The organism is Pseudomonas sp. GNP013 (genome assembly GCF_054343995.1).
The window spans coordinates 57,672-115,072 of sequence record NZ_JBTGUT010000001.1 but is presented as its reverse complement, the minus strand read 5'-3'; the positions used below and the strand labels follow the sequence as shown (position 1 = coordinate 115,072).

General features: G+C 62.4%; 52 protein-coding genes and 1 tRNA gene (2 of these 53 cut by a window edge). 31 read left to right on the top strand and 22 right to left on the bottom strand.

The genetic code is table 11. The annotated features are described in order from the left end of the window. The 12 genes from rpoD to pqqE form a co-directional block, all read left to right on the top strand. On the top strand, nucleotides 1–13 hold the end of the coding sequence (gene rpoD / locus ACXX81_RS00500; RefSeq protein WP_209985529.1) for an RNA polymerase sigma factor RpoD. The gene continues 1,838 nt to the left of window position 1, outside the view; the window shows 13 of its 1,851 coding nt (coding positions 1,839–1,851); the start codon falls outside the window, past its left edge; its stop codon occupies nucleotides 11–13. Between the two features lie 135 nt (nucleotides 14–148). Next, complete coding sequence (locus tag ACXX81_RS00495) at nucleotides 149–3,892, top strand: EAL domain-containing protein (protein WP_458571057.1); 3,744 nt, start codon at nucleotides 149–151, stop codon at nucleotides 3,890–3,892. A 15-nt stretch (nucleotides 3,893–3,907) separates the two neighbouring features. Continuing rightward, a tRNA-Ile gene (locus ACXX81_RS00490) sits at nucleotides 3,908–3,984 on the top strand. A 104-nt stretch (nucleotides 3,985–4,088) separates the two neighbouring features. Then, the gene (locus ACXX81_RS00485) at nucleotides 4,089–4,535 is read left to right on the top strand and encodes an Lrp/AsnC family transcriptional regulator (RefSeq protein WP_354376869.1); all 447 of its coding nucleotides are present in this window, start codon (nucleotides 4,089–4,091) and stop codon (nucleotides 4,533–4,535) included. Nucleotides 4,536–4,681: 146 nt separating this feature from the next. Continuing rightward, a complete protein-coding gene (locus ACXX81_RS00480) occupies nucleotides 4,682–6,385 on the top strand; it encodes a flavin monoamine oxidase family protein (protein WP_322212065.1) in 1,704 nt (567 codons plus the stop codon). A gap of 24 nt (nucleotides 6,386–6,409) precedes the next feature. Further along, nucleotides 6,410–7,204, top strand: coding sequence for a carbon-nitrogen hydrolase family protein (locus ACXX81_RS00475; RefSeq protein ID WP_458571056.1), 795 nt, complete (start codon nucleotides 6,410–6,412; stop codon nucleotides 7,202–7,204). Nucleotides 7,205–7,252: 48 nt separating this feature from the next. Beyond that, nucleotides 7,253–9,592: a pyrroloquinoline quinone biosynthesis protein PqqF gene (gene pqqF / locus ACXX81_RS00470; protein ID WP_458571055.1), complete on the top strand. Its 2,340-nt coding sequence runs from the start codon at nucleotides 7,253–7,255 to the stop codon at nucleotides 9,590–9,592. 156 nt (nucleotides 9,593–9,748) lie between these two features. After that, on the top strand, nucleotides 9,749–9,823 hold the full coding sequence (gene pqqA, locus ACXX81_RS00465) for a pyrroloquinoline quinone precursor peptide PqqA (RefSeq protein ID WP_003194766.1): 75 nt from the start codon (nucleotides 9,749–9,751) through the stop codon (nucleotides 9,821–9,823). Between the two features lie 71 nt (nucleotides 9,824–9,894). Then, nucleotides 9,895–10,806, top strand: coding sequence for a pyrroloquinoline quinone biosynthesis protein PqqB (gene pqqB, locus ACXX81_RS00460; RefSeq protein ID WP_099585688.1), 912 nt, complete (start codon nucleotides 9,895–9,897; stop codon nucleotides 10,804–10,806). 11 nt (nucleotides 10,807–10,817) lie between these two features. Next, complete coding sequence (gene pqqC, locus ACXX81_RS00455; protein WP_209985565.1) at nucleotides 10,818–11,570, top strand: pyrroloquinoline-quinone synthase PqqC; 753 nt, start codon at nucleotides 10,818–10,820, stop codon at nucleotides 11,568–11,570. Beyond that, nucleotides 11,567–11,842: a pyrroloquinoline quinone biosynthesis peptide chaperone PqqD gene (pqqD, locus tag ACXX81_RS00450; protein WP_458571054.1), complete on the top strand. Its 276-nt coding sequence runs from the start codon at nucleotides 11,567–11,569 to the stop codon at nucleotides 11,840–11,842. Before pqqC ends, pqqD begins: the two co-directional genes overlap by 4 nt. Continuing rightward, complete coding sequence (gene pqqE / locus ACXX81_RS00445) at nucleotides 11,835–12,965, top strand: pyrroloquinoline quinone biosynthesis protein PqqE (protein WP_458571053.1); 1,131 nt, start codon at nucleotides 11,835–11,837, stop codon at nucleotides 12,963–12,965. The genes pqqD and pqqE overlap by 8 nt, the downstream gene beginning before the upstream one ends. Nucleotides 12,966–13,103: 138 nt before the next feature. Here pqqE and ACXX81_RS00440 read toward each other — a convergent pair whose 3' ends face one another. The 12 genes from ACXX81_RS00440 to bioB form a co-directional block, all read right to left on the bottom strand. Continuing rightward, entirely contained in the window at nucleotides 13,104–13,262 is a 159-nt protein-coding gene (locus ACXX81_RS00440; RefSeq protein WP_003194776.1) for a YqaE/Pmp3 family membrane protein, read from the bottom strand. Nucleotides 13,263–13,454: 192 nt separating this feature from the next. Continuing rightward, nucleotides 13,455–14,876, bottom strand: coding sequence for a group II intron reverse transcriptase/maturase (ltrA, locus tag ACXX81_RS00435; RefSeq protein WP_458571052.1), 1,422 nt, complete (start codon nucleotides 14,874–14,876; stop codon nucleotides 13,455–13,457). 639 nt (nucleotides 14,877–15,515) lie between these two features. Then, nucleotides 15,516–17,294: an acyl-CoA dehydrogenase C-terminal domain-containing protein gene (locus ACXX81_RS00430; protein ID WP_458571051.1), complete on the bottom strand. Its 1,779-nt coding sequence runs from the start codon at nucleotides 17,292–17,294 to the stop codon at nucleotides 15,516–15,518. A 143-nt stretch (nucleotides 17,295–17,437) separates the two neighbouring features. Beyond that, the gene (locus ACXX81_RS00425) at nucleotides 17,438–19,207 is read right to left on the bottom strand and encodes an acyl-CoA dehydrogenase C-terminal domain-containing protein (protein ID WP_458571050.1); all 1,770 of its coding nucleotides are present in this window, start codon (nucleotides 19,205–19,207) and stop codon (nucleotides 17,438–17,440) included. A 90-nt stretch (nucleotides 19,208–19,297) separates the two neighbouring features. Continuing rightward, nucleotides 19,298–20,587 (bottom strand): GGDEF domain-containing protein, encoded by a 1,290-nt coding sequence (locus ACXX81_RS00420; RefSeq protein ID WP_209985581.1) that lies wholly within the window; start codon nucleotides 20,585–20,587, stop codon nucleotides 19,298–19,300. Between the two features lie 234 nt (nucleotides 20,588–20,821). Further along, on the bottom strand, nucleotides 20,822–22,627 hold the full coding sequence (locus tag ACXX81_RS00415) for a phenylacyl-CoA dehydrogenase (protein ID WP_209985584.1): 1,806 nt from the start codon (nucleotides 22,625–22,627) through the stop codon (nucleotides 20,822–20,824). Nucleotides 22,628–22,947: 320 nt separating this feature from the next. After that, the gene (locus ACXX81_RS00410; protein WP_458571049.1) at nucleotides 22,948–23,229 is read right to left on the bottom strand and encodes a pyrroloquinoline quinone biosynthesis protein PqqE; all 282 of its coding nucleotides are present in this window, start codon (nucleotides 23,227–23,229) and stop codon (nucleotides 22,948–22,950) included. A 105-nt stretch (nucleotides 23,230–23,334) separates the two neighbouring features. Further along, nucleotides 23,335–24,015 carry a dethiobiotin synthase gene (gene bioD, locus ACXX81_RS00405; RefSeq protein ID WP_231423817.1) on the bottom strand — a complete coding sequence of 227 codons (681 nt, stop codon included), beginning with the start codon at nucleotides 24,013–24,015 and terminating at the stop codon, nucleotides 23,335–23,337. After that, on the bottom strand, nucleotides 24,015–24,824 hold the full coding sequence (gene bioC, locus ACXX81_RS00400; protein ID WP_458571048.1) for a malonyl-ACP O-methyltransferase BioC: 810 nt from the start codon (nucleotides 24,822–24,824) through the stop codon (nucleotides 24,015–24,017). Before bioC ends, bioD begins: the two co-directional genes overlap by 1 nt. Next, nucleotides 24,817–25,548, bottom strand: a complete 732-nt coding sequence (locus ACXX81_RS00395) for an alpha/beta fold hydrolase (RefSeq protein ID WP_322212070.1) — start codon at nucleotides 25,546–25,548, stop codon at nucleotides 24,817–24,819. Before ACXX81_RS00395 ends, bioC begins: the two co-directional genes overlap by 8 nt. After that, the gene (bioF, locus tag ACXX81_RS00390) at nucleotides 25,541–26,710 is read right to left on the bottom strand and encodes an 8-amino-7-oxononanoate synthase (RefSeq protein ID WP_458571047.1); all 1,170 of its coding nucleotides are present in this window, start codon (nucleotides 26,708–26,710) and stop codon (nucleotides 25,541–25,543) included. The genes ACXX81_RS00395 and bioF overlap by 8 nt, the downstream gene beginning before the upstream one ends. A gap of 148 nt (nucleotides 26,711–26,858) precedes the next feature. Then, complete coding sequence (gene bioB, locus ACXX81_RS00385) at nucleotides 26,859–27,914, bottom strand: biotin synthase BioB (RefSeq protein ID WP_209985601.1); 1,056 nt, start codon at nucleotides 27,912–27,914, stop codon at nucleotides 26,859–26,861. 92 nt (nucleotides 27,915–28,006) lie between these two features. On the opposite strand from bioB, the gene ACXX81_RS00380 reads away from it, so the two are divergent. The 5 genes from ACXX81_RS00380 to rarD all read left to right on the top strand — a co-directional run bounded on the left by ACXX81_RS00380 (nucleotide 28,007) and on the right by rarD (nucleotide 33,841). Then, nucleotides 28,007–28,744, top strand: a complete 738-nt coding sequence (locus ACXX81_RS00380) for a ComFC family protein (protein ID WP_209985604.1) — start codon at nucleotides 28,007–28,009, stop codon at nucleotides 28,742–28,744. 52 nt (nucleotides 28,745–28,796) lie between these two features. After that, entirely contained in the window at nucleotides 28,797–29,561 is a 765-nt protein-coding gene (locus ACXX81_RS00375; RefSeq protein ID WP_458571046.1) for a TOBE domain-containing protein, read from the top strand. Nucleotides 29,562–29,640: 79 nt separating this feature from the next. Then, nucleotides 29,641–31,539 carry a PhoX family protein gene (locus tag ACXX81_RS00370; RefSeq protein ID WP_458571045.1) on the top strand — a complete coding sequence of 633 codons (1,899 nt, stop codon included), beginning with the start codon at nucleotides 29,641–29,643 and terminating at the stop codon, nucleotides 31,537–31,539. Nucleotides 31,540–31,812: 273 nt separating this feature from the next. After that, complete coding sequence (locus ACXX81_RS00365) at nucleotides 31,813–32,787, top strand: serine/threonine protein kinase (protein WP_209985616.1); 975 nt, start codon at nucleotides 31,813–31,815, stop codon at nucleotides 32,785–32,787. Nucleotides 32,788–32,956: 169 nt separating this feature from the next. Next, nucleotides 32,957–33,841 (top strand): EamA family transporter RarD, encoded by an 885-nt coding sequence (gene rarD / locus ACXX81_RS00360; protein WP_231423812.1) that lies wholly within the window; start codon nucleotides 32,957–32,959, stop codon nucleotides 33,839–33,841. Here the strand turns inward: rarD and ACXX81_RS00355 are convergent, their stop codons facing one another. Then, entirely contained in the window at nucleotides 33,842–34,354 is a 513-nt protein-coding gene (locus ACXX81_RS00355; protein ID WP_209985622.1) for a glycine cleavage system transcriptional repressor, read from the bottom strand. It lies immediately after the preceding gene. A 267-nt stretch (nucleotides 34,355–34,621) separates the two neighbouring features. On the opposite strand from ACXX81_RS00355, the gene ACXX81_RS00350 reads away from it, so the two are divergent. After that, complete coding sequence (locus ACXX81_RS00350; protein WP_209985624.1) at nucleotides 34,622–36,799, top strand: malate synthase G; 2,178 nt, start codon at nucleotides 34,622–34,624, stop codon at nucleotides 36,797–36,799. A 162-nt stretch (nucleotides 36,800–36,961) separates the two neighbouring features. Here the strand turns inward: ACXX81_RS00350 and ACXX81_RS00345 are convergent, their stop codons facing one another. Continuing rightward, a complete protein-coding gene (locus ACXX81_RS00345) occupies nucleotides 36,962–37,408 on the bottom strand; it encodes a response regulator (RefSeq protein ID WP_209985627.1) in 447 nt (148 codons plus the stop codon). 246 nt (nucleotides 37,409–37,654) lie between these two features. Between ACXX81_RS00345 and ACXX81_RS00340 the strand changes: the two genes are divergently transcribed. From ACXX81_RS00340 to ACXX81_RS00305, 8 genes are all read left to right on the top strand, one after another. Then, nucleotides 37,655–39,577, top strand: coding sequence for a putative nucleotidyltransferase substrate binding domain-containing protein (locus ACXX81_RS00340; RefSeq protein ID WP_209985628.1), 1,923 nt, complete (start codon nucleotides 37,655–37,657; stop codon nucleotides 39,575–39,577). Then, nucleotides 39,574–40,281, top strand: coding sequence for a 3'-5' exonuclease (locus tag ACXX81_RS00335; protein ID WP_209985630.1), 708 nt, complete (start codon nucleotides 39,574–39,576; stop codon nucleotides 40,279–40,281). The genes ACXX81_RS00340 and ACXX81_RS00335 overlap by 4 nt, the downstream gene beginning before the upstream one ends. A 100-nt stretch (nucleotides 40,282–40,381) precedes the next feature. After that, entirely contained in the window at nucleotides 40,382–40,900 is a 519-nt protein-coding gene (locus ACXX81_RS00330; protein ID WP_209985632.1) for an RNA polymerase sigma factor, read from the top strand. Further along, on the top strand, nucleotides 40,897–41,859 hold the full coding sequence (locus ACXX81_RS00325; RefSeq protein ID WP_231423807.1) for a FecR domain-containing protein: 963 nt from the start codon (nucleotides 40,897–40,899) through the stop codon (nucleotides 41,857–41,859). The genes ACXX81_RS00330 and ACXX81_RS00325 overlap by 4 nt, the downstream gene beginning before the upstream one ends. A gap of 135 nt (nucleotides 41,860–41,994) precedes the next feature. Continuing rightward, entirely contained in the window at nucleotides 41,995–44,433 is a 2,439-nt protein-coding gene (locus tag ACXX81_RS00320) for a TonB-dependent siderophore receptor (RefSeq protein WP_458571044.1), read from the top strand. Between the two features lie 63 nt (nucleotides 44,434–44,496). After that, nucleotides 44,497–45,600: a PepSY-associated TM helix domain-containing protein gene (locus tag ACXX81_RS00315; protein WP_209985638.1), complete on the top strand. Its 1,104-nt coding sequence runs from the start codon at nucleotides 44,497–44,499 to the stop codon at nucleotides 45,598–45,600. Next, nucleotides 45,597–45,779 (top strand): hypothetical protein, encoded by a 183-nt coding sequence (locus tag ACXX81_RS00310; RefSeq protein ID WP_209985641.1) that lies wholly within the window; start codon nucleotides 45,597–45,599, stop codon nucleotides 45,777–45,779. The genes ACXX81_RS00315 and ACXX81_RS00310 overlap by 4 nt, the downstream gene beginning before the upstream one ends. A gap of 163 nt (nucleotides 45,780–45,942) precedes the next feature. Continuing rightward, the gene (locus tag ACXX81_RS00305) at nucleotides 45,943–46,572 is read left to right on the top strand and encodes a glutathione S-transferase (RefSeq protein ID WP_209985643.1); all 630 of its coding nucleotides are present in this window, start codon (nucleotides 45,943–45,945) and stop codon (nucleotides 46,570–46,572) included. 200 nt (nucleotides 46,573–46,772) lie between these two features. Here ACXX81_RS00305 and creD read toward each other — a convergent pair whose 3' ends face one another. From creD to rloA2, 4 genes are read right to left on the bottom strand one after another with little or no spacing between them, the layout of a single operon-like run. After that, nucleotides 46,773–48,119 (bottom strand): cell envelope integrity protein CreD, encoded by a 1,347-nt coding sequence (creD, locus tag ACXX81_RS00300; RefSeq protein ID WP_322212078.1) that lies wholly within the window; start codon nucleotides 48,117–48,119, stop codon nucleotides 46,773–46,775. Nucleotides 48,120–48,171: 52 nt separating this feature from the next. After that, nucleotides 48,172–49,611, bottom strand: a complete 1,440-nt coding sequence (gene creC / locus ACXX81_RS00295; protein ID WP_209985649.1) for a two-component system sensor histidine kinase CreC — start codon at nucleotides 49,609–49,611, stop codon at nucleotides 48,172–48,174. Continuing rightward, entirely contained in the window at nucleotides 49,611–50,279 is a 669-nt protein-coding gene (gene creB / locus ACXX81_RS00290) for a two-component system response regulator CreB (protein ID WP_209985652.1), read from the bottom strand. The genes creC and creB overlap by 1 nt, the downstream gene beginning before the upstream one ends. 9 nt (nucleotides 50,280–50,288) lie before the next feature. Continuing rightward, complete coding sequence (gene rloA2, locus ACXX81_RS00285; protein WP_209985655.1) at nucleotides 50,289–50,789, bottom strand: retropepsin-like aspartic peptidase RloA2; 501 nt, start codon at nucleotides 50,787–50,789, stop codon at nucleotides 50,289–50,291. Nucleotides 50,790–50,962: 173 nt separating this feature from the next. Here rloA2 and yihG point away from each other — a divergent pair, with 173 nt between their 5' ends. Beyond that, nucleotides 50,963–51,850: a 1-acylglycerol-3-phosphate O-acyltransferase, YihG family gene (gene yihG / locus ACXX81_RS00280; RefSeq protein ID WP_209985658.1), complete on the top strand. Its 888-nt coding sequence runs from the start codon at nucleotides 50,963–50,965 to the stop codon at nucleotides 51,848–51,850. Here the strand turns inward: yihG and ACXX81_RS00275 are convergent. Continuing rightward, nucleotides 51,847–52,419: a DUF2780 domain-containing protein gene (locus ACXX81_RS00275; protein WP_322212080.1), complete on the bottom strand. Its 573-nt coding sequence runs from the start codon at nucleotides 52,417–52,419 to the stop codon at nucleotides 51,847–51,849. The genes yihG and ACXX81_RS00275 overlap by 4 nt on opposite strands. A 127-nt stretch (nucleotides 52,420–52,546) precedes the next feature. Between ACXX81_RS00275 and ACXX81_RS00270 the strand changes: the two genes are divergently transcribed. The 4 genes from ACXX81_RS00270 to ACXX81_RS00255 all read left to right on the top strand — a co-directional run bounded on the left by ACXX81_RS00270 (nucleotide 52,547) and on the right by ACXX81_RS00255 (nucleotide 54,932). Continuing rightward, on the top strand, nucleotides 52,547–53,173 hold the full coding sequence (locus ACXX81_RS00270) for an RNA polymerase sigma factor (protein ID WP_231423804.1): 627 nt from the start codon (nucleotides 52,547–52,549) through the stop codon (nucleotides 53,171–53,173). Further along, nucleotides 53,170–53,847 (top strand): anti-sigma factor, encoded by a 678-nt coding sequence (locus ACXX81_RS00265; protein WP_458571043.1) that lies wholly within the window; start codon nucleotides 53,170–53,172, stop codon nucleotides 53,845–53,847. Before ACXX81_RS00270 ends, ACXX81_RS00265 begins: the two co-directional genes overlap by 4 nt. Before the next feature lie 85 nt (nucleotides 53,848–53,932). Next, complete coding sequence (locus ACXX81_RS00260; protein WP_458571042.1) at nucleotides 53,933–54,391, top strand: anti-sigma factor domain-containing protein; 459 nt, start codon at nucleotides 53,933–53,935, stop codon at nucleotides 54,389–54,391. Nucleotides 54,392–54,542: 151 nt separating this feature from the next. Beyond that, nucleotides 54,543–54,932 (top strand): hypothetical protein, encoded by a 390-nt coding sequence (locus ACXX81_RS00255; RefSeq protein WP_458571041.1) that lies wholly within the window; start codon nucleotides 54,543–54,545, stop codon nucleotides 54,930–54,932. A gap of 164 nt (nucleotides 54,933–55,096) precedes the next feature. Here ACXX81_RS00255 and fdhA read toward each other — a convergent pair whose 3' ends face one another. From fdhA to ACXX81_RS00240, 3 genes are all read right to left on the bottom strand, one after another. Beyond that, nucleotides 55,097–56,296: a formaldehyde dehydrogenase, glutathione-independent gene (fdhA, locus tag ACXX81_RS00250; protein WP_090401752.1), complete on the bottom strand. Its 1,200-nt coding sequence runs from the start codon at nucleotides 56,294–56,296 to the stop codon at nucleotides 55,097–55,099. Nucleotides 56,297–56,478: 182 nt separating this feature from the next. Beyond that, nucleotides 56,479–57,336, bottom strand: a complete 858-nt coding sequence (gene purU, locus ACXX81_RS00245) for a formyltetrahydrofolate deformylase (RefSeq protein WP_003234431.1) — start codon at nucleotides 57,334–57,336, stop codon at nucleotides 56,479–56,481. Nucleotides 57,337–57,346: 10 nt separating this feature from the next. Then, on the bottom strand, nucleotides 57,347–57,401 hold the 3' portion of the coding sequence (locus tag ACXX81_RS00240; protein ID WP_458571040.1) for a sarcosine oxidase subunit gamma. Its footprint extends 578 nt past the window's final position; the window shows 55 of its 633 coding nt (coding positions 579–633); its start codon lies off the right edge, out of view; it ends in the stop codon at nucleotides 57,347–57,349.

Here is a 57,401-nt window from a genome sequence, read left to right as displayed (position 1 = left end):
CCTCGACGAGTGATACCAGAACCCCCGGCCCAGGCCGGGGGTTTTGCTTTCTGTACATGTCTTTCTACAGATTAACTGCCTCGCCTCTCCCTCCCCCCGCATTGCCCGTCTACACTCGAAATATTCCCCGTGCCATAACGAGACCGTTATGCCCAGACTGCCGACCGTGATACTGCTGTCGCTGCTGACCTGGACCGCAACGGCTGGCGCGTTGACGCTTACTGATGAAGAGCGTGGCTGGCTGTCGGACCATCAGGAGCTGAAACTCGGTGTGGACCCTTTATGGCCACCGTTTGAATACCGTGATGAAAATGACCGTTACCAGGGCCTTGCGGCCGATTATATTCGCCTGATACAGGATCGCCTGGGCGTCAGGGTCAAACTGATCGAGCCTGGAAGTTGGAGGGCGGTTCTCGATCTGACGAAAGACAATCAGCTCGACCTGCTGCCTGCCGTCATGTCCACCCCTGAGCGTCAAAGCTTCATTGCGTTCACGCGGCCTTACCTGGACTTCCCCATCGTCATCCTGGCCCATGAGGGTGGCGCCAAACCGCGCAACCTTCAGGACCTGTACGGGCTGAAGATTGCCGTGGTGGAAAACTATGCGCCCCATGAGCTGCTGCGCAGCCACCATCCCGACCTCAATCTGGTCGCCATGCCCAATGTCAGCTCGACCTTGCAGGCGCTGGCCACCGACGAGGTGGATGCGGTAGTCGGAGACCTGGCTTCCAGCGTCTGGAGCCTGCGCCAACTCAAGCTGGAAGGCCTGTACGTCAGTGGCGAAACGCCCTATCGCTATCAACTGGCAATGGGTGTGCCGCGCGACAACAAGGTCCTGGTGGGCATCCTCGACAAGGTGCTCGCCGACCTCACCCCCGGCGAAACCGAAGCCATCCAGCAACGCTGGGTAGGCGGCATCAACGATCACCGCACTTTCTGGAAAGACCTGTTGACCTACGGCCTACCCGCCGTATTGCTGCTGATCACCGTATTGGCCATCGTGATTCAGATCAATCGCCGGCTCAGTTCGGAAATTTCCCGCCGCGTCGCCCTCGAACAGGAACTGCGCAGCAGCGAATACCACTACCGTGGCCTGGTGGAGAGCCTTTCCGCCATTGCCTGGGAAGCCAGCGTTACCGATTTCACCTACAGCTACGTGTCGCCCCACGCTGAGGATTTACTCGGCTACCCCCGTGCCCATTGGCTGATCCCGGGCTTCTGGCGCAATATCATTCACCCCGCCGACCTGACCCGCGCCGAAGCCTATTGCAACCGTGAAACGCGCGCCAACCGTGACCACAGCATTGATTATCGAGTTATCACCGCCGACGGCCGCTGCCTGTGGGTGCGTGACATCGTGAGCCTGATCGAACACGGGCACGAACCCGTGCTGCGCGGGTTGATGATCGATATCAGCGAAGCCAAGCGCACGGAAGAAGCCCTGCAGCGTTCCGAACAGAAATTCGCCTCGGTGTTCCAGCAATGCCCGGACATCCTGGTGATCGCGCGCCTTTCCGACGGCTGCCTGCTCGAGGTGAACAAAGCCTTCGAAGACCAGATTGGCCTGAGTGCCGAGCAGGTAATCGGCAAGGCCGGTACCGAGCTGGATATCTGGGGCATTCCCGGCATCGGCTCGGAGTTGCTGAAGCGCGTCCAGACCACCAGTATCCGCAACCTGGAACTGCCCTTCCGGCGCAGCAATGGCCAGGCGTTCATCGGGCTGATTTCCGCCGAACCGTTCCTGCTCGATACCACGGAAGCCATCGTCGTCGTGGTGCGCGATATCACCCAGCTCAAGGAAACCCAGCAACAGCTGCAAACCTCCGAAGAGAAGTTCGCCAAAGCCTTCCATGCCTCGCCCGACGGCTTGTTGCTGAGTCGCCAGCGGGACGGCCTGTTGATTGAGGTTAACGAAGGCTTCAGCCGTCTCACCGGCTACACCTCCGCCACGTCTCTGGAACACTCAGCCATGGAGCTGGGCATCTGGGTCGACCTCAACGAACGCAAACACATGCTGGATCTGATACGACGCAACGGCTTCGTGCGTGACTTCATTTGCCACATACGGCGCAGCGACGGGGAGATCCGGCTTTGCGAAGTGTCCAGCCGGCCCCTGCCCATCGGTGATGAAGCCTGCATATTGACCATCGCCCGCGACATCACCGAACGTCAGTTGATGCAGGAGAAACTGCAACAGGCCGCGACCGTGTTCGAAAGCACCGCCGAAGGCGTGTTGATCACCGACACCTCGCAGAACATCAGCGCAGTCAACCGCGCGTTCAGCGAAATCACCGGCTACAGCGAGGCTGAAGCCTTGGGCCAAACCCCGCGTCTGCTCGCCTCCGGCCAGCACGACAGCGCGTTCTTCGCTGCGATGTGGCACCAGTTGGCCGCCCATGGGCATTGGCAAGGCGAGATCGCCAACCGTCGCAAGGATGGCGAGGTGTACCCCAGCTGGCTGACCATCAACGCCGTGCGTAATCGCGACGACGTGATCACCCACTTCGTTGCCGTGTTCGCCGATATCTCCAGCCTCAAACTTGCCCAGGCCCGCCTCGATTACCAGGCGCACCACGACCCGCTCACCGGCCTGCCCAACCGCACCCTGTTTGAAAGCCGGCTGCAGGCCGCTCTCGATGGTCACCAGGAAACCGGCCAACAAGGCGCCGTTCTATTCCTCGACCTGGACCGTTTCAAGCACATCAATGACAGCCTCGGCCACCCCATCGGCGACCTGCTGCTCAAAGGCATCGCCGTGCGCCTCAAAGAACAACTGCGCGACATCGACACCGTTGCGCGCCTGGGCGGCGATGAATTCATCATCCTGCTGCCCGGCCTGCAAAACGCCAGCGACGCCGACTACCTGGCCAACAAGCTGCTCGCCTGCTTCACGCAGCCGTTCCAGGCGGGCGAACACGAGTTCTTCATCAGCGCCAGCATCGGCACCAGCCTGTACCCCGAGGACGGCACCGACGTCGCCACCCTGGTCAAGAATGCCGATGCCGCCATGTACCGCTCCAAAGCCAAGGGCCGCAACCGGGTCGAAAGCTACACCAGTGACCTGACGACCCAGGCCAGCGAACGCGTGGCACTGGAGCACGAACTGCGCCGCGCCATCGAACGTGACGAACTGAGCCTGTATTACCAACCCAAGCTAAGCCTGACGAGCCAGGAACTGATCGGCGCCGAAGCCCTGATCCGCTGGCACCACCCCACTTTTGGCGACGTGCCGCCCGAACACTTCATCGCCCTGGCCGAAGAAAACGGCACCATCCTGCAGATCGGCGACTGGGTGCTGGAACAAGCCTGCCAGCAACTGCACGCCTGGCAGGGCACCTTCGACACATTCGGCCCGCTCTCGGTCAACCTCGCCGGCGCGCAACTGCGCAGCCCCAACCTGCTGGCGCGCATCGAACAACTGCTGCACGACTACCACCTCGACCCCGGCTGCCTGCAACTGGAGATCACCGAAAACTTCATCATGAGCCAGGCCGAAGAAGCCCTGAAAGTGCTGCACCAGCTCAAACACCTCGGCGTGCAACTGGCAATTGACGACTTCGGCACCGGCTACTCCTCCCTCAGCTACCTCAAACGCCTGCCCCTGGACTTCCTGAAAATCGACCAGTCCTTCGTCCGCGGCCTCCCCGACGACCCCCACGACGCCGCCATCGTCCGCGCCATCATCGCCCTGGGCCACAGCATGCAATTCACCATCATCGCCGAGGGAGTGGAGAATGCGGCGCAGCAGGATTTCCTGGCGGCGGAAGGGTGTGAACAGATGCAGGGTTACATCGTGAGCCTGCCATTACCGCCGGGGCTTTTTGCCGAGGCGTTTCTTCGTACGAAGATTGAGAATTTTACGGATGGCACAGTGAAGAAACCGTCGTTATAATCCGCGACCTACTGAGGGCCTATAGCTCAGTTGGTTAGAGCAGGGGACTCATAATCCCTTGGTCCACGGTTCGAGTCCGTGTGGGCCCACCATACTCAAAGCCGCGCATTGCGCGGCTTTCGTCGTTTCTGGTCTCAGGCTTTTCCCCGCACAAGCCTGTAACATGCCACCAACCGCCCCCCATCCCGGAGCCCCCTTGGCCACCCTAGACGAAATCGACCGCCAACTCATCGCTGCGCTGCAACTGAACGCCCGCGAAAGCGTGGCCATGCTCGCTCGGCAGCTCGGCATCGCGCGCACTACGGTCACCTCTCGCCTGGCGCGGCTGGAGAAAGCCCAGGTGATCACCGGTTACGGTGTTCGCCTCAGTCAACGTGTCGCCGATGGGGGTCTGCAGGCGTATGTAGGCATCACTGTACAACCACGCTCCGGCAAGGAAGTGCTGCGCAAACTCAGCGCCATGGCTCAGGTGCAGCAACTCTGCGCGGTGAGCGGCGAATTCGATTATGTGGCCTGGCTGCGCACCGATTCGCCCGAGCAACTCGACCAATTGCTCGATCAGATCGGCAGTGTCGACGGCGTTGAAAAAACCACCACGTCGATCATCCTCAGCAACAAACTGGATCGCGCACAACCAATCTGATCGATCGGGTCGTCATACTGACTAAAACAAGCTCAATATGACGACACATTGCGTCTTATTAATGACCTCTGCACTCCCTAAACTGGCTGCCATCTTTTCCTATACTCAGCGGGTCGCTTCCCGTCGAGTCGTCAACAAGGTCAGCCATGAGCATTCCGTCCAGCACCCTCAGCAAGACCATTCGCCACCCTGCCGACGGTAAAAAACCGATCACTATCTTCGGCCCGGATTTTCCGTTTGCCTTTGATGACTGGATCGAGCACCCGGCGGGCCTGGGCAGCATTCCTGCTGCCAATCACGGCGCCGAGGTGGCGATTGTCGGCGCGGGGATTGCCGGGCTGGTCGCGGCCTATGAGCTGATGAAGCTGGGTCTGAAGCCGGTGGTGTACGAAGCCTCGAAAATGGGCGGCCGTTTGCGCTCCCAGGCGTTCGAAGGCGCCGAGGGCATCATTGCAGAGCTGGGCGGCATGCGGTTTCCGGTGTCGTCCACGGCGTTCTATCACTATGTGGACAAGCTGGGGCTGGAAACCAAACCGTTTCCCAACCCGCTGACGCCGGCCTCCGGCAGCACGGTGATTGATCTGGAAGGCGAGACTCACTACGCGCAGAAACTCTCGGACTTGCCGGCGCTGTTCCAGGAAGTGGCCGACGCCTGGGCCGATGCGCTGGAGGCCGGTTCGCAGTTCGGCGATATCCAGCAGGCTATCCGCGACCGCGATGTGCCGCGTCTGAAAGCGCTGTGGAACAAGCTGGTGCCTCTGTGGGACGACCGCACTTTCTACGACTTCGTGGCCACCTCGAAGGCGTTCGCCAAGTTGTCGTTCCACCATCGCGAAGTGTTTGGCCAGGTGGGTTTCGGCACCGGCGGCTGGGACTCGGACTTCCCCAACTCGATGCTGGAGATCTTTCGCGTGGTGATGACCAACTGCGACGATCACCAGCACCTGGTGGTCGGCGGCGTGGCGCAGGTGCCCATGGGCATCTGGCGCCATGTGCCCGAGCGTTGCGCCCACTGGCCGGCCGGCACCAGCCTCAGCTCATTGCACTGCGGCGCGCCACGGGCCGGGGTCAAGCGCATTGCCCATGCGGCGGGTGGCCGTTTCGCGGTCACCGACAATTACGGCGACACCCGCGAATACGCTGCGGTGCTCACCACCTGCCAGAGCTGGCTGCTGACCACACAGATCGAATGCGACGAAACCCTGTTCTCGCAAAAGATGTGGATGGCTTTGGACCGCACGCGCTATATGCAGTCGTCGAAAACCTTCGTGATGGTCGACCGCCCGTTCTGGAAGGACAAGGACCCGGAAACCGGCCGCGACCTGATGAGCATGACCCTCACCGACCGCCTGACCCGTGGCACTTACCTGTTCGACAATGGCGACGACAAGCCGGGCGTCATCTGCCTGTCGTACTCGTGGATGAGCGACGCGCTGAAAATGCTGCCGCAGCCCATCGATAAACGGGTGAAACTGGCGCTGGACGCCCTGAACAAGATTTACCCGAAAGTCGACATCAAGGCGCGCATCATCGGCGATCCGATCACCGTGTCCTGGGAAGCCGACCCGCATTTCCTCGGCGCCTTCAAGGGCGCATTGCCCGGCCACTATCGCTACAACCAGCGGATGTACGCGCACTTCATGCAGAAGGACATGCCCGCCGAGCAGCGTGGGATTTTCATTGCCGGCGACGATGTGTCCTGGACGCCTGCGTGGGTCGAAGGCGCGGTGCAAACTTCCCTCAACGCGGTGTGGGGCATCATGAATCACTTTGGTGGCAGCACTCACCCCGAGAACCCGGGGCCGGGTGACGTGTTCGATGAAATCGGGCCGATTGCCCTGCCTGAATAACTGCCCGACTCAAGGAGCTGCGTCATGCGTGTCGCCCTGTATCAATGCCCGCCGCTGCCGCTGGACGTGGCCGGCAACCTCAAGCGCCTGCACCAGGTGGCGCAAGAGGCGGCCGGCGCCGATGTGCTGGTGCTGCCGGAGATGTTTCTCAGCGGCTACAACATTGGCCTCGAAGCAGCAGGTGCCTTGGCCGAGGCGCAGGACGGGGATTCTGCCCTGGCCATCGCCGAGATTGCGCGAAACGCCGGCTTGGCGATTGTGTACGGCTATCCGGAGCGCGCCGAAGATGGCCAGGTCTATAACGCCGTGCAGTTGATCGACGCGCAAGGTCAACGCCTGTGCAATTACCGCAAGACACACCTGTTCGGCGACCTCGACCGTTCGATGTTCAGCGCCGGCGGCGATGATTTTCCGCTGGTGGAACTCAACGGCTGGAAGCTGGGGCTGCTGATTTGCTATGACCTGGAGTTCCCGGAGAACACCCGACGCCTGGCCCTGGCCGGTGCCGAGCTGATCCTGGTGCCCACGGCCAACATGGTGCCGTTCGACTTTGTGGCTGACGTCACCGTGCGGGCGCGCGCCTTCGAGAACCAGTGCTACGTGGCCTACGCCAATTATTGCGGGCATGAAGGCGAGATCCAGTATTGCGGGCAAAGCAGCATCGCCGCGCCGGACGGTCAGCGCGTCGCCCAGGCGGGATTGGACGAAGCCTTGATCGTCGCGGCGCTGGATCGCCAATCGATCCTCGCTGCCCGCACCGCCAACCACTATCTGCAAGACCGCCGCCCGGAACTGTACGGCGCGCTGCACAAGCCCTGATCCAGCGGGTTTGTTAGCATAGGCACTTCCCTCGCTTCGGAAGTGCCCATGCCTGCGCCGGCCCAATCTCATCCCATCCACCTGACCTTGGCCAACGGCCTGCGCGTCTCGTTGCGCCATGCGCCGCGCTTGAAGCGTTGCGCTGCAGCCTTGCGCGTGGCTGCCGGTAGCCATGATGTGCCGTTGGCCTGGCCTGGGCTGGCGCATTTTCTTGAGCATTTGTTGTTCCTGGGGACAGAGCGTTTTCCTGCAAGCGATGGGCTGATGGCCTACGTGCAGCGTCATGGTGGTCAGGTCAATGCCAGCACCCGCGAGCGCGCCACCGACTTCTTCTTTGAGCTACCGGTCTCGACCTTTGCCGATGGGTTGGAACGGCTGGCAGACATGCTGACCCACCCTCGGCTGACAAGCGAAGACCAACTGCGCGAACGGGAAGTGCTGCACGCAGAGTTTATCGCCTGGTCCCAGGATGCAGCGGCGCAACAGCAAGTGGCGCTTTTGCAGGGCCTGGCGGCCGATCATCCGTTGCGGGGTTTTCACGCAGGCAATCGCGACAGCCTGCCGGTGGAAAGCGAGGCGTTTCAACAGGCCTTGCGGGCCTTCCATGAGCACTTTTATCAAAGCGGGCAGATGACCTTGAGCCTTGCAGGCCCACAGCCGTTGGCAGAACTGGAAGCGTTGGCGCAACGCTTCAGTGACGCCCTGGCTTCAGGCCCCCTGCACCCGCAAACCTTGCCGCCGCCTTTGATGCCCGGCCAGGCGCAGAGCTATCAACACCTGGACGGCAATCACTTGCATCAGGTCATTTGCTGCGAAGCCCCTCGCGAAGCCCTGGAATTTCTGTGTACCTGGCTCAACGCTTCGGCACCGGGCGGGCTGCTGGCTGAACTGAAAACGCAGCAACTGGCCACCGCGCTGCACGCCTCAGTGCCGTACGACTTTGCGGGGCAGGCGCTGCTGGTTATCGACTTCACCGTCGAGACTCAAGAAACAGCGCAGATCGAGACACTGCTGTACGACTGGCTGAGCTTTTTTGCGCACAGTGACTGGACCTCCCTGCGCGAAGAGTTCGCCCTGCTGGCCGCTCGTCAGCAGCAGACCCAGGGCGCACTGGCGCTGGCCCGCAATCACAGCGAAGCACTGTCGGAACCTGCGGTCGCAGCACTCAAGGCCATGCTCGACTCATTGCACCTGCCCGTGTCCCAACACGGGTGGCAGCCTGCTCCCAACAATCCCTTCCTGCGCCCCCCTGTCAAGGAAGAGCGCGCAGGCCTGATTCGCGGCCAGACCAGCGCCCATCGCGGGTTACGCACCTTTGCCCAGGATCGTTCACGGGGCCGCAAGGACGCATCGGCGCTGACGTTCAGCCATGCGCTGGCCGATGACAGTGATGAAGGCGCGCTGTATCTGCAGTGGCGCTTCAACGCGCCCGCCCCCGAACTGGACAGTACGCTGCAGGCATTGCGCGAAAATGCCGGTCAGGCCGGTGTCGAATTATCCTTCGAGGCGATGGGCAATGACTGGCGGATGAAGATGATCGGTCTTCAACAGCCAATGCCTGCGGTGCTCGAAGCCTTGGCCCATGCGCTGAAACAGCCGCAAGCGCCAGCTCCCGCGCCGGTGCCGATGATCGCCATTCGGGCACTGCTCAAGGCACTGCCTGACTGCTGTGCCAACGCGACCGGCGCTGATGAGACGCCAGCGTCCTGGTCCGACGCCCGCTGGCAAGGCTTGGGCATAGGGCTGACAGCCACGTGCGAGACCGCGATCAAAGCGGCCGCCGCGCGCTTGCCTGGACAACCCGCGATTATTGATCACGACGTTGCAGATCTTGCCGGCCAACACGTTTGGCACGCAGTAAAAACCGACACGAGCGAAGCCGCCCTGCTGCTGTTCTGCCCCACACCGAGCGGATCCCTGGCCGATGAAGCCGCCTGGCGCCTGCTCGGTCACCTGCTGCAAGCCCCCTTCTACCAACGCCTGCGCGTCGAGCTGCAATTGGGCTACGCGATCTTCAGCGGCGTCCGACAGATCAACGGACAAACCGGACTGCTGTTGGGTGTGCAATCGCCGACGGCGTCATTGGAAGACATCGTCGAGCACCTGCACAGCTTCCTGCAGCAGCTGCCGGCCTTGATCGAGCGCAGCGACGAGTTGGGCAACCGGCCCTTGGCCGAACAGTTTGCCCGCGAGGCGCTGCCCGTTGCCCAAGCTGCCGAACTGCTCTGGCACGCGCATCTGGCAGGCCACCCGTCGGATTACCTGCAGCAACTGCAACAACGGATTCTGGCGTGCTCCCGGGGCGACCTGCTGCACGCCGCACGGCAGTTGCAAACTGCAGCGGGCGGCTGGCGCTATGTGGCCAATGGTCCACGTATGATCAACTGAACAGCGATCATTGCTGCCTTTGCAAAAGGCTTTTTCCATCAAGACAGCGCTAACTTGAAAAGAATTGCGTAACATTCACACGCACACATCTGAACATCTCCGACAGGAGATGGACTATATGTATTACACAACCCATCCCTACGTAGGAGTAAGAACATGACTTGGTCCAAACCTGCTTACACTGATCTGCGCATTGGTTTCGAAGTCACCATGTACTTCGCCAGCCGTTAATCCGCTGGGTAATACAACGCCTCGGTTCGCCCGGGGCGTTTTTGTTTTGAGCTTTGCTTGATGGAGCGGCCATGTTTGTCCAGATTCTAGGTTCCGCCGCTGGCGGTGGTTTTCCGCAGTGGAACTGCAACTGCGTGAACTGCGCAGGTTTTCGCGACGGCAGCCTGCGCGCCCACGCGCGTACTCAGTCATCCATTGCAATCTCCGACGACGGTGTGAATTGGGTACTGTGCAACGCCTCACCGGATATTCGCGCGCAGTTGCAAGGCTTTGCGCCGATGCAACCCGGCCGCGCCCTGCGGGATACCGGCATCAGCGCAATCATCCTGATGGACAGCCAGATCGACCACACCACCGGCCTGCTGAGCCTGCGCGAAGGTTGCCCGCACCAGGTGTGGTGCACCGACATGGTCCATGAAGACCTGAGCACCGGTTTCCCGCTGTTCACCATGCTTACCCACTGGAACGGCGGCCTGGCCTGGAACCGCATCGAACTGGACGCCAGTTTCACCATCCCGGCCTGCCCCAATCTGCGCTTTACCCCACTGCCGCTGCGTAGCGCCGCACCGCCCTATTCGCCGCATCGCTTCGACCCGCATCCGGGCGACAACATCGGCCTGATCGTCGAAGACCTGCGCACTGGCGGCAAGCTGTTCTACGCCCCAGGCCTGGGCAAGGTCGACGCGCCGTTGCTGGAGATCATGGCCGGCAGCGACTGCCTGCTGGTGGACGGCACGATGTGGGACGACGATGAGATGCAGCGCCGCGGCGTCGGCACGCGCACCGGTCGCGAGATGGGCCACCTGGCGCAGAACGGCCCCGGCGGCATGCTGGAAGTGCTGGAACAATTGCCCGAGCAGCGCAAGGTGCTGATCCACATCAACAACACCAATCCGATCCTCGATGAGGACTCCCCCGAGCGCGCGGAACTGGTGCGGCGCAATGTCGAAGTGGCTTACGACGGCATGAGCATTGAATTGTAGGAGCTATCGAAATGACTGACACAGCCCTGACCACCGCCGAATTCGAAGCAGCCCTGCGCGCCAAGGGTGACTTCTACCATATCCATCACCCTTACCACGTAGCGATGTACGAAGGCCGCGCCAGCCGCGAGCAAATTCAGGGCTGGGTCGCCAACCGCTTCTACTATCAGGTGAACATTCCCCTGAAAGATGCCGCGATCCTGGCCAACTGCCCCGATCGCGAAATCCGCCGCGAGTGGATCCAGCGCCTGCTCGACCACGACGGTGCGCCGGGTGAAGACGGCGGCATCGAAGCCTGGCTGCGCCTGGGTCAAGCCGTTGGCCTGGACCCCGACCAGTTGCGCTCCCAGGAACTGGTGCTGCCCGGCGTGCGCTTCGCGGTGGACGCCTACGTCAACTTCGCTCGTCGCGCCAGTTGGCAGGAAGCCGCCAGCAGCTCGCTGACCGAGCTGTTCGCGCCGCAGATCCACCAGTCGCGCCTCGACAGTTGGCCCCAGCATTACCCGTGGATCGACCCGGCCGGCTATGAGTATTTCCGTACCCGCCTGGGCCAGGCGCGCCGCGATGTGGAGCACGGTCTGGCGATCACGCTGCAGCACTACACCACCCGTGCAGGCCAGGAACGCATGCTGGAAATCCTGCAGTTCAAACTGGACATTCTGTGGAGCATGCTCGACGCCATGAGCATGGCCTACGAACTCAAACGCCCGCCGTATCACAGCGTGACCGCGCAGCGGGTCTGGCATAAAGGGATCACCCTATGAGTTTTGACCGCAGCAAAAAACCCGTGTGGCGCCAGGGCTATCGCTACCAGTACGAGCCTGCGCAAAAAGGCCATGTGCTGCTGTACCCGGAAGGCATGATCAAGCTCAACGAAAGCGCCGCGCTGATTGGCGGCTTGATTGATGGCGAGCGTGATGTGACAGCCATCATCGCCGAACTGGACCGGCAATTTCCCGGCGTGCCTGAACTCGGTAAAGACATCGAGCAATTCATGGAGGTCGCCCGTGCTGAGCACTGGATCGAACTTGCCTGAAAAACCGCCTGTCGGCCTGCCCCTATGGCTGCTCGCCGAGTTGACCTACCGCTGCCCGTTGCAGTGCCCGTACTGCTCCAACCCATTGGATTTTGCCGAGCAGGGCAAGGAACTGACTACCGAACAGTGGATAAAGGTATTTCGCGAGGCGCGCGAGATGGGTGCCGCGCAGTTGGGCTTTTCCGGCGGTGAACCGCTGGTGCGCCAGGACCTCGCCGAACTGATCAGCGAGGCGCGCAAGCTTGGGTTCTACACCAACCTGATCACCTCCGGCATCGGCCTCACCGAACAGAAGATCAGCGACTTCAAGAAAGCCGGCCTGGACCATATCCAGATCAGTTTCCAGGCCAGCGACGAGCAGGTGAACAACCTGTTGGCCGGCTCGAAAAAAGCCTTTGCGCAAAAGCTGGAAATGGCCCGCGCCGTAAAGGCCCACGGCTATCCGATGGTGCTGAACTTCGTCACCCATCGGCACAACATCGACAAGATCGACCGTATCATCGAGCTGTGCATTGCGCTGGAGGCGGACTTCGTTGAGCTCGCCACCTGCCAGTTCTATGGCTGGGCGCAGCTCAATCGGGTGGGACTGCTGCCGACCCGGGAGCAACTGGTGCGCGCAGAGCGTATTACCAATGAATACCGCGCCAGGCTCGAAGCCGAGGGCCATCCCTGCAAGCTGATCTTTGTGACGCCGGATTATTACGAGGAGCGCCCCAAGGCCTGCATGAACGGCTGGGGCAGCATCTTCCTGACCGTCACACCGGACGGCACTGCCCTGCCCTGCCATGGCGCGAGGCAGATGCCGGTGCAATTCCCCAATGTGTGCGACCACAGCATGCAGCACATCTGGTATGACTCGTTCGGCTTCAATCGTTTTCGCGGCTATGACTGGATGCCCGAGCCGTGCCGTTCATGCGATGAGAAGGAAAAGGACTTCGGCGGCTGCCGCTGCCAGGCGTTCATGCTGACGGGGGATGCCAGCAATGCCGACCCGGTGTGCAGCAAGTCCGAGCACCACGGCATCATCCTGCAGGCAAGGGAAGAAGCCGAGCACGCCACTCAGACCATCGAACAACTGGCGTTTCGCAATGAGCGCAATTCACGGCTGATCGCAAAAGGCTGAAGGAACACCATGAGGTCTGAAAATGTGAGAGGGGGCTTGCTCCCGATGGCGGTGGCTCAGTCAACCTATCAGTGACTGCTCCACTGCCATCGGGAGCAAGCCCCTCCTGCATTTGACCTTCAGCGCAACAGACAGGCCTTAACGCTTGGCGATGATGTACACCGCATGGATGATGCCGGGGAAGTAACCGCACAGGGTCAACAGGATGTTCAGCCAGAAAGCGCCGCCGAAACCTACTTGCAGGAACACACCCAGTGGCGGCAGTAGAATGGCGATGATGATGCGAATGATATCCATGGGTCAGCTCCAAAAAATCGGCTCGTGCGAGCCGTGTAGCTAATCGACCTTGGGCGTCGGCGAGGGTTCAGTGGTTTCTGGCATTGCGCCATCGTCAGACCCGGCCTGACTTTTTCGCAGGATCGAGTAGGAGGCGGGATTACTCCCGCCGTCCTCTCACACCACCGTACGTACGGTTCCGTATACGGCGGTTCAGGCTATGCGGTTGAGTCGGTTTATCGTATCCAGTATCGAGACCAGCCCGAGTTGATCCCAAAGTTTCTTCGGTAGCGCCTGATTCATGTGGGGCGCTCCCGAGTTCCACCATGGGCCTCGGCCATTGGACGCTGATGTGTAAGCGCGTCCTTCGTCGAGCCCCAGGCGCATCAGGTTGCGCGCCCTCGTCGAGGGCTGCTTCCATTGACGCCATACGGCGCAGCGAAGTTTGTGGCGCACCCAGCCATCAAGTTTATCCAGCGCTCGCTTGCCTTGGGTTAACTTGAAGTACCCAGCCCAACCGCGCAGTACGGGGTTTATCCGCTCGATGACATATGCCATCTTGCGGCCTCGCGCGCCGCGTAGCAGCTCTGCGAGTCGGTCGCGCAAGCGACCCAGACTCATCGTCGCCACCCTCAGTCTCGGCTGTTGATGCCAGCTCATCCCATAGCCCAAGTAATCACACACCCATGACCCAGCTACCCGGCTCTTTTCTCGATTCAGCGTCAGTCTCAAACGCTGCCTCAAGAACCGCTCGACGCCTGTCATCACTCGTTCACCCGCACGACGACTGCGCACATAAATGTTCGCATCGTCAGCGTAGCGTACGAAACGATGGCTTCGCCGTTCCAATTCACGATCGAGTTCGTTGAGCAGGATGTTCGACAGCAACGGCGAGAGCGGGCCGCCTTGCGGCGTCCCTTCCTGCCGGCGACTGGCGATCCCGCCTGACATCGATCCCGCTTCGAGATAACGCCGGATCAGCGTGAGCACACGCTTGTCTGCGATTTGACGCTCAACATAAGCCATCAAGACATCGTGGTTGACCCGATCAAAGAACTTCTCAAGATCGAGTTCCACGCACCAGCGGTAGCCTGCCGCCACATGGGCGCGGGCTGTTTCGATGGCTTGATGAGCGCTTCTGCCCGGACGAAAACCGTAGCTATGGTCCGAGAACAGAGGGTCGAAGATCGGTGTGAGCTGTTGCAGCAGAGCCTGTTGGATCAGGCGATCCACGACGCAGGGGATACCCAACTGGCGGGTGCCGCCTTTGGGTTTGGAGATTTCGACGGCGCGCGCACCTTGCGGGTGATACTCGCCAGCCAGCAACCGAGCTTTGAGGATCGGCCAATACTGTTTCACGTGGTCCGCTAATTGGTCGACCGTCATGCCATCGGCACCCGGTGCGCCCTTGTTGCTGACCACACGTTGATACGCACGTCTGGGGTTGGCAGGTGCAAGCACCCGTTCCATCAGCGTGTCCGGCTCCGCGTTCGTCCACGTCACAGACGCCGTCGGTACCTGTGCGCTGTCAGCCGTCATCCTCGGATTCTGTCCGGGACTCGGAGTAACAGTCTTCTCTGGGAGAAATTTCTGCATTTCGGTATTCAACGAGACTCTGACGCCTACTGGCGACATAACCTGTTCAGCCCTTGGTGACGTGGTTATTCGTCACTTACTACGGCCTCGGCTGACTTCTGCACGCTCATCCCGTCGCCTCGCGGCGCTCGGTAGCACAGTGGCAAACGCACAGATCTCCCAGGGTAATTCGCGCGACCTTCCTGCTTATGCCTGTCGGATCTACGTCACAGCTTTCCGTGCAAGTATTGGGCTTTGGCAATTCTGGCTACCTTACCCCGCTGCACCGCCTAATCCGCTTCCTGTTCGTCAGGCCAACAGTTTGCCTCGGGCTTCCTTCAGATTCGCAGTCACCCGCGACACCCTTGCCTCTGGCTAACACTTCCCCTTGCCGGGTGTGTAGAGGACTTTCACCTCCAAGTCACCAGCGTGGCCACCACAGCCAAACTGGTTGCGCTTCGCGCAACGCGCCATGCCTGGCGCACCAAAAGAAAACCCCGCCGAAGCGGGGCTTTGCAGACTGTTTCCCTGACATCCATTTCACTCCGCCATCCTGGCAGAATCCTACGTGTCCGTGTTGTTGCTTTGCGCTTCCTGCGCGACGTCCATGTGAAGTAGATTATCGATGGATCCAATTTGGCGATAGAGGACGAATAGCAGCACGTCATGTAAGAGAATGCTTACACGCCCTTTAAAGCCTTAAAATAGGGCCTCATCCAGCAAAAACAATGATTCGCTACCGGCTTTGACCGACGCACTCAGCGAATGAATACGCGGCAGCAGGCGCGCAAAGTAGAAGCGCGCAGTGCCCAGCTTGCTCGCATAGAAGTCTTCCTCAGCCTGTTTGCCCCACGCCGCCTTGGCCATGCGCGCCCACATATAGGCGTAGGCCATATAGCCAAAGGCGTGCAGATACTCCACCGATGCCGCACCGATTTCATTCGGGTTGGCTCTGGCGCGATCCAGCACCCAGGCGGTCAGCTCATCGAGGTTATCCACAGCCTTACCGAGCGGCCGGGTGAATTCGCCCAGTTCGGCGCCAGCGGAGGCGATGAACTCGCGCACTTCATCGGCAAACAGCGTGTAGAACGCGCCACCGCTGCCGACGATCTTGCGCCCCACCAGGTCCAGCGCCTGGATGCCGTTGGTGCCTTCGTAGATCTGGGTGATGCGTACATCACGCACCAGTTGCTCCTGGCCCCACTCGCGAATATAGCCATGGCCGCCAAACACCTGCTGGCCCAGCACAGTAGTCTCAAGGCCCAGATCGCTGAGGAACGCCTTGGCCACTGGGGTCAGCAATGCTACGAGATTGTCCGCCCGCTCACGCGCGGCAGCGTCTTCGCTGAACTTGGCGATGTCCAACTGCGTCGCCACGTAGGTGGAGAATGCGCGACCGCCTTCGTTCGACGCTTTCATGGTCAGCAGCATGCGACGCACGTCGGGGTGCACGATGATCGGGTCGGCCACTTTGTCTTTGGCCTGGGCGCCGGTTGGCGAGCGGCTTTGCAGTCGGTCGTGCGCGTATTCAATCGCGTTCTGGTAAGAGCGCTCACCGGAGGCCAGGCCCTGGATGCCCACGCCCAGACGCTCGTAGTTCATCATGGTGAACATTGCCGCCAGGCCACGGTTAGGCTCGCCCACCAGAAACCCCACAGCCCCGTCGAAATTCATCACGCAGGTGGCGGACGCCTGAATCCCCATCTTGTGTTCGATGGAGCCGCAGCTCACCAGATTACGCGCGCCCAGGCTGCCGTCGGCATTGACCATGAACTTGGGCACCAGAAACAGCGAGATGCCCTTTGGCCCGGCTGGCGCGTCTGGCAGCTTGGCCAGCACCAGGTGGATGATGTTTTCAGTGAGGTCGTGTTCGCCACCGGTGATAAAGATCTTGGTGCCGCTGATGGTGTACGAACCATCCGCCTGCGGCTCGGCCTTGGTGCGAATAATCCCCAGGTCGGTGCCGGCATGGGCTTCGGTCAGGCACATGGAACCTGCCCACTCACCGGAATACATCTTCGGCAGATAAGTGGCCTTGAGCGCTTCGGTGGCGTGGGTGGCGATCGACACGCAGGCGCCGGACGTCAGCATCGGATACAGGCCAAACGCCAGGCTGGCCGAGTTGATCATTTCTTCGACCTGGGCCGATACCGCTTTGGGCATGCCCATGCCGCCAAAGGCAGGATCGCCGCCGACACCCACCCAGCCGCCTTCGGCGTAGGTTTTGTAGGCTTGTGGATAACCGTCCGGAGTGAACACGGCGGTGTCTTCCCAGCGACACCCTTGTTCATCGCCGCCACGGCTGATCGGAGCGATGGACTTGGCGGTAACTTTGCCAGCTTCCTCGAGGATCGCCTCGACGGTTTCGGCGTCGACGCTGTCTGCCAGTGCCGGCAATTGGGCCCAGGTGGTGGCGACCTCAAACACTTCGTTGAGGACGAAGCGCATATCACGCAGCGGCGCTTTGTAATCAGCCATGGCAAACCTCGTGAGAACGTAAAAGTGATTCAATGGGATCGGTTTTACAGGCCCCAAGTGTAACCGAACAACTTTTCAGACACATAGCGTCAGTTCGTGACTGCCAAGTATTTCAGAGTCACACCAAGCCCCTTCCCACACCGTTACAGCGCAAACGCATTCGCCGGCAAACTCATCAGGCAGTCACTGCCTGCCTCCACCGCCGCCCGGTGCATGCCCGTACGCGGTAACAGCCGCTTGAAGTAAAAGTCGCACGTCGCCAGCTTGGCCTGGGCAAACTCAGCGTCATCCAGCGCCTGCGCCGCAATCGCCATGCGCAGCCACAGGTAGGCGAGGATGATGTAGCCGCTGTACATCAGGTAATCCACCGCCGCCGCGCCGACTTCGTCCGGGTTCTTCATCGCCGCCATCCCCACCCTGGTCGTCAGCTCGCCCCACTCCTGATTCAACTGATTGAGCTGCGCCACCTGCGCCTTGAGCTGCGGATGCTCGGCGTTCGCCCCACAGAACTTATGCACAATTTTAGTAAACCCGCGCAGCAACTTGCCCTGGCTGCCGAGCACCTTGCGCCCCAGCAGGTCGAGGGCCTGGATGCCATTGGTGCCTTCATAAATCGGCGCAATCCGCGCATCGCGCGCCAACTGCTCCATGCCCCATTCACGGATATAACCGTGCCCGCCAAACACCTGCATGCCGTGGTTGGTCACCTCAAGCCCGGTGTCGGTCATGAAGGCCTTGCAGATCGGCGTGAGGAACGCCAGCAGGTCGTCGGCTTCCTGGCGCGCCGTGGCATCGCTGCTCAGGTGCGCCGTGTCGATCAACTGCGCAGTGAAATAAGTCAGCGCGCGATTGCCTTCGTTAAAGGCTTTCATGGTCAGCAACATACGCCGCACATCGGCATGCACGATGATCGGGTCGGCAGCTTTCTCGGGCGCTTTGGCGCCGGTCAGCGAGCGCATTTGCAGGCGGTCATTGGCGTATTTCACCGCCCCCTGGAAGCTCGTCTCGCCATTGCACAGGCCCTGCATCCCGGTGCCCAGGCGTGCGTGGTTCATCATGGTGAACATGCAGTTGAGGCCCTTGTTCGCCTCGCCGATCAAAAACCCTCTGGCGCCATCGAAATTCAGCACACAAGTGGCGGACGCCTTGATGCCCATCTTGTGTTCGATGGAGCCGCACTGCACCGCATTGCGCTCGCCCGAGTCGACGTGGAACTTGGGCACGATAAACAGTGAGATCCCCTTGGTGCCCGCCGGCGCATCCGGCAACTTGGCCAGCACCAGGTGGATGATATTGGCGCTCAGGTCGTGCTCGCCGGCGGAGATGAAAATTTTGCTGCCGGTGACCGCATAGCTGCCATCCGCCTGCGGCACGGCGCGGGTCTTGATCAGGCCCAGGTCGGTGCCGCAATGGGCCTCGGTGAGGCACATGGTGCCGGTCCATTCGCCGGCGGTGAGTTTGCTCAGGAACGTGGCTTTCTGTTCTTCGGTGCCGTGGGCGTGGATCGCCGACATCGCACCGTGGGTGAGGCCGGGGTACATGCCCCAGGACGTGTTGCTGGAACCGATCATCTCGCTCAGCACTAGGCCCATTGACTGCGGCAAGCCCTGGCCACCGTAGGCCGGGTCCGCCGCCACGCCATGCCAGCCGCCTTCCACATACTGGGCGAAGGCGTCCTTGAACCCCTTGGGCGTGGTGACCACTCCGTTGTCAAAGTGGCAGCCTTCCTCATCGCCGCTGCGGTTGAGCGGTGCGAGTACGTTTTCGCAGAATTTCGCGCCTTCTTCGAGGATCGCGCTGACCATGTCCGGGCTGGCGTCGGTCGCGCCCAGGGCGGCGTAATGGCTGTGGAAGTCGAACACGTTGTCGATCAGAAAGCGCATGTCGCGCAGGGGAGCTTTGTATTCAGGCATGACAGTTTCTCCGGCAGCAGATGGTTTCAACCTACTGCCGGCCGCTGCCGCGAACAATCACTGTAGCGCCGCTGAATACAGCGCCATTACTCAACCCGCAGCGCGCTCCATGCGTACCGCGCCGCGCCGGTTCTGCCCGGCCGCCACCACGCAGTTACGCCCGGCGCCCTTGGCCGCGTACAGCGCCTGGTCGGCGGATTTGAGCACTTCTTCGGGCGTGCGTTGCTCGGCCTGACGTTCGGCGACGCCGATGCTGACGGTCACCGACACACTCGACGCACCGCTGTCCGCACGGCGCTGGCGGCCCTGTTGATCGTCGTTGGGCCGATCCGGGTTGCGCAGCTTGATGTCGTAATGGGCGACGATCTCGCGAATTTCCTCCAGGTGCGGCAAGCACTCGTCCAGGGTCTTGCCGGCAAACACCACGGCGAACTCTTCACCGCCGTAGCGATAGGCTCGCCCGCCGCCGTTGACCTTCGACAGCTTGCTCGCCACCAGGCGCAGCACCTGGTCGCCCACATCGTGGCCGTGGGTGTCGTTGAAGCGCTTGAAGTGATCGACGTCGGTCATTGCCAGCACATAGTTGCGCCCCAGGCGCTGCATGCGCTCGTTCAGCGCGCGGCGCCCCGGCAGGCCGGTCAGTTCATCGCGAAACGCCATCTGATAGGCCTCATGCGCGACGCCGGCAGCGATCATCAGCATCACCTGACTGCACATGATGTTCAGGGTAAACGGCAGAATGAACGTTTGCGGCAGCATCCAGAACAGCCCCAGCAACCCCACCAGTTGCGCTGCATGCAAGGGGCGCGGCTGATACCAGTACTGGGCGGCCAGGGTGACGAAACCCACCAGGAACATCGGGTACGCCAGCTGGATCAGGCTCATCCAGGTGCCATGCAGCATTGGCCAGCGAATCTCCGCCAGCCAGTCCAGCAGCCCCTGGGGATAACGTTGTTCAAGGGCCAGCGCCACGCTGCCCAGCGCCAGCAACACTGCGCAGCGTGCGATGAAATCGCGAAACAGGTGGGTCTTTTCCTGCCACAGCGCGTAAATGCTGAACAGCAACGGCAGCAGCAGACAACACAGATGAAACACCACCGCCGCGTCTGCGCGCACGCGGCCGTTGTCGCGGTAGAAGTCGGTCTGGGTGTCGAGCAGGAAATACACGATGTACACGGTGATCATCAGGAACAGTTCGCGCTGGCGGCGATAGACCGCGCAGTACGCGCCGCCCAGCAGCAGCACCAGGGTCGGCAGCACGTTGAACAGCGAGGTGAAGAACACATTGAGGTCCTTCAGGTACGCAGCCGAAAGCCCCGCCAGCAACAGCAGCAATGAGGGCAGAAAGTGACTGAAGCGCACTGCGGACACGCGTGACAAGGGTTGAGCTCCGACCCGCAAATGGAGGATGGCATCGAGACACGGCGGCGACAGTTAATCACATTCCGCGGTGCATGCATCAAATTGCCATCACTTTAACGGCAGAAGGTTGCAATCCCTGAACGTGACTCCGTTTTTTCTGTATTCAACATCAACCGAATGGGGAGGGGCTTGTTTCCTCCCACAAAAAAACCGCCGCCCCTGAGGGCGGCGGTTTCAGAAAACTTCGAAGGCTTAGTAAGCCAGGCCGAAGTGCTCTTCTTTCATGTCCATCAGGTTGTTGGCGCCCGACAGCATAGTAGCCACGTGGGTACGGGTACGCGGCAGGATGCGCTGGAAGTAGAAGCGCGCGGTCTGCAATTTGGCGGTGTAGAACGCCTCGTCGCTGGTACCGGCCGCCAGTTTCTCAGCCGCCACTCGCGCCATGTCGGCCCAGAAGTAGGCCAGGCACGCGTAACCGGAGTACATCAGGTAGTCCACCGAAGCGGCGCCGACTTCTTCACGGTCTTTCATCGCGGCCATGCCGACCTTCATGGTCAACTCGCCCCACTCCTTGTTCAGCGCCGCCAGCGGCGTCACGAACTCTTGCACCGCCTCAACCCCTTCGTTGGCCTGGCAGAACTTGTGCACGATTTTGGTAAAGCCCTTGAGCGCTTCGCCCTGGGTCATCAGCACTTTACGGCCGAGCAGGTCCAGCGCCTGGATACCGGTGGTGCCTTCGTACAGCATCGAAATGCGGCTGTCGCGCACGTTCTGCTCCATGCCCCACTCGGCGATAAAGCCGTGGCCGCCGTAGATCTGCACGCCGTGGTTGGCCGATTCAAAACCGACTTCGGTCATGAACGCCTTGGCGATCGGCGTCATGAAGGCCAGCAGGCCATCAGCCTGTTTTTTGGCTTCGTCGTCGGTGCCGTATTTAACGATGTCGACCTGCTTGGCGGTGAAGTACACCATCGCGCGGTTGCCTTCGGCGAAGGCTTTCATGGTCAGCAGCATGCGGCGCACGTCGGGGTGCACGATGATCGGGTCGGCAGCCTTTTCCGGCGCTTTCGGGCCGGTGAGGGAGCGCATCTGCAGGCGATCACGGGCGTATTTCAAGCCACCCTGGAAGCCGATTTCGGCGTGGGCCAGGCCTTGCAGCGCGGTGCCCAGGCGAGCGGTGTTCATAAAGGTGAACATGCAGTTCAGGCCTTTGTTCGGCGGGCCGATCAGGTAACCGGTGGCCGCGTCGAAGTTCATCACGCAGGTGGCGTTGCCGTGAATGCCCATCTTGTGTTCCAGGGAGCCACAGCTCACTGCGTTGCGCGCGCCAATGGCGCCGTCTGCATCTGGAATGAACTTGGGCACGATAAACAGCGAGATGCCTTTGGTGCCGGCCGGTGCGTCCGGCAGGCGGGCCAGTACGATATGGACGATGTTGTCGGCCATGTCGTGTTCACCGGCCGAGATAAAGATCTTGGTGCCCGAGACTTTGTACGAACCGTCGGCCTGAGGCTCGGCCTTGGTGCGCAGCATGCCCAGGTCGGTGCCGCAATGCGGTTCGGTCAGGCACATGGTGCCAGTCCACTCGCCCGACACCAGTTTGGTCAGGTAAGCCTCTTGCTGTTCGGGGGTACCGTGCTCGGAGATGGTGTTCATCGCACCATGGGACAGGCCCGGGTACATGCCCCACGACCAGTTGGCCTCGCCAACCATTTCGCTCACCGCCAGGCCCAGGGATTCCGGCAGGCCCTGGCCACCGTGCTCCACATCGTGGGCCAGGCTCGGCCAGCCGCCTTCGACGAACTGCTTGTAGGCTTCCTTGAAACCAGTCGGGGTCTTAACGCCTGACTCACTCCAGGTGCAGCCTTCGATGTCGCCCACACGGTTCAGCGGGGCCAGCACCTGCTCACAGAACTTGGCGCCTTCTTCGAGGATGGCGTCCACCATGTCCGGCGTAGCGTCCTGGCAAGCCGGCAGGCTTTGATAGTGCGCTTCATAGCCGAGCAGTTCGTCACGAACGAAGCGAATATCACGCAAGGGGGCCTTGTAGTCAGGCATAGCGATAAACCTCTGCTGATGAATCTGGGATGAACAAACCGCGCGGAAGTGCCAGGGCGGTCAAACAGGTGTTTGAAACATACGTTTACGACCTGGGGTTGTCAAGGGTCGTCCGGGCACCGTTTGTCTTGACGCACCCAAGCGCAAGGCACGACGAAGCGCACGCAAAGCCACTGCGTCAAATTGAGTGTAGAGATGATCAGGATAAAACCGCGCCAAATGTGAGAGGGGGTTTGCTCCCGATGGCGAATACATCAGTCGTACATCCAATGACTGACCCACCGCTATCGGGAGCAACCCCCCTCTCAGCTGTTCAATGACTAGGCGTAAGTGTCGATCAGGCTGCCCAACATTTCATCCGAAGCCTTGGCGACTTTGACGCCCAGCTCCACTTGAAATTTACCTTGGGCCATTTCAACCATGTTGCTCGCCGAATTGGTTGCCTGGGCACGGTCGTTGGCTTGCAGACGGTCGCTTTGCGCGGCCGAAGGCTGAGTGGTGGCGGCGCTGGCGATCTTGCCGGCGGCCTGGTCGACACGGCTTTGCCCGGCCTGAATGCTGCTCAGTCCCGAGTAAAACGCGCTGCTTCCAGAGATTTCCATGGCGTAGGCCTGCCTTTAGAGAATCGTGAAGCTGAATTGAAGCAGACAATCTGGCAAAAGGCCCGCTAAAAACACTAATGGCACAATGCCTGCTGATAGCCAAAATCAGTCAAGCAGGTGCAAATGCAGGTAGTCGGCGACCGCTTCAGCCCCGGCGTGCGTGAGTTTCGGCACGCGCCCCAGGCAAGGCGCCGGCAGGCGCTCGGCCAAGGTGGCGAGGTTCTCTTCCAGACGGGAGGTCGCCGGGTCGATGATATTGGCCACCCATCCCGCCAGCGTCAAACCGTCCCGCGCAATTGCTTCGGCCGTCAGCAGCGCATGGCTGATGCAGCCAAGACGCACGCCCACCACCAGAATCACCGGCAGCTTGAGCGCCATGGCCAGGTCCGAGAGGTTTTCCTGGTCCGCCAGGGGTACGCGCCAGCCGCCCGCGCCTTCGATCAAGGTGAAATCCGCCTGTCGCGCAAGAATTTGCTGCATCGGCCCGAGCAACGACGGCACCGTCAATGCCACACCCGCCTCGCGCGCCGCCAGATGCGGCGCGATGGCCGGCTCGAAGGCCACCGGGTTGACCTCGGCATAGCTCAGCGGCACGGAACATTCGGCCAGCAACGCCAGGGCATCGGCATTGCGCAAGCCTTCGTCAGTGACCTCACAACCCGACGCCACCGGCTTGCCCGCAGCGGTGCTTTTACCGGCCCGGCGCGCGGCATGCAGCAGGCCGGCGGCAACGGTGGTCTTGCCGACATCGGTGTCGGTGCCGGTGATGAAATACGCAGCGCTCATCAAGGTTTCTCCAGTACGGCGTACACCACTTGATAAGTGGCCGGCAGGCCCGGGGCCTGACGAAACTGCTCGTAAGCGTCCACCAGCGCAACCATCCGCGCGCGGCCGGTCAGGCCGCCCGGACGGCCCGGGTTCAGGTTATGTGCCCCCAGCGCCTTCAGTTCGTGGGTCAGGCTGCGCACATCCGGGTAGTGCAACACATGGGGGCGCCGCTCCAGGCTCACCACCCGCAAGCCACTGGCCGCACACAAGCGTTGATAGGCCTCGAACGGGCGGAAGCGATTCACATGAACCATGCCATCGGCAGCGCGCCAGCTTTCGCGCAACTCATCCAGCGTACCCACGCACAAGCTGGCAAAGGCCAGCACCCCGCCCGGTTGCAGCACGCGCGATGCCTCACCGAGCACCGCCTCGAAATTGCCACACCATTGCACCGCAAGGCTGGAGAAGAGCAGCTGCACACTGTCAGCCTTGAGCGGCAAGCGTTCGGCATCACCGGCGATGAAGTGAGAGGCGCCACCCAGCGGCCGCGCGTGGTTGAGCATGCCTTGGGCAATGTCCAGCGCGATGCCTTCACTGGCAGGCCAGAGCTCGCCCAGCACACGGCTGAAATAGCCGGTGCCGCAGCCCATGTCCAGCCAGCGTTGTGGCGCGCAGGCAGACGGCACACGAGCCAGCAGCGCATGCCCTACGGCACGCTGCAGCTCGGCCACGCTGTCGTAGCTGGCAGCGGCGCGGGAAAAAGAGGCGGCGACCTCGCGCTTGTCCGGCAAGGCGCCCGGCAAGGCAGGATGGGAGAGATCAGTCATCAACGCACTCGTGCAAAAAAGCCTGGATGGCCCCCGCGACACCGTGGGGGTCCTCCAGAAGAAAAGCGTGACCGGCCTGTTCAATCAGGCCGATTTCCACATCGGGGAGCAACGCCAGCAATTGGCCGGCAGCTTCGGCAGGCACCAGTTCGTCAAGACCGCCAAACAGGTGCAACTGCGGCCCGCGAAATCCCTGCAAGGCGGCGCGGGTGTCCATTTGGGCGAGCAGCTCCAGGCCCGGCATCAGCACACCGGGGGCACTATGCGGCGCGCCACTGACCAACAAGCGCGACAGCCCGCGAGGGTCCGCGCAGCCCTTGGCACACAACAGGCCAAAGCGTTTGAGGGTGACCTGGGAATCGGCGTGGCAGCCCGCGAGGAACGCATCGAAGGTCTCGGCGGGCATGCCGTGAGGCCAGCCATCGTGGGCGACAAAACACGGGTTGCTCGCCAGCGTCAGCACGCCGCAGCAGCGCTCACCGCGCCGCGCCGCCAGTTCCGAGGCGAGCATGCCGCCCAGCGACCAGCCGCCCAGCCAGGCGTTGTCCGGCAGCGTGGCATCGAGTTCGTCCAGCCATTCGTCGAGGTTGCTGGACGCCAGCGTCGGCAGCGGCTCGACCTGTACCTGCAGATGGGCGTTCAGGCCCCGCAGGGCGGCGGCCAGCGGTTCCAGCGGCGACACGCCAAGGCCCCAGCCGGGCAGCAGAATCAGGCGGTCACGCATGCTCGGCCTCCAGGCAGAAACACGCTTCCAATGCGTCAAGCAGCTGTTGCACCTGCGCCTCGCTGTGGGCTGCCGTCAACGTCACGCGCAACCGGGCGCTGCCGGCGGGCACGGTGGGCGGGCGGATGGCGGTCACCATGATGCCGCGCTCGCGCAGCCGCTGCGACAGGCGCATGGCCTTGGCGCTGTCGCCAATCAGGATCGGCTGGATCGGCGTGAAACTGTCCATCAGCGCCAGGCCCATCTGCTCGGCCCCCCGGCGGAACTGGCGGATCAGCCCGTTGAGGTGCTCACGCCGCCAATGCTCGGTGCGCAACAGCTCAAGGCTTTTAAGCGTGGCGCAGGCCAGCGCCGGCGGTTGGCTGGTGGTGTAGATATACGGCCGGGCGAACTGGATCAGGCTTTCGATCAGTTCCTCACTGCCCGCCACAAACGCGCCGGCGGTGCCGAACGCCTTGCCCAGGGTGCCGACCAGCACCGGCACGTCCTCCTGGCTCAAGCCGAAATGCTCAACGATGCCACCACCGTTGGCGCCCAGCGGACCAAAGCCATGGGCGTCGTCCACCATCAACCAGGCACCTTTGGCGCGGGTTGCACGGGCCAGCGCGGGCAGGTCGGCCAGGTCGCCGTCCATGCTGAACACGCCATCGGTGACCACCAGCGTATTGCCGGTGGCTTTCTCCAGGCGCTTGGCCAGGCTCTGGGCATCGTTGTGCAGGTAGCGATTGAAGCGCGCGCCGGACAACAGACCGGCATCCAGCAGCGAGGCATGGTTGAGACGGTCCTCAAGCACCGTATCGCCCTGCCCCACCAACGCCGTGACCGCGCCGAGGTTGGCCATGTAGCCGGTGGTGAACAACAGCGCACGTGGGCGACCAGTAAGGTCGGCCAGCGCTTCTTCCAGTTCATGGTGCGGCGTGGCATGGCCCACCACCAGGTGCGAAGCGCCGCCGCCCACGCCCCAGCGCGACGCACCGGCACGCCAGGCTTCGATCACTTGCGGGTGATTGGCCAGGCCCAGGTAGTCGTTGTTGCAAAAGGCGAGCAACGGCTGACCGTCGACCACTACCTGCGGCCCTTGCGGGCTCTGCAGCAACGGGCGCTGGCGATAGAGGTGTTCGGCACGGCGGGCAGCAAGGCGCGCGGCGAGATCGAAGGACATGAGGCCTCGGTTTTATCAGATTCAACTCGGCCAAAACTGTGGGAGGGGGCTTGCTCCCGATAGCGGTGTATCAGTCAATGCATGTACCGACTGACACGCCCTCATCGGGAGCAAGCCCCCTCCCACACTGGTCTCTCATTTCAATCAATCAAACAGCAGCGTTATAGAACTGCTCGCTGCTCTTCTGCTCCACCAGCGCCTGCTCAATCGCCGCCTGGTGCACTTCATCGGCGTGCTCTTCACGGGCCTCAGGCAAAATCCCCAGGCGCGAGAACAGCTGCATGTCCTTGTCCGCCTGCGGGTTGGCGGTGGTCAGCAGTTTGTCGCCGTAGAAGATCGAGTTGGCCCCGGCAAAAAACGCCAGCGCCTGCATCTGCTCGTTCATCGCCTCACGGCCGGCCGACAGCCGCACATGGGACTGCGGCATCAGGATGCGGGCCACGGCGAGCATGCGGATAAAATCGAACGGATCGATGTCCTCGGCGTTTTCCAGCGGTGTGCCGGCCACTTTCACCAGCATGTTGATCGGCACCGACTCCGGATGCTCCGGCAGGTTGGCCAGCTGGATCAGCAGGTTGGCGCGGTCGTCGAGGGACTCGCCCATGCCGAGGATGCCGCCGGAACAGATCTTCATCCCCGAATCGCGCACGTAGGCCAGGGTTTGCAGGCGCTCGCCATAGGTGCGGGTGGTGATGATGCTGCCGTAGAACTCCGGCGACGTATCCAGGTTGTGGTTGTAGTAATCGAGGCCGGCCTGGGCCAGTGCTTCGGTCTGGTCCTGGTCGAGACGGCCGAGGGTCATGCAGGTTTCCAGACCCATGGCCTTTACGCCCTTGACCATCTCCAGCACGTAAGGCATGTCCTTGGCCGACGGGTGTTTCCACGCCGCGCCCATGCAGAAGCGGGTCGACCCGATCGCCTTGGCGCGGGCGGCCTCTTCGAGGACCTTCTGCACTTCCATCAGCTTTTCTTTTTCCAGGCCGGTGTTGTAGTGGCCCGACTGCGGACAATATTTGCAATCTTCCGGGCAGGCGCCGGTTTTGATCGACAGCAGGGTCGACACCTGCACGCGGTTGGCGTCGAAATGCGCGCGGTGCACGGTCTGCGCCTGGAACAACAGGTCATTGAAAGGCTGCACGAACAGTGCTTTGACTTCGGCCAAAGACCAGTCGTGACGAAGAGTGGCAGTGAGGCTGGCGCTCATGGGCGATTCCTTGATTATGCTTGGGCAGACGCTGCGGGAAGGGCAATACCCACAGGCACGACACGGATGCTCGGCATATTTAAGGAAGATTCATGCACTGTCAACTTAACCTCAAACACGAAGTTTACATCTGGTTAAAAAACAACCAAACCTGTTTAGTCTGCGATGAAGCGACCCAATCCATCGATTGTGTGTGCAACGCCTGCGAAACCGAGCTGCCCTGGCTGATGGATGCATGCGAAGTCTGCGCCCTGCCCCTGCCGATGGACGGCCTGATATGCGGCCAATGCCACACGCAACCGCCGGCGTTTAAACACGTGATCGCGCCCTGGACGTTCAGCTTTCCCGTCGACACCCTGATCAGTCGCTTCAAGCACCAGGCCCGCTGGCCCCTCGGGCACATGCTGGGGCGCTTGTTCGGGGTCTATCTGCAACACCGCTTCGACACCACCGAACTCACGCGCCCCGACTGCCTGCTGCCGGTGCCCATGGCGCCCAGGCGCTTGCGCGAGCGCGGCTACAACCAGGCGCTAATGCTGGCGCGCTGGCTCAGCACCGACCTCGACATCCCCTGCGACCCCCACCTGCTGCTGCGGCCCTTCGAAACCGTGGCCCAGCAGGACCTCGACGGCAAAACCCGCAAACGCAATCTGCTGCGCGCCTTTACCCTGGCCCCCGGCGCCCAGGTGCAAGGCCGTCACCTGGCGCTGGTGGACGACGTCCTCACCACCGGCGCCACCGCCCACAGCCTGGCGCGGCTGTTGATGGGCGCCGGCGCACGCCGGGTCGACGTGTACTGCCTGGCCCGTACGCCCAAGCCCGGCGCTTGACTCTCATGCGCCACGGCGGCAACGTCCGCTCATCCCACTGCAGCGTGTGCCCATGTCTCTGCCCACCTCTCTCAGCAAGCACATCATCCGCCGCCCGCAACGCATTGCCCTGCTCGGGCATATTGCCGAGCAGGGCTCCATCACCCGCGCCGCCAAAGCGGCCGGTTTGAGTTACAAGGCCGCCTGGGACGCAATTGATGAACTCAATAACCTCGCGCAAAAGCCGTTGGTGGAACGCAGCGTCGGCGGCAAGGGCGGTGGCGGCGCCAGGCTGACGCTTGAAGGCGAGCGCGTATTGCGCCTCTATCAGCGCTTGCAGGCCTTGCAGGCCGAAGTGCTCGGTTCGGACGAGGCCGCCCGCGACTTCAACCTGCTGGGACGCTTGATGTTGCGCACCAGCGCGCGCAACCAGTTGCACGGCCAGGTCATCGCCATCCAGGCCCAGGGCCGTAACGACCTGATTCGCCTGGAACTGCCCGGCGGGCTCACTCTGGACGCGCGCATCACCCACGACAGCACACAACGGCTGGAGCTGGAGCCAGGCGTGGAAGTGGTGGCCCTGATCAAGGCCGGTTGGCTGGAACTGCTGGCAACGGAGCACGCCGCAACACCTGGACACAATTGCCTGAGCGGTAGAATCGAGACGATTCTCGACGCCGATGACGGCCCCAGCGAAGTGCGCATCCTCCTGCCCAATGGCCCGGTGTTGTGCGCCCTGGCGCAGCCCGCCGCGCTCAAGGCACTCGATGCCGTCGCAGGCCAGCCGATCCAGGTGCAGTTCGCGCCCGGCAATGTCCTGCTCGGCACGCCCGCGTAGGGGCTGACCGTCTTCAATCTGCAACAATTTCGTCACGCGCGCTCCTTAAGGTGTCTGCAAAAACCGCTGGGAGCCTGCAATGAACCTATTAGAAGAAAACCAAGCCACCGACCTTGAACAGATGGTCGGCCTCACCCGCCGCCGCTTTATCGGCGCCGGCGCCCTGTGCGGGGCCGCGATGTTCCTCGGCGGCAACCTGCTCAGCCGCAGCGCCCTCGCGGTCAACGCCGCCTCCGCCAGCCCGCTGCTGGGCTTTGCCGGCATCGCCGCCGATACCCGCGACACCATCACCCTGCCGCCGGGTTACAACGCTTCGGTGCTGATCAGCTGGGGCCAGCCGCTGAGCAGGCACGCGCCGGCGTTCGACCCGTCCGGCAACGGCAGCGCCAAGGCCCAGGAACAGCAGTTCGGCGACAACAACGACGGCATGAGCCTGTTCGCCTTTCCCGGCGACGACAACCGCGCGCTGCTGGCGATCAACAACGAGTACACCAACTACCGCTACCTCTATGCCCACGGCGGCGCGCCGCAGTCGGCCGAAGACGTGCGCAAGGCCTTGGCCAGCGAAGGCGTGTCGGTGATCGAGGTGCGGCGCAGCGGCGACACCTGGCAGTTCGTTCAGGACTCGCGCTACAACCGACGCATCCACGGCAACTCGCCGATCCGCCTGAGCGGCCCCGCCGCCGGCCACGCCTGGCTGAAAACCAGCGCCGACAACACCGGCAAAAAAGTCCTCGGCACCTTCCAGAACTGCGCCAACGGCAAGACTCCATGGGGCACGTACCTGACCTGCGAAGAAAATTTCACCGACTGTTTCGGCAGCAGCAACCCGCAGCAGAGCTTCGATGCCGCGCAAAAACGCTACGGCGTGGTCGCCGCCAGCAAAGAAATCAACTGGCACCCCCATGACCCGCGTTTCGACATGGCCAAAAACCCCAACGAACTCAATCGCCACGGCTGGGTGGTGGAGATTGACCCGTTCGACCCGCAATCCACCCCGGTCAAGCGCACTGCCCTGGGCCGCTTCAAGCACGAAAACGCGGCCCTGGCCGAAACCCGCGATGGCCGCGCCGTGGTGTACATGGGCGACGACGAGCGCGGCGAATTCATCTACAAATTCATCAGCCGCGACCCGATCATCCACGATAACCCCAAGGCCAACAGAGACCTGCTCGACCACGGCACCTTGTACGTGGCGATCTTCGACGCAGGCGATGGCGATGCGGATCATCCAAGGGGCAAGGGCCAATGGGTCGAGCTGACCCACGGTAAAAACGGCATCGACGCCAGCAGCGGGTTTGCCAGCCAGGCCGAAGTGCTGATCCACGCACGCCTGGCCGCCAGCATCGTCAAGGCCACACGCATGGATCGCCCGGAATGGATCGTGGTGAGCACCACGGACGGCCAGGTCTACTGCACCCTCACCAACAACGCCAAGCGCGGCGAAGACGGCCAGCCGGTGGGCGGGCCCAACCCGCGCGAGAAAAACGTGTATGGCCAGATTCTGCGCTGGAAGGCCGATGCCGATAACCATGGCAGCAGCACATTCAGCTGGGACCTGTTTGTGGTCGCCGGCAACCCCGGCGTGCACGCCGGCCAGCCCAAGGGCGGTTCGTCCAACATCAACCCGCAGAACATGTTCAACAGCCCCGATGGCCTGGGGTTCGACAAGGCCGGGCGCTTGTGGATCCTCACCGATGGCGACTACAGCAATGCCGGCGACTTCGCGGGCATGGGCAATAACCAGATGCTCTGCGCCGACCCGAATACCGGCGAGATCCGCCGCTTCATGGTCGGGCCGGTGGCGTGCGAGGTGACGGGCATCAGCTTTTCGCCGGATCAGAAAACGCTGTTCGTGGGGATTCAGCATCCAGGCGAAACCGGCGGCTCGACCTGGCCGGAGCATCTGCCCAATGGCAAGCCGCGGTCCTCCGTGGTCGCGATCCGGCGCGACGATGGGGGCATTGTCGGCGCCTGACCGCTACAGCCGCCTACCTTGATTTCAGCCAACCCAAAAACCCTGTGGCGAGCAGGCTTACTGTGGCGAGCAGGCTTGTCCTGCGTTGGGCTGCGCAGCAGCCCCAAAGCCAGGCTCTGAGCCGTATCAGGTACACCGCGTTTTGCTGAATTGGGGGCTGCTTCGCACCCCAACGCAGGACAAGCCTGCTCGCCACAGACAACCACCTATCCCAGTCCCGGTGCGCTACCATACGAGGCCCGACGCGGCGCCCTGCTGCGCGCAGGAGTTCGCATGGCCCACCCGTTTGAAACACTCACCCCCGACCTGGTCCTCGACGCCGTCGAAAGCATCGGTTTTCTCAGCGATGCGCGCGTGCTGGCGCTCAACAGCTACGAAAACCGCGTGTATCAGGTGGGCATCGAAGACAGCGAGCCGCTGATCGCCAAGTTCTATCGGCCGCAGCGCTGGACCAGCGAGGCGATCCTCGAGGAACACCGCTTCACCTTCGAGCTGGCCGAGTGCGACGTGCCGGTGGTTGCGCCGATGATCCACAACGGTGAAAGCCTGTTCGAACACGCCGGGTTCCGCTTCACGCTGTTTCCACGCCGGGGTGGCCGCGCGCCGGAGCCGGGCAACCTTGATCAACTGCACCGCCTTGGGCAACTGCTCGGCCGACTGCATGCGGTGGGCTCAACCCGCCCGTTCGAACACCGCGAAGCCCTGGGTGTGAAGAACTTCGGCCACGACTCCCTCACCACCCTGCTCGAAGGCAACTTCATCCCCAAAAGCCTGCTGCCCGCCTACGAGTCGGTCGCCCGCGACCTGCTCAAGCGCGTGGAAGAGGTGTACAAGGCCACGCCGCACAAGAACATCCGCATGCACGGCGATTGCCACCCCGGCAATATGATGTGCCGTGACGAAATGTTCCACATCGTCGACCTGGACGACTGCCGCATGGGCCCGGCGGTGCAGGACCTGTGGATGATGCTCGCCGGTGATCGCCAGGAATGCCTGGGGCAACTGTCGGAATTGATGGATGGCTATCAGGAATTCCATGACTTCGACCCCCGCGAACTGGCGCTGATCGAACCCCTGCGCGCCCTGCGCCTGATGCACTACAGCGCCTGGCTGGCCCGGCGTTGGGACGACCCGGCGTTCCCCCACAGTTTCCCCTGGTTCGGCAGCGAGCGTTATTGGGGCGACCAGGTGCTGGCGTTGCGCGAGCAACTGTCGGCGCTCAACGAAGAACCCCTGAAGCTGTTTTAACCGGTGGGAGGGGGCGTGCTCCCGATGACGGTGTGTCAGCTAAAGCGGGATTGGCTGTCACACCGCTATCGAGAGCAAGTCCCCTCGCACATAAAGCAAAGCCAATCCCCCAGGCTGACAAATATCCTTACAATCACGCCTTTGTCAGTTGCCCGAGCAAGGATTCCGCATGCACGCCGCCAACCCCCGCAAGGGGTACATCCTGGGCCTTAGCGCCTACATCATCTGGGGCCTGTTCCCGCTCTACTTCAAAGCCATCGCCAGCGTGCCCGCCGCCGAGATCATCGTGCACCGGGTGTTGTGGTCGGCGCTGTTCGGCGGTTTGTTGCTGATGGTGTGGAAACACCCGGGCTGGTGGCGCGAGCTGCGCGACAACCCCAGGCGCCTGGCGATCCTGGCCCTCAGCGGTTCGTTGATTGCGGCCAACTGGCTGACTTATGTGTGGTCGGTGAACAGCGGGCGCATGCTCGAAGCAAGCCTGGGTTACTACATCAACCCACTGGTGAATGTGCTGCTGGGCATGCTGATCCTCGGCGAGCGCCTGCGCCGCCTGCAATGGGTGGCCGTGGGCCTGGCGGCGGTGGGTGTGGCGCAGCAGGTGTGGCAGGTCGGCAGTTTACCGTGGGTGTCGCTGGTGCTGGCGCTGACCTTCGGTTTCTACGGGCTGATCCGCAAGCAGGCGCCGGTCAAGGCGCTGCCGGGGCTGGTGGTGGAAACCTGGATGCTGGTGCCGATTGCCGTGGCGTGGTTGCTGTTCAACCCTTCGGCCCACAGCGCGCAGATGGCATTCTGGAGCACATCCGAAGCCTGGTGGCTGGTCGCAGCCGGTCCGGTCACGCTGGTGCCGCTGGTGTGTTTCAACGCCGCCGCACGGCATCTGCCCTACACCACCTTGGGTTTTTTGCAGTACATAGCGCCCACTCTGGTGCTGCTCCAGGCCGTGCTGCTGTTCGGCGAGCACCTGGCGCCGGCCACGCTGATTGCCTTCGCGTTCATCTGGGCCGGGCTGGCGGTGTACAGCGTGGATATCGGGTTGAATGCGCGCAAACGCTGATCACTCCTCGCTGCGCAGCTCCACCATCAAGTCATCGGCGAGGGTCTCCAGGGATTCCTGCAGGGTTTCCAGGGACAAACCGGACGGCACCTGCAGCAGGGCTTCGGCACTGAACAGCGGGTCGCCACTCATGGGCGCCGGGCGCACATCGGTGCTCAGGCGCTCCAGGTTGACGCCCTGGCGGCTGAGCAGCGCGGTAATCTCGCGCACGATGCCCGAGCGGTCATTGCCCAGCAGCGTCATCACAATCGACTTGGACGTCGACGCCTGCCCGCTGCTGCCCTCGCCCACCAGCACACGAATGCCATGGGTGGACAGGTCCTCCAGCGCGCCCACCAGCGCCTGTCGGCTCTCGGCCGGCACGCTCACCCGCAGAATCCCGGCAAACTGCCCGGCCATATGCGCCATGCGGCTTTCCAGCCAGTTGCCACCGTGGGCGGCAATGTTCTGCGCGATGCGTTCGACGAGGCCGGGTTTGTCGGCGGCGATAATTGTGAGTACAAGATGGTCCATGGCGAAGCCCTCTGGAAATCAATCTACAAAGTGGACCCGCAGGCCCTCGAAAACAAATCGTGTACCATTTTTATTTTTATCTGGAACAATCCAACGGTTTCTTGAGAACATCCGGCTCTTCGCTGTGACCGCATGATCAAAATGGGTCGCTAAACGACGTATTGAGTCTGATATTCACAAGCACAAGTCATCATGTAGTATGCCCAACCGGGCACTACATAATGATCATCAGATTAAGCGCATAAGCTCCGCAGAGTGAGGCAAGCAATGACTGAACACGTTCAAGTCGGTGGCCTGCAGGTCGCCAAAGTCCTGTTCGACTTCGTCAACAACGAAGCGATTCCCGGCACCGGCCTCACGGCCGAGCAGTTCTGGGCCGGCGCCGACCAGGTCATTCACGACCTTGCGCCGAAGAACAAGGCCCTGCTCGCCAAACGCGACGATTTCCAGGCGCAGATCGACGCCTGGCACCAGGCTCACGCCGGCCAGGCCCACGACGCGGTGGCCTATAAAGCCTTCCTGCAAGAGATCGGCTACCTGCTGCCGGAAGTCGCAGACTTCCAGGCCACCACTGAAAACGTCGACGACGAAATCGCCCGCATGGCCGGCCCGCAGCTGGTGGTGCCGGTAATGAACGCGCGCTTTGCCCTCAACGCCTCCAACGCCCGCTGGGGTTCGCTGTACGACGCGCTCTATGGCACCGACGCCATCAGCGAAGCCGACGGCGCCGAGAAGGGCAAGGGTTACAACAAGGTGCGTGGCGACAAGGTCATCGCCTTCGCCCGCGCCTTCCTTGACCAGGCTGCGCCACTCAGCGCCGGCAGCCATGCCGAGTCCACCGGCTACAAAATCGTCGATGGCGTGCTCATCGTGGCCCTTAAAGGCGGCAGCAACAGTGGCCTGCGCGACGATGCCCAGCTCATTGGCTTCCAGGGCCCGGCAGCCGCGCCGATTGCAATCCTGCTGAAAAACAACGGCCTGCATTTCGAAATCCAGATCGACGCCAGCACCCCGGTTGGCCAGACCGATGCCGCCGGCATCAAAGACATCCTGATGGAAGCCGCACTCACCACCATCATGGACTGCGAAGACTCCGTCGCCGCCGTCGATGCCGACGATAAAGTGGTGATCTACCGCAACTGGCTCGGCCTGATGAAGGGCGACCTGGCTGAAGAAGTCGCCAAGGGCGGGACCACCTTCACCCGCACCATGAACCCCGACCGCGTCTACACCGGCGTGCACGGCGAGGACGTAACGCTGCACGGCCGTTCGCTGCTGTTCGTGCGCAACGTCGGTCATCTGATGACCATCGACGCGATCCTCGACAAACACGGCAACGAAGTGCCCGAAGGCATTCTCGACGGCCTGCTCACCAGCCTGGCGGCGATCCACAGCCTCAACGGCAACAGCAGCCGCAGCAACAGCCGTACCGGCTCGGTGTACATCGTCAAACCGAAGATGCATGGCCCCGAAGAAGTGGCGTTCACCAACGAGCTGTTCGGTCGCATCGAAGACGTGCTGAACCTGCCACGCAACACCCTCAAGGTCGGGATCATGGACGAGGAGCGCCGCACCACGGTCAACCTCAAGGCCTGCATCCAGGCGGCCAGCGAGCGCGTGGTGTTCATCAACACCGGCTTCCTCGACCGCACCGGCGATGAAATCCACACCTCCATGGAAGCCGGCGCGATGGTGCGCAAGGCCGCCATGAAAGCGGAAAAATGGATCGGCGCCTACGAAAACTGGAACGTCGACATTGGCCTGCGCGCCGGCCTGCAGGGCCGCGCCCAGATCGGCAAAGGCATGTGGGCCATGCCCGACCTGATGGCCGCCATGCTCGAACAGAAAATCGCTCACCCCCTGGCCGGTGCCAACACCGCCTGGGTGCCGTCGCCAACCGCCGCCGCCCTGCATGCGTTGCACTATCACAAGGTCGACGTATTCGCCCGCCAGGTGGAACTTGCCCAGCGCGAACGCGCCTCGGTGGACGATATCCTGACGATTCCGCTGGCCGGCTCTACCGATTGGTCCGACGAAGAAATCCGCAACGAACTGGACAACAACGCCCAGGGCATCCTCGGTTACGTGGTGCGCTGGATCGACCAGGGTGTGGGCTGCTCCAAAGTGCCGGACATCAACGATGTTGGCCTGATGGAAGACCGCGCCACCCTGCGTATTTCCAGCCAGCACATTGCCAACTGGCTGCGCCACGGCATCGTCAGCGAAGCCCAGGTGCTGGAAAGCCTCAAGCGCATGGCGCCGGTGGTGGACCGCCAGAATGCCGGGGATGCGCTGTACCGGCCGTTGGCGCCGGACTTCGACAGCAACATCGCGTTTCAGGCCGCGGTGGAACTGGTGATTGAAGGGACCAAACAGCCCAATGGTTACACCGAGCCGGTGTTGCACCGCAGGCGTCGGGAGTTCAAGGCTAAAAACGGCCTGTAAATGAAAAAGCCCTGATCGAGAGATCAGGGCTTTTTCTTTGGTTTCAGGGTCACTGGAGTGGCGCTATCGGGAGCAAGTCCCCTCGCACATCTGCAAGGTATTCACAGCTCGACATGTGGGAGGGGGCTTGTTCCCGATGAGGCCAGCACCGTCACCTCACCATCAGGAAATCATCCCCAACTCCCGCTTCACCATCTGCGCCAACTTCACGCTATCAATCGGCTTGAGCAAAAAATCCACCACGCTCAAATGCATCGCATCAATCACATCCGGCGCCTCGGCGTCCCCCGACATAATGATGATCGGCAACGCCGCGCGGGTGGATTCACGCACCTGGCGGATCAGCTCAAGACCACTCCCGGGAGCCATGCGCAGGTCGGTAATCAACAAGCCGATCGAGCTGCTGGTTTTCAATAACTCCCACGCTGCCTCACCACTGTCGGCCGTCATGCAGCGAATACCGTCCAGCCCCAGAATCTCCGCCAACAGTTCACGCGCATCCTTGTCGTCATCAACAATCAATACACGCTGTGGCGGTAAATCAGGTTCCAGCATCACGGCGCTCAGCGCCTCGCGCTCGGCATCACTCAAAATATCGTGGTCGGACATACAGTTCTCAGCAGTTCTATTCAATCTCGCAGCACACTCGTCAGACATCTGCGCAAGGGCGTTCAATGTGCACTTCGTCGGAAACTTTGCCTAGTGGGCGTTCCACGGGGTTTGCACGGTAGTCCCATAGGGTTTTTCCCTAGTCCGTGCAGTCACTTCGCTACCTAGACTTACGTCCAATGGGCACCCGCCGTGCGCCAGCCGACCATGCAGCACGATAACGACAAAAACATTGCGGTCACTGTTATGAGTAAAGCTGATGCTTTCGCCCAGGCGGGAAAAACCGCCGTCTTGCAGAACATCCACGGCACCCTGCAATTCCTGCAGCGCTTTTCGCCGTTCAACCAGATGGAGAACGCGCACCTGGCGTTTCTGGTGGAGCAATGCCAGCTGCGCTTTTACGGCACCGGCGACAGCATCCTCAAACCGTCGGGCGGGCCGGTGGAGCACTTCTATATCGTCAAGCAAGGCCGCGTGGTGGGTGAACGCCCGGACTCGACCGAAACCACCTTCGAAATCACCACCGGCGAATGCTTTCCGCTGGCCGCATTGCTCGGTGAACGAGCAACCCGCACCGAACACAAAGCCGCCGAAGACACCTTCTGCCTGCAACTGAACAAGCCGGCCTTTATCAAGCTGTTTGCGCTGTCCAGCCCGTTCCGCGATTTCGCCTTGCGCGGCGTCAGCAGCCTGCTGGACCAGGTCAACCAGCAGGTGCAGCAAAAGGCCGTGGAAACCCTCGGCACCCAATACTCCCTGAACACCCGCCTGGGCGACCTGGCCATGCGCCATCCGGTGATGTGCAGCCCGCAGACACCGCTGCGCGAAGCCGTGACGCTGATGCATGAACAGCAAGTGGGCAGCATCGTGATCGTCGACGACCAACAGGCGCCCCTGGGCATTTTCACCCTGCGCGACCTGCGCCAGGTGGTGGCCGACGGCACCGGCGACTTCAGCCAGGCCATCGCGGGGCACATGACCCAGGCGCCGTTTTTTCTCACCCCGGACCACAGCGCTTTCGACGCCGCTATCGCCATGACCGAACGGCACATCGCCCACGTGTGCCTGGTCAAGGACCAGCGCCTGTGCGGCGTGGTGTCCGAGCGCGACCTGTTTTCCCTGCAACGGGTCGACCTGGTGCACCTGGCCCGCACCATCCGCAACGCGCCCAGGGTCGACAACCTGGTGGCGATGCGCGGCGAGATCGGTCAACTGGTGGAGCGCATGCTCGCCCACGGTGCCTCGTCTACCCAGATCACCCACATCATCACGCTGCTCAACGACCACACCGTGTGCCGGGTGATCGAACTGACCCTCGCCGAAAAGGGCGACCCGGGCGTGCCGTTCAGTTGGCTGTGCTTCGGCAGCGAAGGACGCCGCGAACAGACGCTCTACACCGATCAGGACAACGGCATCCTGTTCGAGGCCAGAGACGCCGCCGAAGCCGCCGAGCGACGCGGGCGCCTGCTGCCGTTGGCGCAGCAGATCAATCAGAGCCTGGCGCTGTGCGGCTTCAGCCTGTGCAAGGGCAACATCATGGCCGGCAACCCCGAGCTGTGCCTGTCTCGCTCTGAATGGGCACGCCGGTTTGCGGCGTTCATCCGCGAGGCCACCCCGGAAAACCTGCTGGGCTCGAGCATCTATTTCGACCTGCGCGTGGTGTGGGGCGATGAGCAGGGCTGTGAGCAACTGCGCCAGGGCGTCCTTGACCAGGTCGCCGACAACCGCCTCTTCCAGCGCATGCTGGCCGAGAACGCCCTGCGCCAGCGCCCGCCGGTTGGGCGCTTTCGCGACTTCGTGCTGACGCGCAACGGCGCCGAAAAGGCCACCCTCGATCTCAAGGTGCAGGGCCTTACGCCATTCGTTGACGGCGCGCGACTGCTGGCCCTGGCCAATGGCATTCACGCCAATAACACCCTGGAGCGCCTGCGTCAGTTGGTGATCAAGGCCGTGATCGAGCCGCTGGACGGCGCTGCGTATGAAGAGGCCTATCACTTTATCCAGCAGACCCGCATGCAGCAGCACCAACTGCAAAGCCGGGAAAACCAGCCGTACTCCAACCGCGTCGACCCCGACAGCCTCAACCACCTGGACCGCCTTATCCTGCGCGAATCCCTGCGCCAGGCCCAACGCCTGCAGAGCAGCCTGACATTTCGGTATCAGCTGTGAGCCTGTTCAGCTGGCTGCGCAAGACAAAACCGCGGCTCGACGCGGCGCAGCAGCAACGCCTGGTGCAACTGCCCTCACCCTGCGCACTGGGCGACGGTTCTTTGCGCAGCCAGCGCTGGGTGGTGGTGGACCTGGAAACCAGCGGTCTGAACCTTAACCGCGACCAGGTGCTGTCCATCGGCGCCGTGGTCATTGAGGACGGTGCGGTGGACTTCTCGCAACTGTTCGAACGCACGCTGCACCGCGCCGACAACCGGCTCAGCCCCAGCGTGCTGATCCACGGCCTGGGCCCCAGCGCCATCGCCGCCGGCAGCGACCCGGCGGAGGCGCTGCTGGACTTCATGGCGTTTATCGGCGACAGCCCGCTGCTGGCCTTCCATGCGCCGTTCGATCAACACATGCTGGGCCGCGCGCTCAAGGACAGCCTGGGCTATCGCCTGGCCCACCCGTTCCTCGACGTGGCCGAGATCGCCCCGCTGCTGTGCCCCGACGCGCCACTGCGTGAAGCCGGGCTGGACGATTGGATCCACCACTTTGGCCTGCGGGTGGGCGAACGCCATCACGCCAGCGCCGATGCCCTGGCCACGGCGGAACTGATGCTGATTCTGTTCAGCCGCGCGCGCCGGCAGCACATCGACTCACCGAAGGCCTTGCAGGAGCGCTTGGGCCAATGGAGACGGCGCAAACACGCGCCATCGTTTTAATGCCACCTCCCGACAAACGCCAATTGCGCCCATCCAATGCCTCTGCCACAATCGCGAATAATTCTCGTTAGTCTAAACAATTCGTTTATCCGGTGATGCCTTGTCGTCAGTCCAGCCTCCCCACAGTGAGCTTGTTGGTGCGTTGTATCGCGACCATCGTGGCTGGCTGCTGGCCTGGCTGCGGCGCAACGTGGCCTGCGCCAGCCGCGCCGAAGACTTGAGTCAGGACACCTTCGTGCGCCTGCTGGGACGTGCCGAGCTGCGCGAACCCCGCGAGCCACGTGCCTTTTTGGTGGCCATCGCCAAAGGCCTGCTGTTCGACTACTTCCGCCGCGCGGCGCTGGAACAGGCCTACCTCACCGAATTGATGCTGATCCCGCAAAGCGAACACCCCTCGCCCGAAGAACAGCAATTGATCCTCGAAGACCTCAAGGCCATCGACCGCCTGCTCGGCAAACTGTCGAGCAAGGCTCGCGCCGCGTTTCTGCACAGTCGCCTGGACGGCATGGGCCACGCCGAAATCGCCCAGCGCCTGGGCGTCTCGGTGCCCCGCGTGCGCCAGTACCTGGCCCAGGGGATTCGCCAGTGCTACATCGCCTTGTACGGCCAGCCGCTGTGATAGGTGCCAAACCGGTCTCGGCGCGGGTGCTGGATGCCGCGATTGCCTGGCAACTGTCCCTCGACGCGGGCGACGCCAGCGCGGTGGAACAGGAAGAATTGCGCAGATGGCTGGCCAGCGATGCCGAGCACGCCCGCGCCTGGCGCCAGCTGGGCATGCTCGATCAGCGTTTCAGCGCAGCCTCGGGCCCGGCGCGGGCGGCCTTGCTGCAGTCGCGCGAAGGCATTCGCCAACGCGTACGCAAACTGGGGCGGGGCCTGGCGAGTATCGCGCTGGTGTGCGGGCTGGCGTTGTTTGCCGGCGAGCGCTACGTGCCGCTGCATTACTGGCTCGCCGACCAACGCACCGCCACCGGCGAGCAGCGCACGCTGACACTGGCCGATGGCACCTCGATCAACCTCAACACCCACAGCGCCATCGACGTGCGCTTCGACGAAAAGCGCCGCCTGATCGTGTTGCAGGCCGGGGAAATTCTGATCGAAACCGGCCATGACGACGCGCGCCCGTTTTACGTGCAAACCCCCGACGGCAGCCTGCGGGCGCTGGGCACGCGGTTCATCGTCAAGCGCGAAGACCACGCCACGCGCCTGAGCGTGTTGCAGTCGGCCGTGGCCGCGCAGCCTGAGGCGCAGCATCAGGCACAGGTGGTCAAGGCCGGCCAGCAAGTGCTGATGCGCAGCGATGGTCTGGGCCCCTTGCTGGCCGTCACCCCCGGCAGCGACGCCTGGACGCGCGGCATGCTGGTGGTCGACAACGCGCGTCTCGCTGACGTGATCAAGGAGCTCGGCCGCTACCGCAGCGGCCACCTGGGCGTGGATAAAAACGTGGCCGACCTGCGCATCACCGGCAGCTTCCCGCTGCGCGATACCAACCTGGCGCTCAATGCATTGCTGCCGACGCTGCCGGTGCAAATCGAGCAGCACACACCGTGGTGGGTGACGGTGCGCGCCAGGCCTTGAAATGCGGGAGGGGCTTACCCCCGATGAGGCCCTCAACAACAACCCAAAAAATATTTACCGCCCGCCCTATCACTTTCCCATTCTCATCCGGCTCCTAGGCAATCGAGAACTATTTCCATCAGGAGCCGCCCCTTCATGTCCCGCACGCTCGACACCTTGTTGCGCCCCAGCCTGTTAGCCGTGGCCATTGCCCTCGGCGCCCCGCTCGCCAGCCCCTTGCTGCTCGCCGCCGAACACGCCGCAAGCGTGCGCGCCTACAACCTGCCGTCCGCGCCCCTGGCCAGCACCCTCAACCAGATCGCCAGTCAGGCCGGCCTTGCGCTGACCCTCAACCCGACGCTCGCCGCCGGCAAGACCTCGGCACCGGTCAAGGGCCAGTTCGATGCGCAGAGCGCACTGCGTGAAGCCTTGCGCGGGACGGGGCTGCAACTGGAGCAAGGCACGGCAGGGACATTTACGTTGGTGCCGATTCCGGACGGGGTAGTGGCGTTGCCGCAGACCAGCGTTATCGGGCAGGGCAATTATGAAAGTGCGTGGGGGCCGGTGGAGGGTTACGTCGCCACGCGCACAGCGGCGGGCACCAAGACCGATACACCCATTGCTGAACTGCCGCGCTCGGTCTCGGTCATCACTCGCCAGCAAATGGATGACCGCTCCGTTCTGAACCTCAACGACGCTCTGCGCTACACGGCTGGTGTGCAGAGCAGCGGCTATGGCTCCGATTCTCGCAGTGACTGGCTGCTGGTGCGCGGCTTTGTCCCGACGCAATTCCTGGATGGCCTGCCCCTGCCCAGAGGCAATTACGCCACGCCGAAGATCGACACCTGGAACCTGGAGCGGGTGGCGGTGCTTCGCGGCCCCGCCTCGTCGGTGTACGGACAGACACCTCCCGGCGGCCTGCTGGACATGGTCAGCCGCCGCCCTCAGCCCCAGAGTTCGAACGAACTTGAAGTGCAGGCCGGCAGCAATAACCACAAGCAGATCAACTTCGACAGCACCGGCAAGATCGATGACGAGGGCCAGTTCCTCTATCGCATCAGCGGCGTCGTGCGTGACAGCAATACCGCCGTGGACCACATTCCGGACAAACGCTACAACGTGGCCCCCAGCCTGACCTGGAACATCAACGACGATACCCGGCTGACACTGCTCACCCAGTTCACCCGCGACGATACCGGGATCACCGGGCAGTTCCTGCCACTGCAAGGCACCAAACTGGGTTCGCCCGCCGGCAAGATCTCTCACCACAAGAATCTCGGTGATCCGGACTGGGAATTCTACGATCGCACTTACTACGCGCTCGGCTATGCCTTCGAAACCCGCCTGAACGACACCTGGCAATTTCACCAAAACCTGCGCTATACCAAAAATGACTTGTCGTTCCAGGGCATCACGGCCGGTGGCGCATTCTTCCCTAATGGCCCTGAAGTCGCGGTTGACGCCGCTGGCAACGTGAGTCGCTCGGCTGGCAAGGTCGATGAAACCGTCGGTCAGTTCGCCGTCGACAACAACTTTCAGGCGGACTTCAGCACTGGCGCGGTCAATCACACGCTGCTGCTGGGCCTCGACCACCAGCGCTCCGACAGCGATGCGCGCTGGCTGTGGGGCTCGGGCGGGGTGCCGACCATCAACTTCAATCGCCCGGTGTATGGACAGGACTTCTCCAAAGTCCAGTACTTCACTATGTACGACTACACCCAAAAGACTCAGCAGACCGGCCTTTACGTCCAGGACCAGATGGCCCTCGACAACTGGCGCCTGACCCTTGGCGGGCGTGAAGACTGGGTGCACACCGGCACCACGTTCCATAACCAGAACGACGCCACCAACACGCAGCGTGACAAACATTTCAGCGGCAACGCGGCGCTGAGCTACGTCTTCGAAAACGGCATCACGCCCTACCTGTCCTACGCCGAATCGTTCCAGGCCGGGATCGGCACACAGGTGGGCAGCACCGGTGCGTTCAAGCCCACCGAAGGCAAGCAGTACGAGGCTGGTATCAAATATCAGCCACCCGGCACCAAGGCCTTGTTCACTGCAGCGGTGTTCGACCTGACCCAACAAAACACCTCGGTCACCGAAGGCAGCATCACCCGCCAAGTGGGTGAAGTACGGGTTCGCGGCCTTGAGCTGGAAGCCAGCGCCGACGTTACCGAAAGCCTGAAACTGGTGGGCTCCTACACCTACAACGACAGCGAAATCACCGAAGGCGCTGCGTCTGAAAAGGGCAATCGCATGAACCAGCTGCCACGTAATCAGGCGACAGGCTGGGCTGATTACACCTGGCGCAGCGGGATGCTGGATGGCTTCGGTATCGGTGCAGGCGTGCGCTATGTGGGTGATACCTACGGCAACGCCGCCAACACCGAGCTGGGCCATGTTGGTTCCTACACCGTGTATGACGCCTCCGCGCATTACGACCTCGGTCGTCTGAACAACACCCTGAAAGGTGTCACCGTAGCCGTGGATGCCAAAAACATCTTCAACAAGGATTACCTGTCCACCTGCGATGGTTTCTACTGCTACTACGGCGACCAGCGCAACGTGGTCGCCAGCGTGAACTACAAATTCTAAGACGGTGAAAAACCGCTGATAAAGGGCCGCCTGATCCGCGGCCCTTTTGCCTTTGGAGCCGTGATGAAAAGCAAAACCATCCGCCGCTGGTCCTTCATCCACACCTGGACCAGCCTGATCTGCACCGTATTCCTGTTGCTGCTCGCCCTCACCGGGCTGCCGCTGGTGTTTCATCATGAGATCGACCACCTGCTGGGCAACGAGCCGACGCTTGCGCAGATGCCGGCCGACACACCGCAGCTCGATCTGGAACGACTGGTCGCCAAAGCCCAGGCCCATCGCCCGGGCGAGGCCATGCAGTATTTGGCCTGGGACGAGGACGACAAAAACGGGGTAATCGCGATCATGGCGGCGACCGCCGGCACCGAGCCCAATTCGTCGCACACCTTCATGCTCGACGCACGCACCGGTGAATCGGTGGAGATGCCCTCGGCCAATGGCGGTTTTACGCTGTTCGTGCTGCGCCTGCATGTGGACATGTTCGCCGGCCTGCCGGGCAAGCTGTTGCTGGCGTTCATGGGCTTGCTGTTTGTGTTGGCGATTGTCTCCGGCACGGTGCTGTACCTGCCGTTCATGCGCCGCTTGAAATTCGGCACGGTGCGCCAGGATAAATCCACGCGCCTGCGCTGGCTCGACCTGCACAACCTGCTCGGCGCGGTTACCCTGACCTGGGCGCTGGTGGTGGGCGTGACCGGCGTGATCAGTGCCTGTGCCGACCTGATCATCGCCGCCTGGCGCACCGACAGTCTCAGCGCCATGATCGAACCCTACAAGAACGCCCCGCCGCTGACGCAGCGCGCACCGGTCAGCGAGTTGCTGAGCATTGCCGCCAAGGCCGCGCCGGGCATGCAGCCGGACTTCATCGCCTTCCCCGGCACACGCTTTTCCAGCGAGCACCACTACGCCGTGTTCATGAAAGGCAGCACGCACCTGACCTCGCACCTGCTCACGCCGGTACTGATCGACGCCCGCACCCTGACCGTCACCGCCATCGCCGAACGGCCGTGGTACATGGACGCCATGGGCATGTCGCAGCCGTTGCATTTTGGTGACTACGGCGGCATGCCGATGAAAATTCTGTGGGCGGTACTGGATGTGCTGACCATCATTGTGCTGGGCAGCGGGGTGTACCTGTGGCTCGTGCGGCGCAAGGCGGGCAAGGCATGAAGCCGCGCCAGTCGAGTTTCTGGAAGGTGTTTGGCATACCGCTGGGGATCGGCCTGCTCAGTGCCGCCGGGCTGTTTGCGGCGCTGCTGGGCGACGGGCTCTGGGACGTTTTGAGCTGGGTGGGGCTGGGGGTTCCTGCGGTGATTGGCGCCTGGGGGTTGTTGGCGCGGCGCGGCTGAATGCGCTATCGGGAGCAAGCCCCCTCCCACATTTGAAAGTATTCACAATTCAAAATGTGGGAGGGGGCTTGCTCCCGATGAGGCCCGAAAAAACACCACAATCTCCTCGCCAGCCATCGCCCAACCTCATAGGCTAGGCCCCAGCCCACTTCGAGGAATACCCATGTCCACGCCCAGCATGACCTTGTTCCACAACCCCGCTTCACCCTTCGTGCGCAAAGTCCGCGTGCTGCTGATCGAGACCGGCCAGCAGGACCGCGTGGCCCTGCACGACTGCGTGCCGACGCCGGTCAGTCCGGACGCCCAGGTGGTGCAAGGCAACCCTGTCGGCAAGATCCCGGCCCTGCGCCTGGCCGATGGCAGCAGGCTGCACGACAGCCGGGTGATCCTCGATTACCTCGACCACCAGCACGTCGGCAACCCACTGATCCCTCGCGACGGCTCAGCCCGCTGGCGCCGCCTCACATTGGCCTCGATGGCCGACGGCATTCTGGATGCCGCCGTGCTGACGCGCTACGAGCTCGCCCTGCGCCCGGTGGAAAAACACTGGGCTGCGTGGCTGGACGAACAACGCATTAAGATACGCCGCACCCTCGCCGAGCTGGAACAGGATGCGATGGCCGAGCTGGCCAGCCATTTCGACATCGCCGCCATCAGCGTGGCCTGTGCCTTGGGCTACCTTGACTTCCGCCATCCGGACCTGCAATGGCGGGCGGATAACCCCAGGCTTGCGCAGTGGTATGCCGAGGTCAGCCAGCGGCCTTCGATGCTGCAGACCCAGCCGCCTGCCTGACATTCTGTGGCGAGCGGGCTTGCCCCGCGTTGGGCTGCGAAGCAGCCCCCCTCAAGCAGATTGCGGTGCTTCAGGCACTCCTCTGCGGCTGGTTTTGGGGCTGCTGCGCAGCCCAGCGCGGGGCAAGCCCGCTCGCCACAACAGCGTGTTGATCCTGCTCAGCAACTGGTCCCTTAACTGTTGATCCTCGCGCAAGCCCATCATTGCTCAACCCCCTTGCGCCGGCCCACGCCGTACCAGTCCAGTTTGCGCGTCAGCACCATCACCGTGCCGAGCAGGGCGAACAGCAACAGCGATCCCATCAGCAGCGCATAATCCTCGGCGCTGAGCAGCCCGTACAACAAGCCATACAGCGCCGCCAACCCCGCCGAAAACCGCAGGCCATGGGCAAGGCTGCGCAGCACATGGCACAGGTAAAAGCCGATCAACAGCACACCGGCACTCGCCGAGATCAGGTAGGCCAAGGCGAACCCCAGGTGCTCGGCCAACGACAACAGCAGCAGATAAAAGAACGCCAGGGCCGCGCCCACCAGGCCGTACTGGATCGGGTGCAGCGCCAGGTTCTTCAGCACTTCGAACAGGAAGAAGCCGCCAAAAGTCAGGGCGATGAACAGCAACGCGTATTTGATCGCGCGGTCGCTCTTGAGGTATTGGTCCACCGGATCGATGAAGTTCACGCCGAAGCTGCGGTTGTTGAAGTCCTCACAGGCCTGGCGGTCCAGGCAGCTTTGCAGGGCTTGCTCCAGGTTGGTGGCGAAAAACGAGGTTTGCCAGCGAGCAGTAAAGCCCTTGTTCGTCACGTCCCGTTGCGTCGGCAGGAAGTTGCCGATAAAGCTGGGGTGCGGCCAGTTGGAAGCGAGTGACACCTGGCTGGTCTTGCCCACTGGCAACACGTGCAGCTGTTCGGTGCCTTGCAGGCGCAGGTCGAACGCGAACTCCAGCGCGGCGGGCTTGTGGCTGTCCAGCGCCGGCAGCGCCACGTGCACACCCTCCCCCAGCCAGTCCACCAGAGAGCCCGGTGCGAACGCGAGGCGCTGGCTGCCCAGTTCCAGTTTCAGCGCATTTTCGATGCCGCGAATATCGCTGACACCCACCGCCAGAAACGCCGGTTCAAAGCGGTAATCGGCAAAATGCTCGGTAATGCCCAACTGCTCAGGCAACTCGAAACGCCCGCTGATGCGGTTGTCGGCATGGAACAGCCGCGCCTGGTAGATGCCACGCGTACGCAGCTCGGTGTGCACCTGGCCATCGAGTTCAAACCGCTCCGGCAGGAAATACAGACGACCGCGTTCTTCACGGGTTTCTTCGTAGCGTTGATTGAGTTTTTCATTGAGCTTCCACTCGCGCACGGTCCTGCGATACGGCACCACCATCACCGGCCCGGTGAGGCGCTGTGGGTAACTGGAGCTGCGGGCGATATCCGCCAATACCTCATCGCGCCTTTGCTGACGATCACTGATGAGGCCATCGATCATCATCAACGGAATCAGCAACAGCAACATCAGCAGCGCAATGGCGCCAAGTTTGTAAAGCAGGCTTCGGTTCATGGGGCTCTCCCTGTTTTGGATGGGCAGAGCGTGAGCCGCGCATGTGGGCGATTTATGTGGGCATCGTGGAGACTGTGTGGAGATGCAGCACCACTTGCACGCCGCCCGGCACATTGCCGATCGCCATGGCGCCGCCGTGCAGCTTCATCACCTCTTCGACAAAGTTGAGGCCCAGACCGGTACTTTTGCGTCCGCTGGCCGGGCGCGGCAGCGAGTAAAAGCGCTCGCTCAGGCGCGGCAGGGCATAGTCGGGAATCGGCTCCGCCTGGTTGAACAGGCTGACGTCTACATCGTGCTGCCGCACCTGCGCGCTGAACCTCAGCGTTCCGCCCGCCGGGGTGAAGTCCAGGGCGTTATCCAGCAGATTGCCCAGCGCCTGGCGCAACAGAAAGGGCTCGCCGAACACCTGCACATCCGCCGCAATGGCCTGCTCGACCCGCAGCCCGGCGCCTTCGATACGCGCGCACTGCGCCTTGAGTACCTCATCGACCAATGCCCCCAGCGCAATGCTCGCCTGCTCTTCCAGGCCCTGGCGCTGTTCGACCTGCGCCAGGTTCAGCAGGCGTTCGATCAGGTGCTGCAGGCGCGCGCTTTCGCTGTCGATATTGCCGACAAAGCGCTGCTGCTGTTCGCGGCTCATGTCGCCTTGCAACAACTCCGCCGCACCGCGAATCGCCGCCAGCGGGCTTTTCAACTCGTGCGTCAGGGTGTGCACGTAATGCTCAACGTATGCCTTGCCTTCCAGTTGCGTGCGCATGTGTTCGACGGCGGTGGACAACTGCTTGAGCTCGCCGCCCCGGTAATGCGGCAACTCGGCACGGCGCCCTTCGCTGACTGCCTCGGCATAGGCGGTGAGGCGCCGCAAGGCAGCGCTCAACCACCACGACAGCAACGCGCCGAGCAGCAGGCCGAGCACCACCAGCCCGGCGCCGTACCACAGCAAACGGCGCTCGGTGCGGTCGACATAGGGTTGCAAGGAGCTGTTGGGCTTGGCCACGGTGACCACGCCGATGATCCGTCCGTTGTCGCGGATCGGTGCGCCCACGTGCATCACCGACGAGGCCGGGTCGTCGGGGTCGCTGCGGGTGGAGCGCGCGCCGTATTCACCGCGCAGGGTCAGGTACACGTCGTTCCAGCGGGAATAATCCTGGCCCAGCGCTTCGCCCGTGGAGTCGAGCAGCACACGGCCCTGGGCGTCGGTCACATAGATGCGATGGTTGACCTGGTTTTTCGGCAGCCCCCAAATGGTCGCGCCCGGCTGGCGGCTGCCGTAGGCCTTAAGCAGCTCCGGCCAATGACTTTGGCCGAGGGTGCCGTTCTTCACGTCATTGCGCAGCACTTCGGCCAGCAGGTTCGCGGTGTCCACCAGGGTTTCCTCGGTGGACTGGCGCACACCGGGACGGATTTCGTTCATGACGGTGCTGAGCACGAAATAACCGGTAAGGCCGATAAACAGCGCATACACCAGGAAAATCCGCAGCCCCAGGCGCATCAGCTGTTGCCGGGGCTGTAGCTGTAGCCGAGGCCGCGATGGGTCTGGATCGGCTCAGCCTGCGCCGCCACGCTGCGCAATTTGCTGCGCAGGCTTTTGATGTGAGTGTCGATATTGCGTTCGTAGCCGGCGTCGGCGGGCACGCCCACCGCGTCCAGCAGTTGCTCGCGACTGAATATTCGCTCGGGTTGTTCCAGCAGGCTTTGCAGCAGGCGGAACTCATGGCGGGTCAGGCTCAGGGGCTGGCCGCGATAGGTGATCTGCATGCGCTCCAGATCAATCTGGAACACCGCAGGCGCCGCAACCGGTCCCACCCGCTTGAGAATCGCGCGCACCCGCGCCGCCACTTCACGCGGGCTGAACGGCTTGACCACGTAGTCGTCGGCGCCGATCTCCAGCCCCACCACCCGGTCGATCTCGCCATCCCGGGCACTGAGAAACATCACGGGCACTTCGCTGAAACGGCGCAATTGCCTGCAGGTTTCAAAGCCGCTGATATCCGGCAGGCCAATGTCGAGAATCACCAGGTCGGCCGGGGTCTGGCGCTGATGCGCAAGCGCCGCCTGGCCGAGGGTCAGCCAGGTGGTGGTGAACCCTTCGCCTTGCAGGGCGAAGATCAGCGTATCGGCAATTGCGGCTTCGTCTTCGACAATCAGGATGTGCGCCATGGCGGTCCGTCAGCAGTCCGGTTTGTCGGCAGTGTAGCGCCGCGCCGGGTTCACCGCCGCGCCGAATTCGCGCAGGGCCTTGGCGCCGATCAGCAGCGGATAGTTGAAGCTGCTGCGGTCGGTGAGGTTGACCTCGACGGTGCGTTTGACGTCGCCCAGGCACATTTCCAGGTCGATCACCGGCCGCTTGGTCACGCTGGTCTCGTCCTTGTCGTCATCCTCGTCAGCGCGGCTCTTGATCTTGCTGATACGCGCGACCTTGTGCTCGTACACCTTGTTCGACGCGTCCTGGCCGCCGAGGCGAAAGCGTACCCAGTCGTCGCCGTCACGGGTGAACGTCTGAATGTCGCGGGCCGACAGCGAGGCGGTCAGCGCGCCGGTGTCCATCTTGGCCTTGAAGGTCTCGCCGATCTCCGGCAACTGGATGTATTCGTAGCGCCCGTAGAGGGTCGGTTCGGCGGCCATGACGGGCAGGGCAACCAGGGTGAACGCGGCAAGGAGCAATTTCACGGCGTGATTTCCTCGAAAGAAGGTGGGCGGATTCTAGACCGCAAACCCGGCACTTAGTTGGATGACCGAGCATAGCGTGCCCGTTGTGAAACATTCGTAGGGTGATTTGCGATTTGGCCTCTGGACCGCGCTTGCTTATGATGAGCGGCCCACAGGAATTCCAAGAGTTGCTTATGCGCCGCCTGCTCACCGGCTGTTGCGTCACGTTGCTGCTGTTGCTCAATACGCTGATCCTGATCGGCCCGTTGCTGGTGTTCGCGCTGCTCAAGCTGGCTGCGCCGGGGCGCTGGCGCGACCATGCCTCGGCGGCGGTAATGTGGATCGCCGAGACTTGGGCCGAGATCGACAAGCTCATCTTCTCGCTGTGTATCCCGACCCAGTGGGACATTCGCGGCGGCGCCGACCTGCGACGTGACACCTCCTACCTGGTGATCAGCAATCACCAGTCGTGGGTGGATATTCCGGCACTGATCCAGGCGCTCAACCGGCGCACGCCGTTCTTCAAGTTTTTCCTGAAAAAAGAACTCATCTGGGTGCCCTTCCTGGGCCTCGCCTGGTGGGCGCTCGACTACCCGTTCATGAAGCGCTACACCAAGGCGTTCCTGGCCAAACACCCGGAGCTGGCAGGGCAGGACCTGAAGATCACCAAACAGGCCTGCGAACTGTTCAAGCGCCAGCCGGTGACGGTGGTCAATTACCTGGAGGGCACGCGGTTCAACGAAGCCAAGCGGGTGCAGCAGGAATCACCCTTTACCCGCCTGCTCAAGCCCAAGGCGGGCGGCGTGGCGTTCGTGCTGGCGGCGATGGGTGAACAGCTGGACGCGATCCTCGACGTAACCGTGGTTTACCCGCAGGCGAAAATTCCGGGGTTCTGGGACTTGATCAGCGGCGGCGTGCCAACCGTGATCGTGGATATCCGCACCCGTGAGCTGGATCCGGCGTTGTGGCAGGGGGATTACGAGAACGATCCGGTGTTTCGCCAGACCGTCCAGAACTGGGTCAACCAGCTCTGGCAGGAGAAAGACGCGCGCATCGAACAGCTGCGCGCGCAGCAGGCTTAGCTGCCGGTGCCCCAGGCCTGGGCCAGCTTGCCCAGTACCGAGCCGTTGGCGCCCTGGCTGCCCAGGTATTGCAGGATCACCGGCGCAAACTGGCCGATCATGCCGCTGTCCATGCCCAGGGCGCTGAACGCGGTGTTCAGGTCGTTGGTGTTCTTCACGTTGCCCAACAGGCCGTCCAGGCCGCTGGTCTTGCTGCCGCCGCTCTGGCCGAGCATCCCGCTCAAGGCCCCGAGGCTGCCCAGTGCATTGTCGCCGGACAGCTTGTCCAGCCCCGGCACGCTCTTGGCCAATTGCGAATAATCGTTGCCGCTCAGCTGGTTCTTGGCCAGGCCCAGCATGGCGCCGGTGCCGCCGACGGCCTGTTCGGGGGTGACATTGAGTTGCGAGGTGAGTGCGCTCAGCAGACCGGCCGTCTCGGACGACGGCGCGGCGGCAGCGGCCTTGTTGTTGCCGCCCTGCATGCCGGAAATCGCATTGGCCGCATCACCAAGGCTGAACCCTGCGGCGAACACCGGGGCCGCTGCCAGGGTCATCAGGCAGGAAAGGGCGAAACCGCGTGAAATCTTCATCGAAACAACCTCTGCAGGTGGGGGCGAAAGCAGGCGTTGGACTGGCGATAACAGGGCTTGTTCCCAACCGCATCCGAAACACCCCGGCCTGCGTATAACGCTTACAGGCCGCCCGGAGCTGGATGGAATGACTGCGCAAATTGGATTACCCTCTGCCCACCGTGCGCAGTCCCGTCGCCCTCGCTCGAGAGCCTGGAGAAGCCCCATTACGCTGACCGATGCTGACCCACTACGCCCGCTGCTGGCCCAATGCGCCCTGGGCAACCGCCAGGCGTTCGAAACCCTGTACCGCAGCGCTTCGCCGCGCCTGCATGGGGTGGCCTACCGCTTCATGGGCCGTGCGGACCTCGCCGAGGACGTGTTGCAGGAGGCTTTCGTACGCATCTGGTACAACGCGTCGCGCTACGAGCCACACCTGGCGTCGCCCATGACCTGGATGGTGAACATCACCCGCAACCTGGCCATCGACCAATTGCGCAAACGCCGTGAGCAACCCCTCACCGAAGGCCAGCAGGACGCCCTGCTCGACGAAGGTCACAGCGCTCACGACCAGCTCGACAGCGAACGCAACGCCCGCGCCCTCAACCGCTGCCTGGACACCCTCGACGGCATGCAGCGCCAATCGATCACCCTGGCTTACTTTCGAGGCCTGTCGTGCTCGGAGCTGGCCGAACACCTGGCGGCCCCCCTGGGCTCGGTCAAATCCTGGATTCGTCGCGGCATGGAGCGCCTGCGCAGGTGCCTTGAATCATGAATTACCACACCACCGTCCTGCGCCGTGCCCTGGCCGCCGACTACGCGATCGGCCTGATGCCGGCCACCGCGCGTCGCCGGTTTGACACCCTGCTGCTCAATGATGCCGCGCTGCGCGCAGAGCTTGGGCATTGGCAGGAGGCCCTCGCCAGCCTCACCGGCAGCCTGCCCGAACGCGCAGTGCCCGATCACGTGTGGGCAGGCATTCAGGCACGGATCGAGCCGCAGGGGCTGCACGTACCGGCGAAAAAACCGTGGTGGCGGAAGGGGCGCCTGCTGGCTGCCGCGTGCGCCCTGATTGCGGCAGTGTTGATCGGCGTGCTCTACCCACGCGACACAGGCCTTGCTTACCGCACCACACTGGTCGCCGCCGACCAGCAGCCAGCGTTGCAAATCGACACGTTTGCCGATCACCTGCAGGTTGAACCACTCGCAATAGCTGCATTGACGCCTGCGCAGGCGCTGGAATTATGGGTTATTCCCGCCGGTGGCAAACCGATCTCCCTGGGGTTGGTACCGACGGCAGGCAAGGGCCGAATTCAGTTGAGCGAGGCACAGCAAACGCTGCTCAAAGCCCCGGCCACCCTCGCCGTCACCCTCGAACCCGAAGGCGGTTCACCGAGCGGCCAGCCGACCGGCCCAGTGCTATATAAAGGCCAATTGGCATCACTCTGACGAAGATCGCCGACGATGGGCCCCGGAACCCATCGTCATTGGCAAGGTCCATGAACTGACTACAAAATTTGTCAGGAAGAGACTTATGACTGCGATCCAACCCCCAGTGATTGAGCACAAGCCTCCATTCTGGAGTCGCCCGCGCCTGTTTATCGGCGCCTGTGTCGTCGTGGTTGCCGGTGTCGGCGGCGCGCTCTACACCAAAGACAGCGTCAAATCCGCCGCCACCCTGGTCACCACCGCCCAGCAGCCGGCCGCGCAGATCATGGCGCACAAGGATTACCTGGAAGTGCAGCCGATTGCCGCCACGGCCCCGGCGCCCGACCAAAGCCTGGAACTGTGGGCCATTCCCGAAGGCGGCACGCCCGTGTCCCTGGGGCTGTTGCCGGAAGACGGCAAAGGCATCATCGGCCTGAACCCGCGCCAGCAGGAAACCATCAGCAAACCGGTGGAATTGATGGTGAGTTCGGAAACCAAGGGCGGTTCGCTGAGCAAGCAACCGACAGGCCCAACCGTCTATCAGGGCGCATTGGCCGTTCGCTGAGGCAAGCCTTTGCAAGTCTGGGTATTAAAAACCGAGGCTTAATTACAACACCCGCTAAAAAACTGTCACTTCTAACAGTAGCCTTCGGCTGGAAATCACCTGCAGCATTAAGCTTTCCATGACCCACACGCGGTGAGCTATGAGATGCGCAATGTTTGCAGGTGTGTTCGCCACGATGGCACTGCTGAATACGGCCCAAGCGGCAACCGCCGCCTGCCCATTGATCAAGGACATTCAACAAACGGCGATGCAAAGCGGAGGCTACCGCTACGAAACATCACAACCGGATGGGCACACATGGACAGGCGAAAACCCGCAGGCTTCAGCGTCCTACCTGACTGACTCTGCATTTCACGACGCCCGGTACGATGCACTCAACAAAGCCGTGACCTGTACCTACGAAGGGCCAACGAGCAACGATGCGAGTTTTTCGCTCACGCTCAAACCCGTCCCTGGCTGGAACCTCATCCCGATTGCCCACTGGAAAGGCACGTATTGCGAAGACTCGGACGTCAACAAGTGTGCGTTCACCTACCAATGAACCTTGCGCCGCCCCCCCGTCCTCATCGCCCCTCAAGCTCATTTTGAAGGAAGCTCTCAACGCGTAGTTGCCATGGCCACCGTCACTCTCATGCCGGCGGGCTGCCTGTGGAGAACGGCGTTATATAAAACAAGGGCGACCCAAGGGTCGCCCTTCTCTATTGCCTACGCCGCACTGAACAGCTTGTGCGGATCAATCACAAACTTCTTCGGCACACCCGCATCGAACTCGCCATAGCCACGCGGCGCGTCGTCCAGGCTGATGACCTGCACGCCAACAATGTCGGCAATGTTGATACGGTCCCACATGATCGCCTGCATCAGTTGGCGGTTGTACTTCATCACCGGCGTCTGCCCGGTGTGGAAGCTGTGGGACTTGGCCCAGCCCAGGCCAAAGCGGATGCTCAGGCTGCCCATTTTCGCGGCGGCGTCCACCGCGCCTGGGTCTTCGGTGACGTACAGGCCCGGAATACCGATCTTGCCCGCCACGCGCACCACGCCCATCAGCGAGTTGAGCACGGTGGCCGGTGCTTCGGCCTTGACGCCGTCGTGACCGTGGCCGCGTGCTTCGAAGCCCACGCAGTCAACGGCGCTGTCCACTTCGGGCTCGCCCAGCAGTGCGGCGATCTGTTCGTGCAGCGGGGTGTCGGTGGACAAGTCGGCAATTTCGAAACCCTGGGCCTTGGCGTGCGCCAGGCGGATCGGGTTGACGTCGCCGATGATCACCACCGCTGCGCCCAGCAGGCGTGCGGAAGCCGCAGCGGCCAGACCGACCGGCCCGGCACCTGCGATGTACACGGTGCTGCCCGGGCCGACGCCGGCAGTGACAGCGCCGTGGTAGCCCGTCGGCAGGATGTCGGAGAGGCAGGTCAGGTCGCGGATTTTCTCCATGGCCTTGTCGCGGTCCGGCAGCTTCAGCAGGTTGAAGTCCGCGTACGGCACCAGCACGTATTCAGCCTGGCCGCCGGTCCAGTCGCCCATGTCGACATAGCCGTAGGCGCCACCGGCACGAGCCGGGTTGACGGTCAGGCACACGCCGGTGTGTTGCTCCTTGCACGAGCGGCAGCGGCCGCACGCCACGTTGAAGGGTACGGAGACCAGGTCACCGATTTTCAGGTTCTCGACGTCGCTGCCCTTCTCGATCACTTCACCGGTGATTTCGTGACCGAGCACCAGGCCGGTCTGGGCAGTGGTGCGGCCGCGCACCATGTGTTGGTCGGAGCCGCAGATGTTGGTGGAGACCACGCGCAGGATGACGCCGTGTTCAATCTTCCTGCCACGGGGGTCCTGCATTTTGGGATAGTCGATTTTCTGTACTTCGACCTTGCCGTTGCCGAGATACACGACACCACGATTACCAGACATGCTTTCACCTCGCTGTTGTTTTTATGGAACTGCGTTGCCCCTTTGGGTGGGCAGCGCGTTAAGTGCTCGGGTACAGATGCTGTTTCCTTGTGTTTTTCCTGCGGGCCTCATCGGGGGCAAGCACCCTCCCACAGGGGAATGCATTCCAAAGGTGGGAGGGGGCTTGCTCCCGATGGCGCCAGTCAGAGCACCACCGTCCGATTGGCATTCAAGAACACCCGCCGCTCGATGTGATACCCCACCGCCCGCGCCAATGTGAGCCCTTCGATATCCCGCCCCTTGGCAATCAAGTCCTCGGGATAGTGGCTGTGGTCCACCACTTCCACCCCCTGGGCAATGATCGGGCCTTCATCCAGATCGTTATTGATGTAATGCGCCGTGGCACCGACCAGCTTCACCCCCTTGTTGTACGCCTGGTGATAAGGCTTGGCGCCCTTGAAGCCCGGCAGCAACGAGTGGTGGATGTTGATCGCCTTGCCATCCAGCTTGCGGCACAGCTCCGGTGACAGCACTTGCATGTAGCGCGCAAGGATCACCAGTTCCGCGCCCGTCTCTTCAATCACCTGCCACACCTGACGCTCCTGGGACGGTTTGTCGTTGGGGTCGAGGGGGAAATGGTAGTAGGGAATCTGGTGCCAGTCGGCCAACGGTTGCAAATCAGGGTGATTGGACACCACCGCAACCACGTCCATCGACAACTGGCCGATGCGTTGGCGGTACAGCAGGTCGTTGAGGCAGTGATCGGCCTTGGAGACCATGATCACCACTTTTGGCCGGTAGTTCGGCGCCGTCAGCTCGAAGATCATGCCAAAGGCTTCACCGCGCGTGGCCAAGCCATCGCGAAAACCCTGCTCGTCAAAGCCGTCTGGCTGGCGAAATTCCACCCGAATAAAAAATCGTCCCGAGAGGCGATCATCGAACGAATGGTGCTCGGTGACGTAGCAGCCCTGCTCGAACAGGTAGCGGGTGACCGCGTCCACCGTGCCGAGCACGCTGGGGCAGTCGGCAGTCAAAATCCATGTATCGGGTGCGCGGCTCATGGTTTATTCCTCAGGCTTGAACACTCAGGCCAAACTCGGCCGAGGCATCCTGCAGCCACAACCAC

Bases quoted from the DNA above. Each gene is read 5' to 3' on its own strand.
- ACXX81_RS00475 (WP_458571056.1), top strand. From the start codon at position 6,410: ATGCGTGTCGCCCTGTATCAATGCCCGCCGCTGCCGCTGGACGTGGCC.
- ACXX81_RS00480 (WP_322212065.1), top strand. From the start codon at position 4,682: ATGAGCATTCCGTCCAGCACCCTCAGCAAGACCATTCGCCACCCTGCC.
- ACXX81_RS00305 (WP_209985643.1), top strand. From the start codon at position 45,943: ATGTCCACGCCCAGCATGACCTTGTTCCACAACCCCGCTTCACCCTTC.
- ACXX81_RS00370 (WP_458571045.1), top strand. From the start codon at position 29,641: ATGAACCTATTAGAAGAAAACCAAGCCACCGACCTTGAACAGATGGTC.
- ACXX81_RS00345 (WP_209985627.1), bottom strand. From the start codon at position 37,408: ATGTCCGACCACGATATTTTGAGTGATGCCGAGCGCGAGGCGCTGAGC.
- ACXX81_RS00355 (WP_209985622.1), bottom strand. From the start codon at position 34,354: ATGGACCATCTTGTACTCACAATTATCGCCGCCGACAAACCCGGCCTC.
- ACXX81_RS00425 (WP_458571050.1), bottom strand. From the start codon at position 19,207: ATGCCTGAATACAAAGCTCCCCTGCGCGACATGCGCTTTCTGATCGAC.
- bioD (WP_231423817.1), bottom strand. From the start codon at position 24,015: ATGAGCGCTGCGTATTTCATCACCGGCACCGACACCGATGTCGGCAAG.
- ACXX81_RS00410 (WP_458571049.1), bottom strand. From the start codon at position 23,229: ATGGAAATCTCTGGAAGCAGCGCGTTTTACTCGGGACTGAGCAGCATT.
- creD (WP_322212078.1), bottom strand. From the start codon at position 48,119: ATGAACCGAAGCCTGCTTTACAAACTTGGCGCCATTGCGCTGCTGATG.
- ACXX81_RS00340 (WP_209985628.1), top strand. From the start codon at position 37,655: ATGAGTAAAGCTGATGCTTTCGCCCAGGCGGGAAAAACCGCCGTCTTG.
- ACXX81_RS00255 (WP_458571041.1), top strand. From the start codon at position 54,543: ATGTTTGCAGGTGTGTTCGCCACGATGGCACTGCTGAATACGGCCCAA.
- ACXX81_RS00440 (WP_003194776.1), bottom strand. From the start codon at position 13,262: ATGGATATCATTCGCATCATCATCGCCATTCTACTGCCGCCACTGGGT.
- ACXX81_RS00275 (WP_322212080.1), bottom strand. From the start codon at position 52,419: ATGAAGATTTCACGCGGTTTCGCCCTTTCCTGCCTGATGACCCTGGCA.
- pqqF (WP_458571055.1), top strand. From the start codon at position 7,253: ATGCCTGCGCCGGCCCAATCTCATCCCATCCACCTGACCTTGGCCAAC.
- yihG (WP_209985658.1), top strand. From the start codon at position 50,963: ATGCGCCGCCTGCTCACCGGCTGTTGCGTCACGTTGCTGCTGTTGCTC.
- ACXX81_RS00315 (WP_209985638.1), top strand. From the start codon at position 44,497: ATGAAAAGCAAAACCATCCGCCGCTGGTCCTTCATCCACACCTGGACC.
- ACXX81_RS00395 (WP_322212070.1), bottom strand. From the start codon at position 25,548: ATGCGTGACCGCCTGATTCTGCTGCCCGGCTGGGGCCTTGGCGTGTCG.
- ACXX81_RS00260 (WP_458571042.1), top strand. From the start codon at position 53,933: ATGACTGCGATCCAACCCCCAGTGATTGAGCACAAGCCTCCATTCTGG.
- ACXX81_RS00350 (WP_209985624.1), top strand. From the start codon at position 34,622: ATGACTGAACACGTTCAAGTCGGTGGCCTGCAGGTCGCCAAAGTCCTG.
- ACXX81_RS00415 (WP_209985584.1), bottom strand. From the start codon at position 22,627: ATGCCTGACTACAAGGCCCCCTTGCGTGATATTCGCTTCGTTCGTGAC.
- pqqD (WP_458571054.1), top strand. From the start codon at position 11,567: ATGAGTTTTGACCGCAGCAAAAAACCCGTGTGGCGCCAGGGCTATCGC.
- creC (WP_209985649.1), bottom strand. From the start codon at position 49,611: ATGCGCCTGGGGCTGCGGATTTTCCTGGTGTATGCGCTGTTTATCGGC.
- purU (WP_003234431.1), bottom strand. From the start codon at position 57,336: ATGAGCCGCGCACCCGATACATGGATTTTGACTGCCGACTGCCCCAGC.
- ACXX81_RS00270 (WP_231423804.1), top strand. From the start codon at position 52,547: ATGACTGCGCAAATTGGATTACCCTCTGCCCACCGTGCGCAGTCCCGT.
- ACXX81_RS00310 (WP_209985641.1), top strand. From the start codon at position 45,597: ATGAAGCCGCGCCAGTCGAGTTTCTGGAAGGTGTTTGGCATACCGCTG.
- ACXX81_RS00430 (WP_458571051.1), bottom strand. From the start codon at position 17,294: ATGGCTGATTACAAAGCGCCGCTGCGTGATATGCGCTTCGTCCTCAAC.
- ACXX81_RS00265 (WP_458571043.1), top strand. From the start codon at position 53,170: ATGAATTACCACACCACCGTCCTGCGCCGTGCCCTGGCCGCCGACTAC.
- bioF (WP_458571047.1), bottom strand. From the start codon at position 26,710: ATGTCCTTCGATCTCGCCGCGCGCCTTGCTGCCCGCCGTGCCGAACAC.
- ACXX81_RS00375 (WP_458571046.1), top strand. From the start codon at position 28,797: ATGTCTCTGCCCACCTCTCTCAGCAAGCACATCATCCGCCGCCCGCAA.
- ACXX81_RS00495 (WP_458571057.1), top strand. From the start codon at position 149: ATGCCCAGACTGCCGACCGTGATACTGCTGTCGCTGCTGACCTGGACC.
- fdhA (WP_090401752.1), bottom strand. From the start codon at position 56,296: ATGTCTGGTAATCGTGGTGTCGTGTATCTCGGCAACGGCAAGGTCGAA.
- pqqB (WP_099585688.1), top strand. From the start codon at position 9,895: ATGTTTGTCCAGATTCTAGGTTCCGCCGCTGGCGGTGGTTTTCCGCAG.
- rarD (WP_231423812.1), top strand. From the start codon at position 32,957: ATGCACGCCGCCAACCCCCGCAAGGGGTACATCCTGGGCCTTAGCGCC.
- ACXX81_RS00320 (WP_458571044.1), top strand. From the start codon at position 41,995: ATGTCCCGCACGCTCGACACCTTGTTGCGCCCCAGCCTGTTAGCCGTG.
- creB (WP_209985652.1), bottom strand. From the start codon at position 50,279: ATGGCGCACATCCTGATTGTCGAAGACGAAGCCGCAATTGCCGATACG.
- bioB (WP_209985601.1), bottom strand. From the start codon at position 27,914: ATGAGCGCCAGCCTCACTGCCACTCTTCGTCACGACTGGTCTTTGGCC.
- bioC (WP_458571048.1), bottom strand. From the start codon at position 24,824: ATGACTGATCTCTCCCATCCTGCCTTGCCGGGCGCCTTGCCGGACAAG.
- pqqC (WP_209985565.1), top strand. From the start codon at position 10,818: ATGACTGACACAGCCCTGACCACCGCCGAATTCGAAGCAGCCCTGCGC.
- ACXX81_RS00365 (WP_209985616.1), top strand. From the start codon at position 31,813: ATGGCCCACCCGTTTGAAACACTCACCCCCGACCTGGTCCTCGACGCC.
- ltrA (WP_458571052.1), bottom strand. From the start codon at position 14,876: ATGTCGCCAGTAGGCGTCAGAGTCTCGTTGAATACCGAAATGCAGAAA.
- ACXX81_RS00380 (WP_209985604.1), top strand. From the start codon at position 28,007: ATGCACTGTCAACTTAACCTCAAACACGAAGTTTACATCTGGTTAAAA.